The sequence below is a fragment of the Microcoleus sp. A6-C6 genome (assembly GCF_036705955.1).
Classification (GTDB): Bacteria; Cyanobacteriota; Cyanobacteriia; order Cyanobacteriales; family Microcoleaceae; genus Microcoleus.
The window spans coordinates 1-57671 of record NZ_JAUBVR010000027.1; the positions used below are offsets into that span (position 1 = coordinate 1).

A 57671-nucleotide genomic window follows, 5' to 3' on the forward strand; every position below is an offset into this window, starting at 1 on the left:
AATTGCAGGAATTTACAATTATGACCTGTATTTATCATTACAACAGGCGAGCATTTGATATTTTCGCAGGAGGTCTACTGATAGCTGAGTTTAATGAAATATTTTTTATCTAAATCCTTACAGTTAAGCTAGTAAGCTGTTCTAAATTTAAATTGTGTGTGAAAAATCAATCAAACTCTTGTGGTACGTTGCTCCGACGCCGTACCGAATATGTAATTTAAATGGGCGACAGCTTAATAAATGATTCAAATCAACAAATGATGGGCGACACACAAAAAACAAATCGGTATAACATTTGACATCAATGAAACATCAACAAATTCATATTCACTCAGTCGTTTACTATAACATCGTTGATGTTATTCAATTTAATTCCTTAGCTAGATCGGAGGAAAGCAAGAGTTCAGGAAATAGTAAAGTTTCTAAATAGTGAAAATTGATGCCATAAAGTTTTTTGATGTCTTTGATTTGTCCAATAATTTGCTCCTTGTTGATACTCTGATTGCTTTTGATTCCCACAATCATTATATTCTTACTCGTATGTTCAGCAGCTATAAACTCAAAAACCTTGGTCTTGTAGCCAGACAACTCCAGTAGAAGTGCTCTTAATCCATCAGTCACTATTTCCGATTGCCTCTCTAGCAAAATGCCAGACTTCAGCAGATCCTTCAAAACCAGATTCGGATGAATTTGTTTCCTAACTTGCTTGTGGCAGCATGGTGCTAAGATAATCAAAGAAGAATCAGACTGTATCCCTTTATAAATCGCATCATCTGTTGCAGTATCGCACGCATGAAGCGCGATGGTTATGTCTGATTTTTCTGCGCTATAGTTACTGATATTTCCTTGTTTAAAATGTAAATCTTTAAAGTCAACTGATTGGGCAACAGAGTTACAAAAATCTACTAAATGTATTCTGCTTTCTATACCGACAACTGATGCTTCTTTATCTAAAATATTGTTCAAAAAATCATATATTGCGAAGGTCAAGTATCCCTTGCCTGAACCCATGTCAACTACAGAGATATGACTCTTCGCTGCCAATGCTGATGATTCAAGTAAGCCATGTATAATTTCCACAAACTTATTTATCTGTCTAAACTTATCTTCCATCGTTTTTACGACATTACCTTGACTATTGGTAATGCCTAATGCTGTGAGATATACATTATTTTCGGATTCAATATAGCGTTTTTTCTTGTGATCATGTTCCTGCGGAGTCGTATCAACAGGATTGGTAAAAGTAGGCTTAATACATTTAAGTTTAGGATTCTGATCTTTGCCATATTCAAGTTGAACATCTTGCTTGACCGAGAATAATCTAATACTCATAAATTCACTCCCAATCAGGGTTTTTATCAAATTTATCCCCTCTTCGATTGGGTGATTTTTGACTATTTCCTTAGTTTTATAGCTATAGGTAAAAGAAAGTTTTATGCTTGATTTAAATTGTACGATTCTCACAATGATTTTAGTTAAACCGTCTTCTCCTCCTCTATATTTTCCTAAAGTTAATCTGACAAATTCTTGATTCTCTATACTAGAACCTAGAATTAACTCGAATTGCTCTTGCGTGTTGATATTCATTATATTATTCAGTAGCCCTAGGGTTCGCAATCATAAATCCCAAAATTATATCCACAATCTCACAGTGACGCACCACACAATAGTCTGGTGCGTCACACGAATCATCGTCAAGTCGCTGAGGGAATTGTGATGTCAACAGATTGCACTTTCACCGAAGTTCCTAAACTCGATAACGGCGGTTGAATTGCCGCAGTATTTCCCACTACTAATGTCACCAGATTCTCCGGTTTCAAGTAAGTCTTGGCTACGCGCTGCACGTCAGCAATTGTGGCTGCTTCGATGCTGCGGCGGTAACGAAAAATGAAATCTTCGGGATAACCGTAGTATTCGTATCGCATTAGTCGCGACAAAGTTTGACTGGGATTTTCAAATTTGAAGATGAAAGAATTGAGGGTAGAATCTTTAGCAAAAGCTAATTCTTCTGGGGTAATTGCTTCGGTGCGGATACGATCGATCTCAGCGCGAATTGCCTGGATAAACGGTACTGTCGCGTCCGATCGCGTTTGGCCCCCAGCCACAAACGTCCCAGGATAGTCATATCTCGGACTCCAAGCCGCATAAACAGTGTACGCTAAGCCTTGGCGCGATCGCACATTATTGAACAAACGCCCGCCAAAACCATTCAAAACCCCGTTCATCACGTCCAAAGCAGCGTAATCTGGACTGCTGAGCATTCCGCCCAAATGCCCCATCTGCACGTAACTTTGACTCAACTGGGGCTGATCCACCAAAAATATGCCGCCTTGATTTGCGGGAGATACCGTTGGTAGTGCAGGCACTTCTGCACTCTGAGTCGGTTGCCAATTGCCGAATTTTTGCTCCACGAGCGATCGCATTTTAGCAGTATCAAAATCACCAGAAATACCCAAAATCATATTCTTGGGGTGGAAATACTTCTGGTAGAAACCCACCAAATCGTCGCGGGAAATATTGGCGATAGTCTTGTATTCTACCGTGCGCGCGTAGGGACTGCGATCGCCATAAATCAACTTTTGAAACTCGCGGCTCGTAATATCATTAGGATCATCATTGCGGCGGGCGATACCACCTTGCTCTTGATTCCTCGCTAAATCGAACTTTTCTTTAGCAAAAACTGGCTCCTGAATCACTTCTGCAAACAAGTCAAAAACAGGTTCCAAATCTTCAGTTAAAGCACTAAAATTAGTGTTACCAGAAGTAGCATCAATTCCTGTTTCTACCGAAGCAGCACGCTGTTCTAACAACTGATTTAATTCATCAGCCGTATGCCGACTTGTGCCACCAGTTCGCATCACTTCTCCCGTCAAACCTCCCAATCCAATTTTATCAGCAGGTTCAAAACGATCGCCCGTGCGAAATAATGCCGTCCCCCCAACTAACGGCAATTCTCTATCTTCCATCAGATACACGCGGATGCCATTTTTCAGCTCAAAGCGAGTGTATTTAGGCAGTTTAATTTCAGCCAGCGCCGGGAATTTTAATTCGTCATAGTGTTTGGGCCCAGCCGCTAAGGAAGGCAACAAATTAAACGTGCCAAGTGAAACAGTAAAAAAGCAAAGCGAGAGCAAAAATAACTTTACTTTCTTCAGTCTCAATTTAGTCCTTTTCATTCTTTTTCCAATGTTTCCTATGTTGACAATTCGAGGCAGAGCCTCTGGATCTGCGTTCCCAGGCAGAGCCTAGGAACCAGTAAATCTAGCTTTTATCCGAGGCCCGATCCCCCTAAATCCCCCGAAAGCAAGGGGGACTTTGAGAATACTCCTGTCCCCCCCTTCTTAAGGGGGGCTAGGGGGGATCTAGACCTAATCGCTAGACAGAATATCGGCACTAGGTTTCAGCTTAAATTGACACCAATGCCCTCTTCCTTCTTCCTTCTTCCTTCTTCCCTCTTCCTTCTTCTTAGAGCGACAAAAGCTTACCAATCGTGCGGTTTTCCGGGCGGAAAGTAGCCTGAGAGACACGTTGAATGTCAGCAGGAGAAACAGCCGCGATCGCATCCAACTCCTTAAACAAATTTTTCCACGAACCAGTTTTAACTTGATAATCCAGCAACGAAAATGCCATGCCCATATTAGAATTGAGCGATCGCAATAAACCAGCTCTCGCCTGAGTTTTCACCCGCTCCAACTCCAAAGCAGACACCGGCTCAGTTTTTAGGCGATCGATTTCCTTGCTCAAAGCCACCGCCACCTCATCAACAGTCTTACCCGGAGCAGTTTGAGCATAAAACAACATCAAATTCGGGTATTTATCCCCCGGATAACCACTGAAACCTTGAGCAGCTAACGCCAATTGCTGTTGTTCTACCAAAGACTTATAAAGCCGAGAAGTGCGGCCACTGCTGAGCAAAGAACCAATGATTTCATAAACCGCATTGTCGGGATGATTCATCGCTGGTCTGTGGTATCCTTCCAAATACCAAGGTTGAGTTTTTAACTTCAGCGTCACTTCCTTAGTTTGCGTTTGGGGAGGCTCCACAATTTGCAATTCAGGAGGCGCTGGTTTCGCCTTGTAGCGCCCGAAATAAATTTGAGCGAGACGCTTCACCTCCGCAACTTTCACGTCTCCTACCACAGCCACAGTCAGTTTACTGGGGATGTAGTGACTATCGAAAAAATTCTGCACCTGGCTGCGGGTGAGGTTTTTAATGTCTTCAGTGTAGCCAATTACCGGGCGACGATAAGGATGAACAGAAAAAGCTTTGTTAGCAAAAACTTCGACCATTTGCCCGATCGCCGAATTTTCAGTTCGCAGCCTCCGTTCTTCTAGAATTACCTGTTTTTCCTTATAAAATTCCCGAAAAACTGGTTCTAGAAATCGCTCCGATTCCAGCGACATCCACAATTCTAATTTGTTAGCTGGGAGACTATAAAAATACATGGTCGAGTCGATAGAAGTGGCGGCATTTAATCCGACTCCGCCTGCTTGTTCGACTATTTTGCCGAGTTCATTGCGCTTGACAAATTGCCCAGCTTCGGCTTCAACCTTGTCAAATTCTGCTTTGAATTTGGCGATTTCTTCAGTTTTGCCGATCGCCTTCGCTGCTTGCATTTGCTCGAAGAGTTGGTCTTGTTTTTCTAGCAGCGGCTTTTCGGCTTTGTAGTCGGTAGTGCCGATTTTTGGCGTACCTTTAAAGGCTAAATGTTCGAGATAGTGGGCGACTCCGGTTTGGCCGTCGGGTTCGTTTGCCCCTCCCACGTCAGCGTAAATTAGAAACGATGCTACCGGAGATCTGGGCCTTTCGAGCACGACGAATGTCATGCCATTGTCGAGCTTAAATTCCGTGACTTGCTTGATTACGCGATCGAGCGACGGTTGCACAGACACTGTTTGGGAGCCGTTAGCGGGGTTCTCGCGGGCGAGGGCGATTTGGGGGGAAAGTCCCCACCACAGCAGTACAGCAGCCAGCAGGGAGGCGATAAATCGAGTTTTGCGGGGCGATTCCCTAGGGGATAGCTTCGTCGCGCGTGGTTTTTGGAACTGCGGGGTCATTCGATTTTAGATTTTAGATTTTAGATTTTGGATTGTCAAACAAAAAAATGTTTGCGCTCAATGCCAGAGACTCTTTTCTAAGGATAAAGATTTTTGGAGGCATAAGCGATCTGTTGCGCCGCAGATGTTAGGCTGATACAGCAAATCTCAAAAAGGGTCTGGGCCCGGCAAGGAGTTTTGAGTTTGGGATTAAAGTCGCGCACAACTTAAAGCGTAACATTATTTCACCCGCCCGTCCCAAACCCGCAGTTCCAAGTGAATCCACCTAAGTAAACGTAAAATACGGCTCGCTAAAAAGCTGGCTATGTATGTCTTCTTCCTTTTGCCTTCTTCCTTTTGCCTTCTTCCTTCTGCCTTCTTCCTTCTGCCTTCTTCCTTCTGCCTTCTTCCTTCTTCCTTCTACTTAAGTCGCCAATTACCGATTGCAAAGCCATGCGAATTTTTAATCAGTCTCCTCCTTCAGAAACAGAAACCAAAAAGCGGATTTTACAAGCGGCTGTGCGGTTGTTTGCCCGCAGCGGATACGACGGTACGACAACTCGCGATTTAGCAGCGGCAGCAGGGGTGGCGGAGGGTACGCTATTTCGGCATTTTGATAATAAAAAAGCGATTTTGATTCAGGTAGCGACGGAAGGATGGGTGGAAATATTGACAGATTTGCTGACCGAATTGAGCGAGATGGGCAATTACAAAGCCGTGGCTCAGGTAATGCGCCGACGGATGCTAAATATCCGCGAGAATAGCGATATGATGCGGGTGTGTTTTTTGGAGGCGCAGTTTCACCCGGATTTGCGCGATCGCATTCAGTTGGAAGTCATCGGAAAAATGAGCGTTGTGGCTGAGGCTTTTTTTGAGACGGCGATGGAAAAAGGAGTTTATCGCAAGATGAATCCGAAGATTGTCGCTCAGGTATTTTTGGGAATGTTTGCAGTAGCCGGTTTTAGTCAAAATACGATTGGGGAACCGAATGCTTCTCCGCAAGAAATGCAGGAAATAGCCGAAGGATTAGCGGATATTTTTCTGAATGGGGTTTTAGTTAAGGATTAGTCATTAGTCATTGGTCATTAGTCATTAGTCATTGGTCATTAGTCATTAGTCATTAGTAGTTCGCGTCTTTTTTCCTTCTTTATTCTTCCATACATCCGTTACATCCGTTACAGAATCCGTTGCCGAACTTCCTTCTACTTATGGACAAAATCTTGGACTATTCTATTCGGCCGCTAATGCAGGAAGACGAACCTTTTTTGTGGCAAATGCTGTACGTCGCGGCGCACATGGCAGAAGAAGGTGAATCAACGGTGCAAGCTGTTGTGAATCATCCTTTAATTGCGAGATATGTCAAGGATTGGGGACGTGCAGACGATACGGGATTCGTAGGAATTGAATTAAACAGCAGCCAGCCCGTAGGAGCGGCCTGGCTGCGTTTATTTACAGGGGATGACAAGGGATTTGGCTGGGTAGACGATATCCCGGAATTGGCGATCGCGGTTCTTCCAGAATATACAAATCAGGGTATAGGAACGCAGTTGTTGGATCGTCTGTTGTCAGCAGCCAAAGCATCTTATCGATCGGTATCCCTGAGTGTTAGAAGCTCAAATTCGGCCCTGAATCTCTACCAGCGATCGGGATTTAAAGTAATTGAGGGAAGCGAGACAATCAACCGCACAGGAGGGACATCATTAACCCTGCAAATAGATTTTAATTGATTGAATTATTACTCGTCGTTAAACTCGTACACTTGCTGTACCCAATTCTCCCGAATTTCCTGCCATTCATCGGACAATACTTCCCAAGTTGTATTGCTTTCTAGTTCCAGCAATAAACTTGATACTTCTTCCAGAGTCGATGCTACATGACAGTCTTCTACCCAACTTTCCCGGCAAAGTTTCCAGTAATTTTGCACTGCTTCCCGCTGGATGTCTGATTCCAATTCAATTAGATATTCTGCTAGCTGTGAGGGTTCTACTGCTGCTTGCACTTCACTCATCCAACTGTCGCGACGTTCTTTCCATTCTTTCGTCACTGCTTCCCATGTGAGGTTGCTTTCAAACTCTAATAGTAACTGGTTCAGTTCTACCATATTAAATGTTTTTTGTTTGCAGTTTGTGCTAAAAGTATTATACAAACTTTTTTAATTAATGATCTTAAAAAACAATTAAAGATTGCGGCCTCGGTGAAACTACCGAATACATAACTGAATCATGAGCGATAAATTTACTTTAGATATGCTAGATATTCCCAGCGGTTGGAATCGGGGGACAGGGGACTGGATGGGAGTGGCGGCAGCTATGAAGAGAGGGGAAACTGTAGAAGTAATTCAAGAAGTTGGTTCTACTTTGTGGCAAAACAGTTTACCTGAAAAATATTCTTTGTGTTGGGAAAGCGAAAATTTGTCACCTATCAAAGGGCGAATTTGGATTAGTTTTACCCAGAGAAGATTTGCGCCGGAATCTGCTTTGCCAAAGGTTCAATGGCATCCGAGAGTGTTGTGGGTAGGGATAGGTTGCAAGGCTGGAACTTCGCGAGAATTAATCGAAGCTGCGATTCAAAATGTTTGTCGCAGTTATCATTTAGCTGAAGGTGCGATCGCAGGAATTGCTTCAATAGACACTAAAGCAGGTGAACTTGGCTTGCTGGAACTTTGTCGATCGCGAAATTGGCCATTAAAAACCTTTGCTGCTGACATTTTGAGTTCCGTAGAAGTCCCGAATCCTTCAAATCTGGTAGCAAAAGCAGTCGGCACGCCCAGCGTAGCAGAAGCGGCTGCACTTTGCGCGATCGCCCAAATTTCAACCGCCCATCAACACCAAGAAACGCAGATATCCATCAATCATCTGCGTTTATCTGCGTTTATCTGCGGTTCGCATCCCCTCTTAGTTCCGAAAAAAATATTTCGCTCGGACAAAAAACTAGGCTCTGTTACAGTAGCAGTTGCAGTTTGCCCGATCGACTATCTAGGATAATATCTTACTAATCCAAAGTACCCGTATTCACAAAACGACCAATCAGCCCAGAAACGAACGACAACACAATCGAACCGAACAAAGCAGGCCAAAAACCGTTAACCGCAAAGCCGATACTGAACGCACCCGCCAACCACGAAGCCAGGGACAGGGAAATTGCGTTCACAACAAACAAAAACAAACCTAAAGTAATAACAGTCAAAGGCAGGGTCAGCAATGTAATAATTGGTCTGACAACCGCATTCACCAATCCGATAACCACAGCAGCCACCATCGCCGCCGGAAAGCTAACCACCACAATACCTGGTACAATGTTAGCGGTAATCACCAGCGAAATTGCGGCTACTATCCAAGTTAAGAAAAAACTTAGCATATCTTGTTTTTCATCTCCATCACTATTAATTGAGATTGTAACTGTTTAGGCGATCGACCAAAGTTCGGGATACACTACAAAATACCCACCTTACGAGAATATCAGACATATGAAACTCCGGCAACTAGCAGCATTCCTCTTAGCGCTAACTATCTTCATCCTGCCGCGCGCAGCCCAAGCTCAATCTAAATATTACCCACCGCCGCTGTCCTTTAGCAACGCGGAACTGACAAGACGCGATTTTTCCGGTCAAATGCTGCGCGCCGCCGAGTTTTCTAACGCTAATATGGACTTAACTAATTTTTCTAATGCCGATTTGCGGGGAGCAATTATGAGCGCTTCGGTGATGACTGAGGCGAATTTGCACGGAGCAAATTTAACTAATGCCATGATAGATCAAATTAAATTTACTAAGGCTGATTTAAGCGATGCAATTTTAGTCGAAACAATTTTGCTGCGTTCTACTTTTGACGGAGTTAATATCACAGGCGCTGATTTTACTGATGCAATTATGGACGGCGCACAAGTTAAAGAATTGTGCACTAAAGCCAGCGGGATTAATTCTCAAACTGGGATTTCTACTCGCGATTCTCTGGGATGCCGTTGATTTATTTTCTAATCCCATAATTTTAATTTGTGGAACAGGCATCTTGCCTGTTTCGGGCGATGCTCAAAGCCCACGCCACAAGTAATAAATACACAAAATTCATGTGATTGTGGAACAGGCATCTTGCCTGTTCCCGGCGGGTTGTCCGGCCCACCCCACACCATATAGCGGTTCTAAAAAAAGTGAGGAGAGCCTCATGCCCTATGCCCTATGCCATATCCCGGAAGCGTACCTGATCTTTTTGAGAAAGGCTATAACTTCCCCCGCACTTACTTGACTTATTCCCGAATCTTGTTGTATATTATTAAATAATGGGTAGTTAATTTTGTGGACACATATTCAAATTATAAAACGAGTTTATTAGTTAAATTTTTAGCTTTTCAAGCCTTTTATGAAAATAATTCCTCTGCTCACAATTAGTTTTTTAGTAGCAATTTTAGTTAGCGCGATCGCCATAATCTCAGTGCAGAACGCCGCCCCAGTCGCCTTAAGCTTTATCTTGTTTAAATCCATACAAATTCCAGTAGGATTAGTATTGGCAATCAGCATTAGTGCGGGACTGCTCGGCGGTGCACTGCTACAACCGCTGTGGAATTTTTCAGATTCCCAAGACTCGCGTCCGAAATTTCAAGCAAATCCCGAAGACTCGGACACCGTAGAATATTAAGTTAATTTTTCAAACCTTAGATGGAATAAACCTGACCGTCAATCAGCAGCCGAGTAATTCCTTTGGCTAGCAAGTAAGGTGCGGCTTTTTGCAGCAGCCTGCCATCTGGAATTTTGAAAACTCTTTGATTGCGAGTAGCAAATCGGCGGGCCACTCGGTGATTGTCAAAAACTGGTAGGGTTTTCTCGCGAATTTCCGCCGCCGGAATTTGACCGAGTTCCCCAAATGCTTTCAAAGGTCTAGTAATTAATTCTGCCGCCCGATCGACTACTAAATAGCAAATTTTGGGCAGAGACGCTTGGCTTAAAGGCAAAACTTGAATCGGCCCCTCCGCCCGCAGCTCCATCGGCTCCCCCGACATCGAACCCAGCACACTCCCTTCAAACAGAGAATCTTCATCCTCTAAATCTTCGTCGAAGTCGTCATCTAAATCATCCTCATCCTCATCCTCATCCTCATCCTCATCGAAATCGCTAAAATCTTCACCATCAAGCATTGCCTGTAGTTCTCCAGTCACAACAGCACGGTGGCTGCGCGAGGCAATATTTTCTTGGGCATCTGGCACATCAGAAACGTCCAAATCCGACTCTAAAGTTCCTGAAATTTCGATTTCTGGGACAGGTTGGGCGGCTGATATATAACGCTTTCGGATCGTCGGCCTCGAATTGGGGGCTGATTGCGCGATGAGGAGTGACTCAGACAGGGGAGTATCTACAGGGGCGATGGAGCTGGCAGCCGACGATTCAGCAGTCGCCTCTGTTGGTTCAGAAACGCTGCTGGTGCGATCGGACGAACGCTTTTGTTTTTGCTGTACCAAAAATTCGTATTCTGACTCCGACAAAGCCCCCTGAAGGATGCGCCTCACAGTCGAACTACTCACTCCGTAGCGCTTTGCCAGAGTGATAGTATTCTCGTCCGACTGTCGGTACAGCCGCAGGAGTTCGCGTTTGTCTGAATCGGATAGTTTTGTGGGCGTCATGCCAAATTTTCCAGCAAAAAAATGTGAAAAAACGCAGGAAGTGCGATCGGCGAACTGTGATTTTTCATTTTCGATTTAAAGTTGACAGATGCCGGCAAGGGCAAAACAGCTTTCGCGTTTCCATCTCTTGCCGAAGCAACCCCAATCTCCCATTGCTACGCGGAGCGACGAGTCCGCCTGCTCTGACGAGAACGGGTTGAGATGTCATGTTCCAAGACAGCTCCAATTCCGAACAGGATGCCACTGAAAACAAAAAAGACTTCCAGCAAACTGCCGCTTTGATAACTACCCTCAGCCTGAGTATCTCGCCATTTAAAGTACATATCTGCGATGTAAAGCGAAAAAGTTGCAGCCGCAATCATTCTCCAAGATTGGGAAAAACGTCCTCCCCAAAACGCCAGCAGCAGTGCAGTAGCAATAATCAGCAGCAAAACGTCCCCGACGATGTAAAACAAATTGATCGCATAGGCGTAAGGTGACAGTTGTTTGTCAAGTGCCATCACCCATGCGGGAGCTTTAGGTACTTCTGCTGATTCTTCTTCCGATGCAGGTTCATCAGCAGTCGCGGCCGCTCCTTTTGCCTTTGACTGGGCCGAATTGTCCAAAGCAGGCGCTTTTCCTTTGGCAGGAGTTGCTGGTGCAGATCCTGTCACTAATTCCTGAGGAGCAGCCGGAGCCATTCCTAGCTGTGTCCTCCAAGAGTCCGGTGCAGCAACCCAGATAGCTATAGCAATCCCAAAGGCTGCTATTCCGGCTAACAAACCCCACTGCCAAACTTCTAGATTCAGACGCTTGGAAGTCACAGCTACAACCATGCCTCCGATCAGCACCACATAGCTGCCCAGATAAAACGCATCTGCTGGGGACACGTCTGGATCTAACTCGAAATAGAGTTCCCAAATCCCGAACAGCACGCCGGCGATAAAATAGAAGAGCATCCCCAAACCAATGCCCAGCCAGACGTTGCGCCCGCTCGCCATCTGGGGGCATTTCCAGTTTCTGAAACAGACTAAAGACGCTCCGAGGTATGCCCCGCATTCAAAAACATAAGTGCCGATCGAGTACCAAGGCGGTAAACCATCTTCTTTTGAAAGGGGGACGCTGAACAGCAAAAAGAACAGCAGCGCCATGACAGCCCAGACAATGCCCACAATCACTAGGCTCTGAGCTGATAGTAAAGATGTAGATGTAGATGACTTTTCTGAAGTGCTACTCATAGGGATTTCACGATACCTAACTAGCGGTTGAATGCACCCCATCTCAATTTTTGATTGTAGATGAGGATTCTTTCGCCAAAGAACCTTGATCTGACGCTCCCGGAAAAACTGGCGTCTTCAGCGTGTCTTCGGGTTTTTTGCCCTCGTACACTCTCGAAAGACTAAGCAAGAATAATATCTATTTACTAATTCAAATAATTAGTTCTTAGTCGATCTTTTTCCACGTAATAGATGATAGAGATACGGTCTATGTCTTCACCATTAAGGCTTTTACCGTACCAAATTAATCTGTGAAATTATACCCTCAAATGTTGCTTTCTCTGTTTTTTGCTTTCGCACTCCCCCACTCATATCAATGATTGTGGGTGGGGACTGCGATCGAAATTTAGTTAAATTGCCAGAGTCTAGCTGGGTTCCTAACTGATTTAACAATTATGTCGCATCGATACAAGTTGGCCATCCAACCTGTATCTTCCTTGCCCCCAAAGAGTGCAATTATCTCAGATCGATTATCTACACCCAATTGTTAGAGCAATTGTCAGAGATTTTCTATCCTGCGATCCACAACTTGTTGAGGGCTGATTGTTTCAGCCAATCTAAAAACTGAGTGCGATCCTGTGCTGGCATATCTTGCAGCACATCGCTCACTCCCTCAGCAAAGTCGGTATTGCCAAAATATGATTTGCCCAAACGGTGAAGTTCTTGCAATAAGGTCTTGAGATTTTGCTCTTGCCAAGGGGGCACCTTATGATTTTGCAAGGGACTAACGGTTAGCCAATTTTTGATCGCATCAGCGGAGTCTGCCTGGGGGAAGTTTCCTTGCTGAAATACCTTGGCGATATCTTTCTGAAACGATGCGGCTTGCCTTGCGCCTAAGAGGTCTTCTACATCGAAGTAAACAGCTTGGAGGAGCAGCAGACAGCCCTGCGCGAATAGCGGTGCTTTAGCGGATTCTGTACCCGCCGGTTCTTCACCGGCAAGCTGATCTAAACGAACTTTTCCCCAGACGCTGTATCTATCCGGCTCTTCTAGCAGAACACAGGCTTTGCCTCGGTTGTCGGTTAAATCCCGCCACAAGGCTCTGGCGTCTTCTGCTTGCTTGCCGTTGAAGGCGCTGATTAGGCGAAAAGTCTGCCCCTGATAATTGAGAATGGGAATTTGTTGATCCCGTTTTGGGTGTTGAAAATTGGATATTTCAACATCCTGCCGTTTCAGAATAAACATGACACTGCGATTTGACTCCTGTCATGGCCGAGGTGCTTTGCTTTTGAAGCTCTCCAGGCTTTTAGGCTTGGGGATGCTTGATTCGACAAGTCCGCTTAAATTAGCAGGATTGCCCTCCTCAAGCGTTCCGATACTTTTTTGTTAACAAATGCTAACAAATATCTAAGCTGAGATTGTCTCTCAACCCTGGCATATAAACTAATGCAACAAGGAAATTCCCCCGCGCACAACTTACGACTGCTGTACTGGCAACGCTTGATTTTCGAGGTCGTGCCGATCGGGCGATTGACTGTTTTGCTTTGATGCCGTAGAGGAAGCTTATATATAGGCTCCGTACCATCAGGGATTCTCACCTGAGTCTTTCAATCCTAGTTCTACCACATTTTTATCAAATATCAAGTCGAGCAGAATGTTGGCAAACATCACTCAACATCAGCAAGTTAGTCACGCTGGCGTCAACTCATGCCTAAAATCAGGGGATCTCTGGTTTTTCGATAATGCGGCCTGCGTTTTAGGATTGGCAACTATCGAATGTTAACAATTGTGCTGTTTGCAAGTGAGTCCCTCCAGCTTGTGTGAATTGCTATCCTCAACCCACGGGCCATCACCAGGGTGTTCACTCCCGATCGCGCCGCGCTCCACATCATAGTTTTTTTAGATAGAACCGTTTCTGTGTAAGTCAAAAAAAATTTACTTGCTCGATCGCACACTTCACCGATACAATCATATTGTTAACGATTTTTTAAGTTGGGTGCGTAACTCAGTTGGATAGAGTAGCTGCCTTCTAAGCAGCGAGCCGCAGGTTCAAGTCCTGCCGTACCCATTAACAAAACCCAATAGCATCAATGGTTTGAGCCTGATCCGCTGCGGATTTGTTGCCGATGCCCGAATCCGCAACCAAGTCAAATCTGCCCAGAAGCGTCGCCTGCTTTCGCGGCTGCCAATCTTCCCGCTTCCGGGCGATCGACACTCCCGCCCATCTGAGTAGATGTTTGAGACAACCGATGTGGTATCATAAAAAGTCTGTTGTGTCAATAGCCCAGAAGTTAAAACCGCAGCAGCCGGTTGTGGGCCGAGTAGCCCTCAGAGGTTATCCTTAGTGATCGGGCTAGTTTCGGACAAGTTTGGATAATGCTCCCAGCAATTTTATTTCACATACCCCAAAATTTAATGTTATTACTCGACCGCAGCGCGATCGGCCAATTACAGCCGGTATTGGCGCAAGCAACCGGACTGCCGATAATTGCATCGGAAAATACCGCAACAATTGCGCTGTTATTGGTTGCTGTGGGAATTCTGGGTTGGGGATTTTATCGCGCCAAACCTTTTGGCAAACTGGGAATTTTGGCTTGGTTGCAGTCAGTGGTGCTGATGAGTCCCTGGCTACTATTCTTTGGTTTGTTCGCAGCGGGGATTTACCTCAATTTAGTTGCGGTATTGTTGCTGCTGGTGGCATCCACGGGATTGTACATTTATCTCGGCCGGCAATTGCGTAAGGCGGCAGCCGATGCAGTGCTGGACTCGCGCCCCGCTCCTGCTGAGCTAAAGTCCCAAAGCGATGGAACCTCCCAGCCAAACGAACAGCCGGTACCAGCGAAAGAAACAATTAAGATCGTCACATCGCGTGCAACTAATGAATTAGAAATAATTCCCGTTCCAGTTGAAGATCTTAAGGCAATTCAAGGCATCTTTGGCATCGATACTTTCTTTGCTACAGAAACGATTCCCTATCAAGATGGCGTAATCTTGAAAGGCAATCTCCGGGGAGACTCGGAACAAGTACACTCGCGTTTGACGGCAAGTTTGCAAGAAAGATTGAACGATCGCTACCGCCTGTTTTTAGTAGAAAATCAGGACGACAAGCCCGTAGTTATTATCTTACCCAGCACCAACGACCCGCAGCCAACTACCGTATCTCAAAAAATTCTCGCAGTCGTGCTGTTACTCGCAACAATTGCTACTAGCTTGGAAACAGGCGGTTTGCTGCTGGGTTTCGATTTCTTTGACTCGCCTGGTAGATATCTAGAAGTTCTGCCAATTGCGATCGGAATTTGGGCGGTTTTAGGCTCAGGCGAAATTGCTCGCCGAGTGCTAGCAAATCAGTACAAGGTGGGCTTGAGTTGGCCGTTTTTTATACCAACATTCCAGATAGGTTGTTTTGGGGCGATCGATCGTTTTGAGTCGCTGCTTCCCAACCGTAAAGTTTTGTTTGACATTGCTTTTGCCGGGTCAGCCGCTGGGGGAATAATTTCTCTGCTAATGCTGGTAACGGGTTTGCTACTTTCTCACCCCGGTAGCTTGTTTCAAATTCCCGCAGAATATTTTAAGGGCTCGGTTTTGGTGGGAACTTTGGCAAAAGTGGTTTTGGGTTCTGCCTTGCAGCAGCAGATTGTTGATGTTCATCCGCTGGTAGTTATCGGTTGGTTGGGCTTGGTAATCACGGCGATTAATTTGATGCCGGCGGGACAGTTGGACGGGGGTAGAATCGTGCAAGCAATCTACGGCAGGAAAATTGCCAGTCGCGCTACTTTGGCGACATTTGTGGTGCTGGCGATCGCTTCTTTAGTTAATCCTTTAGCTCTGTATTGGGCGATCGTGATTCTGATTTTACAACGGAATCTGGAGAGGCCGAGCCTCAACGAGCTGACTGAACCTGACGACGCTCGCGCAGCTTTGGGTTTGTTGGCTTTGTTCTTGATGATTTCTGTACTCTTGCCCTTGACTCCGGCTTTAGCTGGGCGTTTAGGAATTGGCAACTAATCATCAGACCATTGGTGGGCTGGGTGCGCCCAAGCGCACCCCAGATATTTATCAATTGACCCAATAGAAAAGCTCGGAATTTGTTTAAACTTAATTTAGCAAGTAAAAATCACTTATGTAAGCACTAGGCTAAAGTTATGGCTAATCAACTTCCTCCTGTATTTGTAACTTTTGATGCGGATCTTTTGATGGCTGGCAGAACCCAAGTGTGGCAAGAATATGCCAAGGTGGGAAGTTGCTATCTCCCAGAAGTAGTGTATGACGAAATAGATTATTTGACAGGGAAAGCGGTAGAAAAAGCTCAAGAGCAAGTGGCTAGGGAGTTTATGCGCTTTTTTGCAGACAGTGGCTGGATTGTGACTGATGCTCAAGAAACGCATCGGGCCCTAGAACCCTCGATTAAAAATCAAAGCGCACAAGCAATGCTGGTTGTAGCTACAGCTCAGTGCGTTTACGGTTTGGCTCAGGAACACCCCGATGCACTGGTGATTTTTGTGTCCAACAGTCAGCCTCTGCTGAAGCGGATAGCTTCTGTGGGGGCTGCGAATCTCTGCGGTATTACTGCGGCGATGCTGTTAAATTGGGCGAGGAAAGGGGAACGCCCGCCGGCGGCGACTCAGCAATTGCAAAGTTTGATGCGAACTTTAGCCGATCGGCAATCAAGTCAGCGCTCTAATAGTAGAATTCAAAATGCTGGTGTTGGCAAAACGGGGACTTCTACTAGCAAGTTCACGATGCGTGGCGATTCCGAGTTGAAGTCGGCCAGCAATTCTACTAAAACTAATCACACGGGTTTGAGTGGGAGCCCTCGTGCGAGTTCGCGCGCCAAAAAGCCGATACCCAGTCGCGAGGAGTCCAGAGATTACGAGCCGGCTGTATATCGCATCAAACATATTACGGCTCCGAAAAAAAGGGACAGCGGTTTTCTCTCTAATGCGTTTAATTTTTTGGGAGCGTTATTTTTCTTGACAGTAGCGGTGGGTATTTTGTGGCGAGTGTTCGATGTTAGGGGTTTTAGAAAGACTTTTGTGCCGGCTCTACCGTCGCCTGTGCGAGAGTTTGTTAAGTCGATCGACCCTAAATAAGAGAGAGGGACAGGAGTTGAATTGGAACGAAATAATTAGTGGATTGGCCTTAGCTTTGGCGGGTTTTGCTTATGCTACATTCTTTTATGTAGTTCTTCCCATCAGATATTACGATTCTGGGACATCCGTTTGGGCCATAGGAATTGCGATCGCCCTTACTGTAGCAATGAATTGGCTACTATCTGAATCATTGCTGACTGGGTGGAGTTGGGTAGCTGCATTATTTGGTTTTCAGATACCGCTGATGATTTTTTGTAGCCTATTTTTGGGAGATGGGCTGTACCTGCCAAGTTTATTATTTTTCGGAACTATGGTAGTGGGAGTTGCGAGCGTTTATACCAATTTTTCGCAACAAAAAATACTGTTAATTGTGAGTTTATGTACGGTATTTTTCCTAGCTTCAATGTACTTATCTTTGATTGGTGGCTATGTGCTTAGAGGCAAAAATCCGTTTCAGGGTTCTTCAAAGCAGATGCAGCCGCTGTTGAATCAAAGAGTAGAAATTCGCACCGACGATCCGAAACAATTGCAGTTGAATGGTAAAACGGGCGAACTCACTCAGATCGATCGCTACGAAGTGACAGTCAAGCTCGATGATGATAAAATATTCTGGCCTTACGTCCAAGTTTGGTGGCAGGATGTTAAGGCGGCTAACTAACAAAAATCCTCAGAATTGTTCATTTCGATCCCCGAATTCGGTCAAATAATTTTAATAAACCCGCACTGACTAAGCCTCCTGCAATTCCCAGAAGCAGACTCAACACGAGAACTTGATTCGCAGACATGGGATTTTCTGGGCTAGCGGGGCTTTTGATTTGGCTGGCGTAGATGCTGGCGGCGACTCCGCTGGTGCCAATGCCCACGCCCACTGTACCAATGGTAAAGTTTAAAGTGCGATCGCTCCTAGCCCGCTCAATCTCGATAATCCCCTCTACAGTCTCGATCGCATTTTCCAACAACCGCAATCCCGCACTCAAACTTCTATTATCCGCTTTAACTTGCGTGACATACTTTTCTTCAGCAAAATCGCTGAAATTCGTCATAAAATCTAACTCATTTTCTGGCTTTTCCATTCTCTTGGCTATTGTTTTTAGCCGTTTCTTATAGTTATTTAGATTAGTTTTAATTGTATTTTCTTGTTCTTCCAATCGACTAATATAATTAGCATAAATCGAGAAAATTGTCAAGCAATAAACCAGATTTTCCTGCAATTGTTTCAGGTCAACTTTAGCAGCATTGACTTGTTCTGGCAGTTGGCTGACAATCTCTTGAATCTTCCGCGAAGCATCCTTGAGTTTGGACTTAAGTTGGCGACTTTGTTGATAAGCCCAAATCACTTTATTGCGGTATCCAAATAATCGGATAAACTGCGGATAAAGTTTAGTTATTTTGTCACGGGTAGTGATAATTGATGCCTCGCCACTGTTAGGAAACAAGCAAATTAACACATGATAATTTTGGCTGATATTGCCTCTCTCTCCCCGAGGTAGCCACAATTCATAAAGATTTGCCCCTAAAAATTGCCCTGATGCTTTTAAATCCCGATCCCATTTAGCCTTCGGGACTAACTTAAGTTGGTCGTAGCAATTTTTGGCAGTTTCTAAAGCATCTTGGTCATCAGCAGTCAATTCACCCCAAACTAGCCAACTTTGACCGATAGTAGCCGGTTGACTGAAGCGAGAAATAATTTCTTTTTTCAGCCCTTCTAAACAGTCGATTCCTTCCCGTGCAAATTTCTTGTCGCTGTCGGGTTCTATTTTGCCAGATAAGTCAAACTGCACAGCATAAGTATCGCCGAATTTGACAGGATAAGCATAGCCATCGAGGGGAGATTCAAATGCTGCTACTTTTTTGTTGCCGAGTAAATCGATGTAATCACCGATTTCGGTTTCAGCTTGTGCGATTTGTGCTTGCTGGGGCTGCGAGAGTTTGTCGCCATAGATTTTTTGCCAAAACTGCTGGCGGTTTTGGCTGATTTTCTCTTCACTTTGCCCGAAACCGTCGGCTAAATCGTAGACAAATAAATCAACTGTGGGGTAAATCAGCCAATTTTCGTTAGTCATGGGCGAAACTGTCTGCTATTGACGATAAAATTGTATCGCGACTTGCTTGCACTGAATTCCCAGCTTGCAAGATTTTTCCGATAAATTGTCTTAACCCTCGCGGCTTAACTTTGGTATCGATTTCATTGATGATTTTTGGTAAATTTGTTAAATCGCTGATATCGCTGGCGACGTTACTAATTTCGGGGTTAGTAGTGTTTTCATTTTCAAATTCACTATCCGGTAAAACATCTAATCCTTTGCTACGTTCACTGCTATGATATATCAACCAATTATGAGTCTTTTCATAAGCAGCTAGCAGAGGGGGATGCAATTCGGCAAGTCTTTCGATATCGACAATTGTGAAAGTTTCATCAATTTTATTAAACTCTGATTGAACTGCTGCGGGTAGCGGTTCTGTTTGTTGGAGTACCGCGCCAATAAAAGCTGTAAAAATATCGTCATTATTGTTTTTCATCATAATCCCGTTAGAGTGAAGGCTGCCCAGTAATACGGATGTTGATAAGGTTGGTCTAATCCTATTTTAGCCAAGTTTTGCCGATTGCTTTTAAAGAATCGGCGCAGGCTAACTTCATCTTCAGAAAGTTCGCTGCTGTTTTCGGAAATCTTGTCAATTTCCCGCTGACACCAAGTGGCTAAATCTTCACCTGTGGCTGATTGCAGCCATTTTTGAGAATTTGCTAAAGCGACGGGTAGGGAATCGCCACCTTCTCGCCACCGTCGGTAAAAGTCTATCATTAATAACGTACTCGCCCCGGATTCGACTGGCCACAGGGTACTGACGACACAGCCAACTCCCGCGCACATGAAACCGCTGATTAATCCTACATATTCGGCGAGAATTGTTTGTTTGTCTGTGACGGCGGTTTCGCAGGCGGAAAGGCAGATTAATTTGTAGTTACTGAGGTTGAGTTGGATGATTTCTTTGACTGTTAATCGGTGAGTATCGCTTAAGTATAAAGTTGATTGTTGAGGATTGTCAAAATCATAGCTACCGTGTCCGGTAAAGTGAAATATGTGGTGGGGCTGTGGCAATAATTTGGTGACTTCATCGAGGGTAGCTGCATTTTCTCCCCGTCGAGTAGAGTTGGCAAACATTCGGCAAATGATTTCGGATTCTATCTCGGCGGCTGGTAAAGGAAGCAATTTTTTTCGTTTGCCATTTTCATCAATAATTATACTGTCGGGATTTTCAATACTGAGGATAGAGTTTTTATCGTTTATAGCCGAGGCCAGATCCCCCCTAGCCCCCCTTAAGAAGGGGGGGACAAGAGTGTTCAAAGTCTCCATTGTGCCGGGGGAGACAGGAGTGTTTAAAATCCCCGTTGTGTCGGGAGAAACCGGAGTGTTCAAAGTCCCCCTTCTTAAGGGGGATTTAGGGGGATCTGAACTTGGAGATAAGCGAGAAATTTCGGAATTCAACCGATGTTTTAAATTCAGCCCAAATTGAGCGCTAGGCAAATAGGTAATCACAAATTCACTGCTAAATAAAGCATGAATTGGGAAGCGGTGCAAGTCGCGGTGAGGAATCAGAATTAAGTTGGTAATGCCGTTTGATTGTAATTGCTGTTCGATGTGGGCAATCTGCAAAATATCTTTGAGGTGTGCAAATTTACTGGGCATTCCCGCGCGCCAAGCATGGTTTTGTTTATTGGCGTTTTCCTTGGATTTATCTTGATAATCGGCATATTGTTGATTCCATTTTTTTACCCATTCTTCAAATTCATCTGGGGATTTGGTATAACAGTCTTCGGGTGACAGCAATCCATCGGATTTGATGATGAATGTTGTTAATGCTGCATCGCTGAGATGCCAGTAAATCGCGCAGGTTGTAGGATTGAGAAGTTGCTGAATTTGAGCGTGAGTGACTGTTGCTGCTGTCTCTTCTTGGTAATAGGGAATTGGTAAGGCGTTTAGCAGCCAAGACAGGCAGACATTTTTATCTTGTTCTGCGGTTTCTAAGGCTTCGATTAATTTGCCAGACTGAATCAAAATATTTACGGTTAATTGTTCAAACCTAACCAATTTGTCGGCGAGTTGTGCTTCGCTGAGTTGGGAATAGTTTTTATCTGTCAGTAAGCGTTGCAATAAATCGGTTGCATCTCGCCGTAATTTATTGGCTTCTTCAACTTCCTTTAAGCCGAATAAGGTTTTGATTAACGCCTGTATAACTTCTAGGTGCAGTTTCAGGAAAGCTTCTTTAGTTAAGGTTTTGAGGGCTGCTTTGTAGCTGGCAGCAGCTTTACTCCAATAGGTGTAAGGAGAATTTAGTTTTCCTTGATCGTAGTGAGCATTTCCTAGTGCTTGATGCAGTTCTCCATATCCTTCGGGGTGGGTGTTTTGTTGGCAATATTCTAAGCCTGCTTGTAATGTTAATATTTGTCCTTCATAGCCGCGCTGTTTCAGGTTATGAGTTAAGATTGTTCTAGTTATTGGTGGAGAATCAGGGAATTCTGCCTGTAATATTTCATAAACTACCTGGTTATATTTAGGTGCGTTGCTAACTGCGTTGCTCCTATTAATCCAAGCACCGTGATCTTCGGGTTTTAATTCTAAGGCTTTGTCCCAGGATGCGATCGCTTCTTCAAATCTTACTAACTTAACCAGAGCCACGCCCCTATTTTTCCAGACTTTGCGCTCGTCTGGTTTTAATTTTAGGGCTTTATCATAGGAAAGGAGCGCCTCTTTTAATCTTTCTAAATCACCCAATACAATTCCGCGACCATACCAGGTTTGGTCATCATCTGATTTTAATTCTAAGGCTTTGTCACAGGATACGAGTGCTTCTTCTAATTTATCTAACTTATACAATGCAACGCCCCGATTTCTCCAAGCATTATGAAAATCTAGTTTGAATTCTAAGGCTTTGTCGTAAGAGGCAATCGCTTCTTCCAAGAAGCCTAAATTATCCAGTGCCTTACCCCGATTGTACCAGGCTTCTTCATCATCTGGTTTTAATTCTAAGGCTTTATCGTAGGAGGCGATCGCTTCTTCCCATCTGCCTAAATTATCCAGTGCAACGCCCCGATTTCTCCAAGCATTATGAAAATCTGGTTTGAATTCTACGGCTTTGTCGTAGGAGGTAATCGCTTCTTCCAAGAAGCCTAAATTATCCAGTGCCTTACCCCGATTGTACCAGGCTTCTTCATCATCTGGTTTTAATTCTAAGGCTTTATCGTAGGAAGTAATCGCTTCTTTCGATCTGCCTAAATTACCCAGTGCAAATCCCCGATTGTTCAAGGTGTTGTCATCATCTGGTTTTAATTCTAAGGCTTTATCGTAAGAGGCGATCGCTTCTTCCCATCTGCCTAAATTGTACAACGTACCACCCCGATTGTTCCAGGCATCGTCATAATCTGGTTTAAATTCTAATGCTTTGTCGTAGGAGGCGATCGCCTCTTCTAGTCTTCCTAAATTATTCAGTGCAATGCCCCGATTGTACCAGGCTACGTAATCATCTGGTTTTAATTCTAAAGCTTTATCGTAAGAAGCAATCGCTGCTTCTAATCTTCCTAAATCATCCAGTACACTGCCTCGGTTATTCCAGGCTTCGTGGTTATATGGTTTGATTTCTAAGGCTCGATTGTAGGAGGCTATCGCTTCTTCCAATCTTCCTAAATTGTGCAGTGCAATACCCCGATTGTACCAGGATTCGTAATCATATAGTCTAATTTCTAAAGCTTGGTTAAAAGATGATTTGATATTACTTCGACTCAAAAAAAAATCTTTTGAATGATAAACTGATGCCGAATCAGGATTTGCAGAATAACGATAAAGAGTAGAAGCAGTGTTGTTGGAATCTATAGCACCTTGATAATCACCTAATTTTTGTAGAGCTAAAGCTCGTTTTTCCCAGACTTCAGGAGCGTTATATTTAAATTCAATAGAGCGATCATAGAAAGCAACTGCCTCTTCAAAATTACCTAGTTCAAATTGCTCATTCCCTCGCTTATACCAAACCTCAGCCTCCCCATCAACTTCCCCTTCTCCCTCACCATCCCCAACCGGAGATATCGGAAACTTAACCAATATCTCCCTACCAACATTCCTCGCCACCTCTCCCAATTCCCCGCCACAAATTCCCCTCAACAACTCCAGCTGCCGCGCCAATTCCTGAAGCGATGACACCGAATCCGTAGAGGCGGTTTCCCCGTGCCCGCCCTCCTCAGTTGTTTCTCGATCAATTGCTAACAATCTTTCCCCAAACCGTCGCAACCAGTCAGCAAATTCAGTATCTCTGAGGCGTTTTGCGATTAAAAATTCCGTAACATCGCCACTCGCCCAGCCATCATTTACCCCTTCCAGGAGTTCCATGAACTTCGCCTCAAATTCGGCATCCGTCACAGTTGGAGGCTGCTGAGGCGTTGAAATCGGGCGATTTGTTCCGAAGATTCGCTGAATTAATTGTTTGAGGAATTGCCAGATTTTGTCAAACATTGGTGAGGTTTTGAGGTGACAATGTTTTTATTATAGAGCAATTCTGTGGTTGAAACCGCGTAACATAATATAAACAGGACTTACGCATCAAGGCCAAAGAAACCGGGTTTTTCACCTAGTCTGCTGGCTAATACAAATAATTTTCGTAAAAAAACCCGGTTTCTGAATACTGCTGTCTATCGCCGAGGCCAGATCCCCCCTAGCCCCCCTTGAAAAAGGGGGGGACAAGATTCCGATCAAAGTCCCCCTTTTTCAAGGGGGATTTAGGGGGATCTGGCCTGGGACAAAAGCGATATATTGCTGTTTATAGCCGAGGCCAGATCCCCCCTAGCCCCCCTTGAAAAAGGGGGGGACAAGAATGTTCTCAAAGTCCCCCTTCTTAAGGGGGATTTAGGGGGATATGGCCTCGCGTCTAAACGAGAGATACAAAAGTTTTCAGGCTTAAGTTGACACATATCGGCAATGCTTTTTACACATATCCTCTGTCAATTCAAAGCTGGGGCTGTTCCTTTTATGGGTATCACAATTGCGGGTTTATTAGTAGATTTTGGCTGAAAAAGTGCCTTAAGTGCGGCATCAAGAGTTTCGGCCATCACAATCCGATTTTCGTAGGCAACAATCACTCTGACTAAGGTTGGCAAACTATTGCGTTCTGCCTCTAAATATAGAGGTTCCACATACAGCAAAGATTGTTCGATCGGAATTACCAATAAATTGCCTTGAATCGCCTTTGAACCCTGCCGATTCCACAGAGAAATTTGTTCAGAAATCACCGGATCTTGGTTAATCAAAGCTTCTATCTGTTCCGGTCCATAAACTAATCGCTGTTTGGGGAATTGATACAACAGCAATTTACCATAATCATCGTCGTCCGATCGCCCTGCAATCCAAGCAATTAAATTATTACGACTAACTGGCGTAAATGGCAATAGCAAAATAAACTCTTCTGATGTTTCCGTTGGCAGTTTCGTAATCAAATAATACGGTGCTACAGGCTGCTGTTCGCCACCATAAATCTCATTGGGAACTCGCCACAAATCCTCCCGATTGTAAAATACCTGCGGATCTTCCATGTGATAAGTTAACAACCGTTCCGATTGAACGTTCAACAAATCTACGGGATATCTAATGTGTTTGCGAAGAGCCGGAGGCATTTTGTCAAGGGGTTTGAACATTCCAGGAAAGATAGCCATCCAACTTTTGATAATCGGATCGGAGGGATTGGCAACATAAAACTCAACAGACCCGTTGTAGGCATCAATGACGACTTTTACGGAGTTGCGGATGTAGTTAAATTCATTTTGACCCGGATCTGAATACGGGTAACGATCGCTCGCTGTATAGGCATCGATAATCCAGTAAAGATAGTTAGGAGGCTTGTTATTAGTTTTTGAGGAAGAAAGCTGAAATTTTTTGCCATTTTTATCGTTGTTTTTTTCTATATCATCTTTAGTAAGATTGGCGTTTGCTACTACCAAATACGGGTCGGAATCGTAGCGCAAAAAAGGAGCGATCGCCCGGACTCTTTGGTTAATGTTTCGGCGGTACAATAATTTAGTTTCTGGCGTGAAATTGCGGGTTAGCGCCATTTGCCAATTTTTGAGATAACTAGCAAACAGCAAGCGCCGCCATATAGAACCGATCGCAATTCCGCCCCTACCGCTGTAATTGTTGTAAACATTTTCTTCACCGCTGGGATAGTCGAATTCCTTGACTTGTGTGGGTGTCATCACGTCTGTATCGGTGATAGCGCCGTAGTAAATGCGCGGATAGCCGATCGGGAGACTCATCCGAATTCGATCGCTAGTTATATCTAAAGCAGTCTCTCCTGTCTCGGCTGGAACTCCAATATCTTTAACAAAATAATCGGGTAAACCGCCGACACCGACTGTGTTTACGGGAGAAAGAGTAAAGCCGTAACCGTGCGTGTACACCAGATGTTCGTTCACCCAAGTTTGAGCTTCCGGCGCAACTGCTGTATAATCTAGTTCCCGCGCCGCCAGAATTACTTGCTGGCTTTCAGTTTCTCCCTTTTTTGCGGTTTTCTTTTTGATTGTGTAGCGATCGATATCCGCATCAGGAAATGTATAATACGGTCTGATTTGTTGTAACTGTCGGTTGGTTTGCAGCAGCGGCCGCTTGTCCCACAGCCGGATGTTGCTAACAGTTAGTTGATTTCTTTCTAAGTCTTCATATGTAAGTTTCCCGGCTGGATCGAAAGTTTTTATCTCAATTTTTTTGATATCAAATGCTGCTTGAGTAAAGGCAATGCTGCGCTGGATGTACGGCTGTTCTCGCGCTAATTCGTTGGGTCTTACTATCAGTTGCTGCACAACTTTTGGCAGCAGCAAACCTCCCAAACAACTTAAAGCTAGCCATCCCAAAATAATCTTTTTGATGAGTTGATTGGGAATTGTGAATTGCCAAACCTGCCACAGCATCAAAAGTGCGATCGCCCCAGCCAAGATACTCAAAAATCCATAGACAGGCAGTCGCACGGTCACGTCTGCATAATTCGCCCCATAGGTAACGTCTCCCCGCGAATACAGCAATGCGTAGCGCCCCAGCCAGTACCGGAGTGTGGTGGCTAGCATCAAAGCTGCTCCCAAGCCGTATAAATGCCGCTGTTGCGATCGCGAAAACCCCAAAAATATCCCTTGACTCAGGCTATTTCTCGACAGCAAATATGTTAAAGCACAAGATACTAAACTGTACAAAAATAGAACTGTCAACCAAAAGCTTAGCAACTCTAAGATTGGGAAAGTAAATACATAAAAGCTAATATTTTGGTTAAAAAGAGGGTCGGTTGTGTTAAAATTACTAGGGTGGAAATATTGTAAAACTTTTGTCCAACGACTAGCGGCAATTAGCCCGATCGCCAAACTGAGCAAAAGGGCGATCGCCCGCAGCCAAAAACCCGGCTTAATTACCACAGCTAACATCAGCCCCAGCAGCAAGCTCAACTGCCACCAGTTAGAAAATAGCTGCACCGCCTTAAGCTGGATTGACTCAAATCCGAATTGAATTGGCGGTGTAGACAAACCACCAACTATCCTAAAATCGGCGATACTATCAGCAGCTAAGATTCCACAGTGGATTATTGTTAAAATTGCGATCGCGCTTAATCCCAATACCGCCAACAGCAGCCAGGGAAAGGTAATTTGAGATTTAGCAGCAGGTAGTTGATGATTTTTCCCAGTGTTGAGCGCATTTTTTAATGCGATCGACTGGCCCAAAACAGGTGATTTGATGTTTTCGGTGGGATGTTGCAGGCGGCTGGCTAGGGCTAAATTTCCCAGTAAAAACGCGGAAGATGCAGAAAGTGCGATCGCCCCCAGCAGCCCCTGAGTTTTCAGCTTTAACAGCAAAACCTGAAGATATCCAACTTCCTGAAACCAGAGAATTTCTGCCGCAATCCGGGATAAAAACTCAAAAAATAACCACAGCCCTACAAGCAATAAAATTAGTTGAAAAATTCGCTTAATAGTCATTAGTTGTTAATCATTAAAACTGGTTCCAATGCAGAGCCTTGGAACCGATATCCAGAGGCTCTGCCTCATCCAAAAATGGAGGCAGAGCCTCCATATCTGCGTTACCAGGCACAGCCTGGTAACAAATAAAAAGAAACCTTGTTACTTTCTCAGCAAATAGGTAAGCCCTAATTACATTAAAAGCTGATGCCAAACATCACCAATGACTAATGACTAATGACAACCGCCAACTGTCAACTGTCAACTGTCAACTGTCAACTATCAACTGCCCACTGCCAACTGTCAACTGTCAACTGTCAACTGTCAACTGTACTGCTGATTCACATCCACATCCAAATTAAACAGCACTTGCAAAGTCTGCATCGCTTGTCTGCGGGCCTCAATATCCTGCTGCGCGCGCAACTGCACCATCGGATCGTGCAAAATCTTATTCACAATCCCTCTTGTTAAAGATTCAATCACATCTTGATGTTTCTCCGAAAATTCAGAGCCCAGACGCGATAAAGCTTTTTCTAACTCTTGTTCCCGAATCAATTCGATTTTATCCCGCAAACAGCTAATAGTCGGAACAGTTTCGAGACTACGCAACCAGACATCGTAAGCCTCTACTTCCTGTTCCAGCAGCCCCTCAGCTTCCATTGCCATTTTGCGGCGAGTTTCGTGATTTTGAGCTACCACTGCTTTTAAGTCGTCTACATTAAACGATCGCACATTCGCCAATTCGTTCGCATCAGCATCGACGTTGCGCGGCACAGAAATATCCATCAACATCAAAGAGCGATGCTGGTCTAAAACAGCTTCTAATTTAGCTTTATTTAACAACGGAACTGTAGCAGCCGTACAGGTAAACACCAAATCAGAATCGGCAATTACCTGCATCATGTCCGACAGCAGATGCAGGTGCAATTGGGCATCTTTAAACTGATCGGCTAACTCCTGGCCACCGCGCATCGATCGATTGACGATCGCAATATGACTCGCTCCTTTCGACAGCAAATGCTGCACCAACAAGCGCGACATCTTCCCTGCACCGATAATCGCAATCCGGCTGGTGGCTAAATGCTGACCTTTCATGTGAGCTAATTCTGCCGCCGCCGAAGAAATCGAAACCGCACCAGTACCAATGCTAGTTTCCGTGCGAACACGCTTCCCGGCTGTAAGAGCTTGCTTAAATAAGCGTTCTAAAATTCTGCCAACACCTTTGTACTGCTGGGCGAGTTTGTGAGTTTGTTTCACCTGAGCCAAAATTTGTCCTTCTCCCAGCACCAAACTGTCGAGGCCAGCAGACACTCGCATCAAGTGCATCACCGCATCTTCGTGCAGCAAAATGAACAGGTGAGGGCGCAAAGACTGCAAAGGAACTTTACTGCATTCCGAAAGGAACTGAATCACCTCTCGCACCCCAGGCTCTGACTCGGTGGTAACGATATAAATTTCTAAGCGGTTGCAAGTGCTGAGGATGGCAACTTCTTGAATGTGGGGGTAGCCGCGCAATTGGGCGATCGCCGCTTCAATCTTCTGTTCTGGAATGCTGAGTTTTTCGCGAACTTCAACCGGCGCTGTTTTGTGGCTGAGACCTATGACGGCAATATTCATATCTGTGATTTGTCACTATTTATTTCTTAGTTATCAACAGTCACCTGTGATTAATTCTTAGTTTATCGCTAATTTCTAATCATCGGTGACTGTCAACGGTTAGCGGTGAAAAATTAACATTTCAAAATTAACTGTTAACTCTTAACCTTTAACTAATGACTACTTCAATTGCAGAGATTTCGGCTGGTCAAACATATGGATTGTATCCACAAACCGAGCAGTTTTCGACTGAGAAGAAATTACCAAGCTCTCAGTGCGAGCGCCGCCGCCAAAGAAGCGAACTCCATCCATCAGCGTTCCGGGAGTAATTCCGCAAGCTGCAAACAGAACAGTTTCTCCAGATGCCAACTCTTCAGCATTGTAAATCTTGTCTGGATCTGTGATGCCCATCTCTGTCAGGCGGGCGATATTCTTCTCTTTGCTTTCGCCGATCAAACCAGTTTTGACAATAGCCGGATCGTAAATTAACTGACCTTGGAAGTGACCGCCCAAGCAGCGCATTGCTGCTGCGGAAATCACACCTTCGGGTGCAGCGCCAATACCCATCAGCGCGTGGATGTTGGAACCAGAAAACGCGCAAGAAATCGCAGCAGAAACGTCGCCGTCGCTGATCAGTCGAACTCTTGAACCCGCTTGGCGAATTTCATTAATTAAATCTTTGTGCCGGGGGCGATCCATCACCACCACTACCAAATCTTCAATACTGCGACCGAGGCAATCAGAGATAATTTTGAGGTTTTCGGTTGGCGTTTTGCGAATATCTACATGATTCTTAGCAGCCGCGGGAGCAGCCAATTTGTTCATGTAGAAATCGGGCGCAGCAAACAAACCACCTTTTTCAGAGATTGCCAAAACTGCCATCGAACCGTTTTGACCGTAAGCAACCAGGTTAGTACCTTCGCAGGGGTCAACAGCGATGTCAATTTCGATCAATTCATCGATGTTGCAGACATCTTTAGCATCTTCGCGAGTACAAATACCTACTTGTTCGCCGATGTAAAGCATGGGTGCGTCATCGCGTTCGCCTTCACCGATCACGATGCGGCCGCGCATATGAATTTTGTTCATGCGCTCACGCATGGCTTCTACAGCTACGCGATCGGCTTCATCTTTTTCGCCTTTGCCCATCAAGCGAGCGGAAGCGATGGCTGCCTGCTCGACTACTTCGATAATCTCTAAACCGATTACATTGTCCACAAACTTTATTCTCCCAACTTCTGATGCTTGCCGGTGCTCTTTTGCACTCCCAGCCATCAAGTTTATCAGAGGCGGGGATCTCTGCGAGCGTAAGCACTTGCTTTGTTTGTGTTAACTTTTGCTTCTTTGAGGCTGGGAGGGGAGAGGGGGGAGATGGGGAGATGGGGAAATGGGGAGAGTGGGAGATGGGGAGATGGGGAGATGGGGAGATGGGAGATGCGGAGATGGGGATATGGGAGAATTGGGAGAATTTTCCTTCTTCTCTGAATATTGATCGGTTAAATCCATTAAATCCGTTAAATCCGTTACACAATCCGTTGCCGAACTTTCTTGGCCTCCCTTGACTTATCGTAACAGTCGCCTCAGTCCTGAAGTTTTATGATGATAGCAAATCAAATTGTCGCCCCCAAATCGGGACGAACTAGACTTTATAAACGGGGAGCAATAAAAAATGATGATGAAAGCACAAGATATTATGACAACTGAAGTTGTTACCATTCGCGGTTCGGCAACGGTAGCTGAAGCAGTGGCGATGATGAACGAACTGTGTCTGCGCGCATTAATTGTGGAACGCCGCCACGAACAAGACGCCTACGGCATTGTCACGGAAACGGATATTGTTTACAAAGTAACAGCCTACGGAGTAGACCCGCAAAAAGTCCGCGTCTTCGAGATTATGACCAAACCGTGCATCACGGTGAATCCCGACTTGGGCGTGGAATACGTGGCGAGGTTGTTCGCGAATACCCGAATCCGCCGAGCTCCGGTTATTAAGGACAAACTGCTTGGCATTATTTCGGTAACGGATATTTTGACAAAAAGCGATTTTGTTGATAAGCCGAAGAGTGTTTTATTTGAGGAAGAAATCGAAAATGCGATCGCGGATGCCAGAACTGTCTGTGCCCAGAAAGGCGCTACTTCTAAAGAGTGCGCGGTAGCTTGGGACATTGTAGAGGAAATGCAGGCCGAGGCTGCTCACCAGCGATCGATGAAGCTTGACAAAACGGCTTTTGACGAGTATTGCGAAGAAAATCCCGACGCAGCCGAAGCGCGGATGTACGACAGTTAAGTAAGCCGACATAAAAAAGAATACCCAGAGCCCCGACTTCTTGAAGAAGTCGGGGCTCTAAAATAAGAGGGTTTTACTTAAGTACATCGGACAGCAGAAAGTTTGTATTACTCTGCCATAGATTCGAGCAGACGACCAACTACAGGGTCAATCTGCCAGTAATCCTTACCGTCTTGCTTCTGATTTCCTAAATGCGAGACAAGACTGAGGAGATCCGCCCATCTGAGAGTCTGCTTGACAACTTCAGGCGATACATCATCAACAAGATCAATTAATTCCTCAACCGCTGCTTCTCCCCATTGGGCCAAAGTTCTCATCACCAGTTTTATTTGAGGTTCGCAACCGTCAAAGCCCATTGAATTAATTAATTGATCGGATTTATTAAATTGATTCTTCAGTTCCGGCAAAGAATCTTGCCAGCGAGAATCAGCCTGGGAAAATTTATAGAATTCTTGCAGCAGGTTTGACCAATTCCCTGTCACTTCTGTAATCTTCTTTCTAACTTCTAGTTCCCTGGGCAAATTAATATCTTCCAACCAATGTCGCAGCGCGGCATCGTGCCAAGGTTTGAGACTGAAACTTCTCAGTTCCTTAAAGTAATCAACACCTGTGGAATTATGATTAACTAACTGCCAAGCCTTCTGAGGATCTGCGACAAAAACAAGCTGCATAAACGAGTCTTCTTTCTTCAATCTTTTGACTTTCTTAATTGCCTCATCAACCCAATCCTTAGTCCAAGGGGTGGTGGGTGATACAACAACGATCGTCGTGGTATCTTTCTTGCGACGGTTACTAATTTCTGTCAAACGCTGGCTGAAATCAGAGCGGTCTGAAAGGTTTTCTAAATAGTGAATTTTGCAATCCTTCTTACTAAAGGCTGCTTCCATAAAAACTCTCAAATCGTCAATTCCTGCCGCTTGGCAGCCAAATATAATAGAGACACCGTACTCCCGGCGCAGCAGCTCTGATTCCTGTTTAACAGTTAAAGGACTGCGCCGGGAATCAGCTTTATTTTTGACAAGAGGAGACCGAAAAGTAGCAGGTTCGTATTCAGGTGGAGCTTCACGCGGTCTCAGAAGTTCTGCTTCAATTTCTGGTTGCGTACCCATAAGCAAGGCTAAATTAGAACTTCTCAGAGTGAAGTAACCTGCATTGGTTTCTCGTAAAACTCCTAATCCGACCATTTCTTCTAGTAAAGCAAGGATTTCATCTTCTGATGACCTTCCCGCGAATCCTTCAGACCACCAAGACAAGACTTGCTCGCAAATCCAAGATACAGAAAACCCATCCTCCATGCCTGTTTCATTCTCCTGAGAGCCATCAGCAATCGAGTAGGCAATTACCTCGTAGCGCGGATCGAGTCCCAGAGTCAACTTAAAGCGATCGCGAATATTATTGCGAAGGTCTTGACTTTGATAAGCTTCTTCTACATGGCGAGAAGTAATCACGTAAGGCGGACTAATTTTAGGATCAAAAGTAGGCACATCTGGGTTAGTAATGTGCTTGAGTAACTGCTCGCAATAGAGTTGAATCAAGCTCGGATAATAGTTAGTCTGCCAAAGAATGCGCGGGATTAAATCAAGTGATTCAAAACGATAGCCAAGACTAGCCAGCGGACGTTCTACCAATGCTGTTGCCGATCGCATTTCACCATTATTCAGCAGAGGCCCAATGCAGATGGGTGCGCCAAAGTGAGCCAGCGGATGGTTTGCTTGTCTAGTGGTTCTCAGAACGTTGTGCAATCCGGCAAAGACTACCTTAAAACGTCGGTTAGTTTCCGTCATTAATTTTCTGAACTCATCGCAGCGCGGGAAATCCTCCTTACCATCGGCTTCCAGGAAATTATCTGCCTCATCCAACAACAGCAAAAAGCGCCGCTGCTTGTCGAATTCCAGCCAACTTTTAATCCGCTGCAAGCTGCTTTCGCGGACTGAATTGCGCCGGTTGGTATCGGGAATTTGCAATTTATCCAATTCTTCGTTTAGTAGATGCCAAATCTTATCTAACAGTTGCTTGCGCCCAATTTCTTTGATATCCAAAAATAGGGCGTTCCTTCCCACCTCGGTTGCGTGAAAAGTCCGGTGTACATACTTAAGCAAAACCGTTTTACCTAACTGGCGCCCTCCATAAATTAAACAAGAACCTTCTGGATCGATTATGGATTTCCGTTCTCGTTCTCGCCCGTAAAACATCTCAGGCGGAACCTCTCCTGCTGCGGTTTTATAAGGTTCTAGGTAAGTAAAGGGTAAGGTACAGTCAAACAAGACAGGTAGGCGTGTTTTTTGTTCTCCGCAAAGGTAGAGCATCAGCAGATCATCTATAACAATGAAAGTGCTCCGACGCTGCCGACACAAATCAGCCAAATCTCGGCGTCTCTTTACGGTCATTCGCCGAAAATAAAAGACGAATACTGGAGAACCCAGAGCAGTTTCTCCAACCGCATTCAGGATATCCTGTTCGTTTGGTATATCCCATAGGCAAAGAATCCGGTAATGACCGTTGGCGGCTGAACCATAGGCAGACACAGGACAGCGATTTTGGTCAAATATCGGCTCGGCATTAACGTCAATCCAGGTATATTGTCCTGATTTTTTAAATGTAAGAGATTTTAGGTTAAAACCGAGGTTGCTGAGAATTTGATGAGCATCTTTCTCTGTGGCTTGATTCCTTCCCTTGGCTGCCAACCAAGTGTCGAGCATTTCAGCGGCTTTTTTGGCTTGGGCACCCTGCGGCATCTGGATTTTGGCGATATTTTTGCCTTTGGAAATGTCTGCAATTAGCTCTTGCTTTTTGTAATCCTTAAGCACTTTTTCGATCGCAGTATACTTATCATGCTCGAAGAAGTCTTTAAAAGCATCTCTCTTTTCCTCTGGTTCAGGAAGCGATCGCCCTTTTTGCAGCATAGATATATATTCATTAGCCGTCAGAATATCGCCTTGCTCCAATACACTACAAATTCTGGTACGATCGGCATCTGCTATACCTGTTTGCTGAAGACTCTCTAATTGCTCCGACACTCGATCGATCTGTTCCTGGCGCTTGGCGCTAATTGCTTCACCGATCGCCCGAAGCAGCTCAATCTTTTCGGAAAACCGCCTAGTTGTTTCCAGAGCCTTTTTAATGCTTTCAATCTGTGCTGCATAAGCAGTTCTATCTGTTTCTCTTAGTAAACCGAAAGCTACGGCACTTTCAAGCTGTTTGCTAGTAGTCTCGACCTGCTCGTGCAAAAAAGATTTACACTCTTTAATCCGATAATTTCGTTCGTTTTTTAGCTGAGCGAGGTCTAAATTTAGTTCTGGGTTGTGTTCGAGATATTCGATAATTTTCGCCGTAGCTTCGTGATTTCCGACAGCTTGTGAACTACAGAGATAACTGTGCATATCGAATGCTTGTTGCCAATCCCAAATATCATTTTTAACCAACTCCAAAATTCCATTTATACCCGGTTCAGGATTAGCGATATCCAGTGCCCAGTCATCGTTGATAGGGAGAGACGGCATTCTTAACATATCCGCGTGCAGGATATGTCTTGGGTAAGGTTCTGCGATTGGCAATTCACTATCTGGATCGAAGATATTGCCGATGTCTTTCACAGCTTTTCGGCAACAGGCGATACCAGCTAAAATAAGCACGGGAGGTTTTGTCGCCTCACAGGTATCCAATTCTTTAAGAACAGTATCTTGAAGCTGATCAATATCTTGTTTTAACTGTTTGGTTTCTTTCTGAAGATAATCGTCTCTTTGATCTAAACACGATTCCTGAATCTCAATCCACTTTCGCACTAAATCAACAGGTTCACGAACGCGCTCGCGAAACTGAATCAGAGCTTTCCCCATCATGGCATCACTGCGACTGCGGCGAATTTTACGGTCTGTCTTATCAACTTCAGAGTCTATCTGCGATTCGTCTGACAATCGGTAGACTTCCTGCTTGAGTGCTGAAAGTTTACTCAAATCTTGTTCAAGCACAGGAAATACTAAAGAGTGAATCAGTTTTTCAGGCTTCAACCAATCCTGCCAAACCTTCTTCGCCGGCGGGTAAATCATATCTTTTTTCTGTGCTTGAAACCACCAAGATTTGATGTTTTGATGCAAATCGTCCAAAGATTTTTTTATGTCTGCCTGATCTTTGGCTTTCTTGATGGCTTTGATATCCAGCGCCCGCTGCCCATCGCCGTGTCGGGCGATTATTTGGCAATAATCGTACAGTTTTTCAAGTCCAGCTTTACCGAACTGAAGCTGCTGGAGAAGGTGCTTCGCACCAGTATTTGGCGCTAGCAAAGACGGGCGCAGTGCTGCTGCTGCCAAGAGCAAGCTTGCAGCTTGAGTCCATTCACTTTTATCTGGTAATACATAGCTTTCGCTGTAATCGGTGAAGTCATCTTTAAGCAGATTTGCCAGTTGTCCAGAGCCTATGTCATAGCGCAGGTTTTTTCCCAGCAATACTGCTCGAATTAACTGCGGTGGCAAGTGCGGATAAAAGTGGGGATATTGTTTTTCTAAGCAGCGAGCTAAATGAAAGGCAAGGCTGAGTTTGTCTTCAAAAATTAGCCGCCAAACTAAGTCGCGCAAAACTGCTGGACGTTCTCGATCAGTGCCGTCCAAGATGGATTGAGCGATTTTTTGAGCGGTATCGTCGGGCGAGAAGCAGTAAAGAGGCTGTTTTTCTTCTCTTTTTTTATCCCCCTGCTTTTCAACTTCTTTCCCTTGTTTATTTTCAGAATTTGGCTGATTTATCTGAATTGCGGTTGGCGATTCTATTGGTGGAATATCGGGGAAATTTTCAGGGGTGGGCGGCGCGTTCGTATCCTCTGTGAATACCGCGTTCAACTCTGCTACAGCAGGTTGTTCGACAATAAGCACCGTTTTAGATTCCGACTCCTCAGCTAAGAAAGTTTCCTTTAAGTTATTATTAATAGAAACAGCAGGTAAATCTGGTATTGCTTCCGCCTGGATCATCAGTTTTCCTCTTACTGCTGCCATCGCCAGAGTTCTTCCAAATGATTCTGCTACGACATCCTGTAAGGAAGCCAAACCCTCGTCATCTGCTGCTTCCCATTCTGCAATTAGTGTTAGCAGTTGGGAGAATGGATGATTACCGTCAGCCAAGAGTTGGGTGTCGGGATGCAAGTCAGACTCCTGCGATTCGGAGATGGCGCGTTGAAGTTCGCGGGCTGTTTCCTGACATTCCAGCAATGATTGAAAATTGCTCTCTACTCGATGGGCGATCGCCAAAATGCGCTCCAAAACCCTCAAAGCAGAGTCGCGGACAAGAGCGATCGCACTTTTTTGCTTTTCCGCCAAATCCACACGGTCAAGTACAGATTTGATATCCGCTAAAGAACCAATTTCCTCAGCTTGCAGCATTGGCGATACTGCCAAAGATTCAGCCAGTTCTAGCACATTGTCGCGAAGCTGAATAAAGTTTTTACGGGACTCGTCAAGTTCTTGAATAAGTTTTTGAGATATAGGTATACCAGGGTCAAGCAACTTTCGACTCGCCTCTGATACTCGTTTCTCCAGTTGGCAAAAAACCTGCTCCAGTTCCGCGAGTTGTTTCAGTAAGTCTGCTGAATTTTGTACCATCGGTTTAATCACTCCTTTCAAGTTATTTTCTGTCAGTTCGGCAATGTGGAAATTATGCTCATTATTTGCATAATTGAAATTATTTTCACTTTCATCGGCCCTCGACAGGTAAGTCTGAGCCAACGTTGCTTGTTCTATATTTGATTTGTCTATGAAATTGTTAAAATAAATTAATGGTTCGGTCATATTAGCTGTATCAACTATTTTATCACCAACTGGCTCCTGTAAGAAAGTGTCGCCGCTGCGAGACAAGTTTTCTGGAATGTTGAAGTGTCTGGGCTGCATCGGTTGGGCGATCGGTCTTTTTGTCTGAGTTTCGTAAATTGCTGTCGGGCGAATACATTCTTTTAAAATGCTGTTACGGTTGGGATGGCGCAATCTTAGTAAAGCCTTAGCCTCAATTTGTCGAATCCGCTCGCGGGTAAGATTAAATATATTGCCGATTTCCTGTAGACTTTTCTCGCGGCCATCATCCAATCCGAATCGCATCCGAATAATGTCACGTTGTCGAGGGGCCAGAGTATCTAAAACGCTTTCTAAATCTTCGGCGAACAAATTTTTAGATGCTTTTTCTTCTGGTGTTTCTCCATCGAATTCAATCAAGTCTCCCAATGTACAGTCTTCATAATCCCCCATTTTAGTATCTAAGGAAATGATAGATTTAGCAGATTTAATAACCAATCGCAATTTGGCAATTGTTATCTCCATTTTAGTAGCGATTTCTTCTTCGGTAGGCTGGCGACTGATTTCTTCAGAAAGCTGTTTGGTAGTTTTCTTAATCTGCGAAATAGTTTTATAAACGTCAACTGGTAGGCGGATAATCCGCGATCGATCGGCAATAGCCCGCGTAATTGCCTGACGAATCCACCAATATGCGTGGGTGGAAAACCTGGTTCCCATCGTGCAATCAAACTTTTCTACAGCCTTGATTAAACCGAGATTTCCCTCCTGAATCAAGTCTAATAAATCCAGCCCTCGATTTTGATATTTTTTAGCAATTGAGACTACCAGCCGCAAGTTAGACTCTACCATTTTGTCTTTAGCTTTTCGGCTGCCCTCTAATTCTAACTCAGCAATTTTTCGAGCTAATTCAATCTCTTCCTCAGCTTTGAGCATGGGAATTCGACCGATTTCTTGCAGGTAAGCGCGAAGTGAATCTTGCCGCGGAGGATCTTTTTTAAATTTTATGCTGTCAGGAATGGTTTTATGCCAAGCTTCATGAAACTTGTCAAAGTTGCTAAAGCTGTGATTTTTATGCAACTCTGCCAAGGAAATATCGAAGAGAGTTTTTAAATGGGAGTTTGTAGGACTGTCGAATGGGATATCTTTAATATGTTTAACTTTTTCTAATACATCTTTAGATTCATTGCCTTTGTTTGGGCGGCGGTTTATCATGGAGAAAGTCAGAGTTTCTCCCTGCTGAAAAATAACGATCGCCGGCATCGGTAAAATTTTATTAATCTCGCGGACAATCCCGTCAAGTTGTTCGATAGTGTACGCGCCCCTCCGCAGTGCGATCGCGAAAAACAAGTAGGAGTAAATCAAAAACGTATTTTCTCCCTTAGCTCTTGTCTCCAAGGATAATTTTAGCTGGTCATTACCCGCAATTTCATCCCAAGTGAGCTGAAATAAAAAATCAACAGTCAGCCATTCATTTAAGAGAGCTTTTTGGTGATTTAGCTTTTTATCATTATCAAAATGGGCAATAAAATTATCCGAACTATTAGGAACGAGGTCAGAAAGTTTATCACTACGGTAGCCAAGAACCGAGAACAAATTACGGGCGTTATCGGCAATGTTTCCCTTGGCAAAACTACTTAAAGCTTGGTTAATAGATACTTTGGCTTGTTGTTCGCTGCCGTTCATTTAATCACCAGCCAGGTAATCAGTTCAAAATCAGTTGTTGCTTTAACCTGATGCGCTTGCTCAACCAACACAGCACTGCGGCTAGACAGCAAATTTCCGATGAGCCGCTTGTTGTAAATACCTGCAATTGAATCAACCGCCCGCTTAAGCAAATCGTTATATAAACTCATATCAAATCCGTTATTAGTTTGTCTATCAAACAAGTTGCACAACTCTTCGTAGGGAACAGTACACCCCGCGCACAGCAACTGATATATTTCAAGTATTTGTTTGGGTTGAGCAAAAGTTAATCGCACTTCCTTATTTTCTCGAACGTAAACTAAAAAGTATGGTTGCAGCGGGTTGACGGTTTTATTATCAAGACAATCGCCTTTTTGTTTGAGGCAAAAAATTATGCCCGGAGCAATTATCGGGTACTCCGAGTTAGTTGGAACTACTGCATAGAGTCCTAAAGGGGCATCTTGCAGTAGTTTGCGGTTGCTCTCAATGTATTTGGCTAGTTCCATTCGGAAATCATCGAGAGTGAATTCCGTGAGAGTTACACTCTCGGTGAAATCTTCGAGATCCAGCACCTCATCTTTCAATCGCAGCAACTGCTTGTCGCGGTATTTCAAATCACTCTCAATCAGTTCTTTAATTTCCTTGGCCTCCAGCAGGTTATCTTCAAATGTACCAGCCATGTCCGCTAAAGCCATCCGTGCTTCTACTCGATTTTTCAGATTGATGTACTGATCCAAGTCCTCTGTCGGCCAAAAATTAATTAATTGTACGGTGTGGTTGGGGCTGCCGATGCGATCGCACCTGCCGAACCGCTGGATAATTCGGACTGGGTTCCAGTGTATGTCGTAGTTAATTAGATAATCGCAATCTTGTAAATTTTGCCCTTCGGAAATACAATCTGTGGCAATTAATAGGTCAATCTCACCGTCTTGCTGCATAGATGGCATTTGAGCGCGTTTCTTGGCGAAAGGGGAAAAATTTGTCAGGACGTGATCGAACTGATTTTTGCCAAAAGTAGTCTTATTTGCCGCCGAACCACCAGTCACCAAAGCCAGGTTAATTTTTAATTCTAATGTTGCCCACTCCCGCAATGCTTCGTAGAGATAAACTGCCGTATCAGCAAACGCAGTAAAGACTAAAACCTTGCGATTTGGTTTGCCATTTTTGTTAGTTGTAGGATGTTTGACTTTCTCGGCGATCAGTTCTTTTAAGTTAGCAAGCTTGGCATCTCGTTCAACAGAAATGCTTTTGGCAGAATTATAAATTTTTGCAAGCTGTTCCTTGTCGCGTTTCAGGTCTTTTAACCACGTTTCGACATCGAGGTGCGCCATTTGGCGTTGCTGATTTACGGTATGAACGGCTAAATATGCAAATCATAAAAACCATTGTCCACAAAGCTTCTGGATTTTTGCCTAATTCTTTTTCATACCCTGATTAAGCAACGCCGTGCGCCATTTTAACTTTTAGCTTGCCAACCTCCCAGGCTGAGCTTAAATCCTCGTCTTCTTCTTCTTTGATCTCTAAATCATTGAAATCAATTTCTGCGTTCTCGTCTTGGCACTTCTTGAACCATTCAAGTCGCTCTTGCAACTCCGATATCTTGTCAATAGTCCGCTGCATTGTGATAGCGAAGGAATTCACCGAACTTTCCAGCCGTTTCAAGAAATTGACCTTCATCATGCCGATTAGAGAGCGTTCGCGATCGCTCTGTCTGAAATTTTGCACTCCTTTATTTTCATACACCGATCGGTATGGGGACAGGACATATTTTGAAGGGTTGAACAGGGAGAGTTGATACTTAGAAATTTCGCTGTTGAGCTGTTCGTAGGACATGAACTTACCCTCTCGGTCAATCTCAGAAAATACGGAGATGGGTTTGAGCCGTTCTGGAAAGCCGCCTAATTGGGCGATCGCATCTTTATAGTATTTTTGGATGTGCTTGCGCGATCGGGCGATCGTCAGTTCGTCAAGCAATTTGAAGAAAGCAGAACTTAGTTCTTCCAGCAGTTCGCTAGTTTTGCGTTCCCGACTTTTCTTAGCCCACTTGGTAAATCTCCCCTGAGCATCAGCTAGTGTATCGCGCAAACTGGCAATTCCCAGCGATTCGCGAAACGCAGCGTCGCCACCTTCTGTGATAAAATAAAGTTGATTCCGCAAATCCTTTAAATCATTGTTAACCGGAGTTGCTGATAAGAGTAGCACCTGAGTTTTGACACCGCTCTTGATAATATCATCCATCAGCCTTTCGTAACGACTCTTTCTAATTAGATTGCCAGATTCGTCCCGTTTACTCTTGATGTTGTTGCGGAAATTGTGGGATTCGTCAATAACTACCAAGTCATAGTTTCCCCAATTAATTGTTTCTAACTTAATGTCCCCAGACAAACCGGAATCCCGGCTCAAGTCGGTGTGAGATAGGACTGTATAGTTAAAGCGGTCTTTAACCAAAGGATTGAGATCGCTATTGTTCTGTGCTAGATATACAGTCCAATTCTCGCGGAGTTTTTTGGGACACAGAACCAAAACTTTTTCATTGCGAAGTTCAAAATATTTAATAACCGCTAGAGCTTCAAATGTTTTACCTAAACCAACACTGTCAGCAATAATACACCCGTTATATCGTCGGATTTTATTGATGGCTGCTTTAACTCCGTCTTTTTGAAATTCAAATAAAGCTTTCCAGATTTCTGTATCAAATAGGTGTAGCTGTTCGCTGAGAAGATCGCTTTTTTCTAGGTCATCTAGGAAGGTCTCGAAGATATGAAACAGAGTTTTGTAGTAGATAAACTCAGGAGAATTATTCTGGTAAAGTTGCTCTAGGTACAGCAGCACATCTTGTTTGACATCTTCGATTAGTTCGGCATCATTCCAGAGTTCATCAAACCAGGCTTTAAGGTCACGGGTATCGCGTTTACTATCTACTTCTAAATTGAGTTCAATATTGTTATATTTCGTACCTAATCCCAGTCCCCGCACGGTAAAATTAGAACTTCCCATAATAGCATTTTCAGTTCCGTTATGAGCACTGTGATACATTTTGCCGTGCAGTAAATTAGATTGCTTGACCGACCGTATCTGTACTTTTTTCTCAATCCATTCTGCACATTCTTTTGCAACCCGCTTTTGCTCCAACCGATTCTGTAACTGCAAGCCCTGATCCTCAATTTGGAAAGCCTTTTTATCAGTTTTACTGGGGTCAAGGGACTTGATGAAGCGCGGTTCGCCAAAGAGAAATTTCAAGCTTTTAATACCTAGAAGTTGTTCCTTCAAAGCATCAAAGGCATAAATTGTAAAGTAAGCAGAAACAATTGACAAGGTTGAGTTTGCCTCGACCTTGGCTTTCAAAAAATCGCCCACAGTGCCGCGGTGGCGGTTGTCTCTAATTGCCGACTTTGGGATAGAAGAATCATGCTGTGACATACCCTACCTTTATGCGCTTGTTGCACCTGGCTATATTCTATAGCAGTTTTTAAGGCAGTGAGGTAGGTGCCCTTCAATTCAGATTGGGACTTGATCGCGATCAAGTCCCTATAACGCTTGAAATCTAGTAGTTTGTAGGTGCGTATGGGGCAGAATGTGATGATGAGACACTAATAAACTTCCCGCTGACGCACCCTACAATAACAGTGATTTGTAGGAGGACTACAGTCCTCACTACAAACAGCGGACATGATACAATGACTGCGTTTATTCAATTGCTTGAATGCACTCAGGACTGTCTTTGCTGGAACTGTTGACGATCGCACTTACGGCCTTTGCTGTCATGGCTGTGGCAGCATACGGCTTTAACAGCGGCAAAACTTCCTGAGCACTGTTAACAGCAGGATCGAGCCACTTTTCCCAGGCGCACTCAGGGAGAATCACCGGCATTCGATCGTGCACTGGCTGCACTGTTTCGTTAGCAGCGGTAGTAATTATAGTGCAAGATACAATGTTTTCTGCTTCGGGAGATTGCCAATTTTCCCACAAACCCGCAAAAGCAAAAAGTTCGCCCTCCGCCATTTGAAAATAGTAAGGCTGTTTGTGCTTTCCCTGGGGTAGCCATTCGTAGAAACCGTCAGCAACTATCAAACATCGCCTGTGCTTGATGGCGCTGCGAAAAGCAGGTTTTTCGGCTACAGTTTCCGATCGCGCATTAATCATCTTACTGCCTATTTTCAGATCCTTTGCCCAACTCGGAATCAAGCCCCAGCGCATAAATTGGAACTGTCGCTGCATTTGCTGGGGAGAAACTGTAACTGTCGCCACTGATTGAGTTGGGGCGATATTGTATCGCAGTTTGATATCGGGAACTTCCGACAGTTTGAAGAATTCGGCGATGATTTGCGCTGAAGTATTTAAAGTGAATCGTCCGCACATAATTTATAGTTGGTACATCTCCAGATTTCCCCCATTTCCCCTTGAGAATCAACTCCGCAAACGGCCCGATCGCAAAATGCTAAGAATTAACCAAAAACCCAAAAAACTAGCCGCCCCAAACAAACCATTGCTCAAAAAAGATAGCTGAGCAGTTTGTGCATTAGAAGAAATAATTGCCGCCCCCACAATCAGCGAACCTACAACAATACTAAAAGAAAGCCGATTCGCAGAATCCCCCAAAGTGCGGCGCAACGGATCGAGTTCTTTTATGCTCAAGTTCCACTTCAAAGTCTCCGAAGTAACCCTGTCTAAAAGCACTTCCACCTGTCGCGGAGATTGCAAAGATAAGCTTTTCAGATCCAGAGCTGTTCTCAACAGAGCTTGTATCGGGTCATCTCCCAATAACTGACGCCGAAACATATCAGTCATCAGCGGTTTCACCTGCTCTATAATATTGAATCTGGGATTAAAAGAACGCGCCAATCCTTCCAAATTAGCTAGAGTTTTTGCATACAAACCGAGATTGCTGGGTAGCCTAATTTTATTGTTTCTGGTAATTTCCAGTACCTCATAAAATATTTCCGATAAGTTCATTTGCGACAAGCTAATATTGTAATACTTTCGCAGCATTCTAGCCAAATCATTCTCTAGATTAGCCAAACTTGTAGGCTGAGCAAATTCTGCCATTTGCAATGTTAATTGAGCGCAGCGCTGAGCGTCTAAATCGACAATTGACAGTAACATTTCTGTCAAATTCTGCTGTGTGCGCGGGTCTAATCTGCCGACCATGCCGCAGTCTAGCAGGGCAATCCGACCGTCTCTGAGATAAAATAAATTGCCTGGATGCGGGTCTGCGTGAAAGAATCCGTCGATATACAACTGCTGGAAGAAAACGCGGCAAAGCAGGGTTGTAATTGCTTCGCGTTCGGCATTTATATCTCCTTTGTGGCCAATTCCTTGCAAATCGCCTAACAAAATCGGCACTCCATTCAGCCATTCCATTACTAAGAGTTTTTTTGTAGTCAACTCCCAGTTAATTTCTGGTAGAACAACTTGTTTTGGGTCGAACCATTTACTTTTAGATAAATTGCGGCGCAGTTCGTCGGTGTAGCTGGCTTCTTGAATGAAGTCTAGTTCTGCGCGCAGGGCGATCGCAAATTCTTCGGCTAAGGCGACAATATCGTATTGTTGACCGAAGTCTGTGAGCATGACAAGTTCTGCTAAACCTCGGAGCACGGCGATGTCTTGTTCGATGACAATATCAATACCGGGGCGCTGAACTTTGAGGGCGACTTCGCGGCCGTCTTTTAAGGTAGCTTTGTGGGTTTGGGCGATCGACCCTGCGGCGATCGCCTGAGTGTTAAATTTAGCGAAGGTATCTTCGAGAGATTGTTTGAGTTCCTTGCGGACAATAAATTCTACTTCCGACCAGGGTACGGGCGGAACTTCCGCTTGTAGCGTCGAGAGGGTTTCGATGTAGGCGGCGGGTAAAAGGTCGGGACGGGTACTCAGCAATTGTCCCAATTTCACAAAAACTGGGCCTAATTCGACGAGGATGTTGCGCAGAACAGCGGGAGTTGGGAGGCTGGGCGCGTCGGTTTTGCGGCCGGTTAGGAGGCTTTTCATGTAGTCCCAACCGTTGCGGAAGACGACCTCTAGGATTTCTCCTTTGCGAGAAGTGTTTTGAACTAGGCTGAACAAGGGGCCTCCGGGTCGATCGGGTTTAAGGGCAATATAACTCTAGGATAGCGCTGTTAACCGGGCTGACGAGTGTCTTGGGGAATAAATTGGGGGAAAGGGTGCGATCGAATTTTGGGATGTGGGGGCGAGCGGTTGTAGATAGTTTTCCCCATTAAATGCGCTCTTTTTATGAAAGTCCAGACTAAAATTGCACAGGCGATGTGATTTGTTTGAATTCTGGCTTTCCGACATTGACAAGGTTCAGTAGCTGTTAATTGTTTGAGTTTGCGATAAATTGTTAAAATTTTTTAACGTTGACTACAAACTTTTCTTACATCAGTTGTTTCACTTTGATTTAAGTCATCAGTTGCCATATATTCCGGGAAATTTGGTATAAACAGTAACGCGGAAAAGTTTCACTTTTAGCTTGTAGCTGCGCTGTCTTCGCTCTCTTTCGCCAAGACAGTGCAACCACAAACCTTAGTTAAATCGGTCAGCCCTTGTAAATCCTGACCACATAGGATCTGTGTTTGCCTTTAGCGATCGCTAATGCTGCCAACTAATCCTCTACCCAATTGAGTAACCCAAGAGAAGTAACAGCTCCAAAAAAGTGCGCTCCAATCAGATTCACGTTTGCCATTGTCACAAAAATATCTAAGGAACGAATCACATTTTCTGGCGCATAAGCGGCCATCGCTTGCGGTTGACTAAGAGTTTTCGCTAGGACTACAGCAACTGTTTCTTCAGAAGCGACAAACGCGATCAATACCCCCACCAAACTAGAAATTAATCCAATTTGTAAGGTTTTAGTAATATGTTCTTTGCTGGGATATACTTGGGAATTTTCGGCGTGCAAAAGTCTGCCTAAAAGCCTATAGCGAAAATCCCAAAAAATTCTAAAGCACAGCAATAAAAGGCCGACTATCGCTAAAACTATCCCGAAACCAATACCTGCATTATTATTGGTTTGTTCACTCATGTTGCGACCCAACATAGCAAATACTAAAACAATGCCGGAAACAGCACCCAAGAATAACTGTATCCAGAAGCTAACTCGACTGAACAAGCGAAAAGTTGTGACGAATTCGGTGTTCGTCAGCGGTTGTGACAAGGATTCTGGTTGATTCATTATATACACCTTATTGCTGAATTGATCGTCAAAATAAACGAGGCAAGAAAGAGATTCTGCTTGTCTTGCTGGCGCAAGCGACCACCTTGTGGCTAGCTATTAGACTTCTCCTGAAAACTCAGTTCAGCACAGGCAGGATGCCTGATATTTTAGAACTGATTTGGGCAATTTCCGGTAAATAAAAGGTTGAACTCAACACAGCCACTGCCGTTGTGGTTGATTCCATTTTCCTAATATCCTCCTCTGAACCATCAACTTCTTGCGACAATGGCAATTTAGAATCTTAAAAATAGACTTAAGTAAAAGGTCTATTGTCCCTGTTCAACATTTCAAAATGTTGCTTCTCTCTCTATTTAATCTAACTAGCCAAACTTTGCCATCTGTCTAATGCCATAAAAAAATATCCATCTGATGGAAGATGATTGAGGAAAAACTTATGATATTGCTTTCAGTTAAGTGCGATCGCTCGGACGATTGGCAATAGATGCTTAATTCCCAACTGCCGCAAGGGGGCGCATCCATTCTTACAACGTCTTGAAGGCAATTTTCTCACAGCTATCATTATGAAAAAGCAGGTATCTTTTCTTCCCGCTTACACCTTAGATCTCTTGACAGCATTCGGATTTTTATTAGGTTTTTTGGGAGGATTTTTAGCGCTGCCAATTCTAATTGTTATTCAAACTTGGGTTAAAAAAAATTAATTAAAGATATACTAGACGGCTGACAGACTACTCCATGATGCCAGCCATTATATAGCCCATAAACCTATATTTGTCAAGCCCCAAAAAGGTGAAAATTATCAATTAATCTGCCGTTGACACTCCCGCTCCAGACAGATAAAAAACATTTCTAAACAAGCTAATCTTTAAATCAATAAATAATAACATAAATTATTGGTTTAATAACTCCGTTAACTGGAAAGGAATGCACTATTGCCTATGGCAGCAGTCGTTAACAACTACATTGTCAAAAAATATGAAACCGCAGAACTCACCCACCGACAGCATTCAACAGTCAATTCGACGGACAGCTTCTCATCCCTGGTTTGAGCGGCTGGCAAGATTGGGATATGCTTCCAAAGGCTTAGTTTACTTTATTGTCGGTTTTCTAGCAGCACAAGCAGCCTTTAGTATGGGCGGCAGGACAACCGATACTAGCGGTGCATTATCAGAAATTGTTAACCAACCCTTCGGTAAATTTCTGCTATTTCTTGTAACGATTGGCATTATTGGTTATTTCCTTTGGCGTATGGTTCAGACAATTATCGACCCAGAACACCAAGGACAAAAAATGGATGCCAAGCGAATTGCCCAACGCATTGGCTACGCCTTCAGTGCTTTAGCTTACGCAGGTTTGGCTTTAACGGCTGTAAAACTGATAATGGGTTCGGGCGGTGGTAAAAAGGATACAACCGAAGATTTGACAGCCCAACTTTTAGCGCAACCATTTGGACAATGGCTGGTAGGATTGGCGGGATCAATTGTTATTGGTGTAGGTTTTTCTTATTTCTACGAAGCATATAAAGCCAAATTCCGCCACCATTTCAAGCTAGATGAAATGAGCCAAAACGAGCTAACTTGGGCGACACGGTTGGGTCGATTTGGAATTGCTGCCCGTGGGATTGTTTTCGTTATAATCGGTCTTTTCTTTATTCAAGCAGCAAGGCTATCGGATGCCAGTCAAACGAAGGGATTGGGCGAGGTGTTGGCAATTCTGGGAAAACAGCCTTTTAGTCCAGTGATTTTGGGTATAGTACCTTTGGGTTTAATTGCCTATGGCATCTACTCGGTAATTGAAGCTCGCTATCGGAAAATTTTGCGCTCATAAGCTGGCCCGTTATACAGAGAGTTATGAATTTTGAGTACAACAATTTTTGTGCATTACAGGACTTAGGGAGGCACACTACATATAGTTTGCCGAAAAAGGGTGATGGGGTTGGGTTCTCGCCCGCGTTTTTTTTGCAATAAGCATGGGTTTTATGTAGTCCTAACCGTTACGGAAGAAGACTTCTAGGATTTCTCCTTTGCGAGAATTGTTTTGAACTAGGCTGAACAAGGGGCCTCCTGGTCGATCGACTTTGCTAGCAATATAACTACTAGCATAGGGCTGTTAACCAAGCTGACCAGTGTCTTGAGGAATAACTTGGGGGGAATAGCGGGAATGGGCGCGAGAGCTTTGGGGTGTGGGGGCGATTCCCTACCGAATAGCTGCGCCGCGCGTGCTTTTGCTATTACTCCTGATGGTATTATAGACTTTATGGTCTAGATTTTTTATGCATAGTATGTTATCGAAAAGCATGAATCGGGGCTTAATCGGGTTGGCTCTTAATTAATTTATTCTCCTACAAATTACGTTTACTTATGAGTATTGAACTTGTATCGGCTAACATTAAAAACTTTAGGAGCTTAGGCGATCTTACGTTAAATTTTAAAGATTTAACGATTTTAGTGGGCTGTAACTCTAGCGGAAAGTCTAACTCTCTACAGGCATTATCGATTCTCAGTCAGATGGTAACAGTTGGTTCTCCCCCCCCTGTGGAGTTTATGCAAAGATTCTTGAGATTTGGGGGAAATCAAGATATTACTTTTTCTATTACTGTCAAACAAGCTAAGAAAACAGCCGAGTATACTGTATCTATGTCTCTACAAGAAGGAAAATTTTTTTATTCGCGCGAGCAACTTTTGATAGGTAAGCATAAAGTAATAGAATCAAAAAATGGCGAGGGTACAGTGCGAGATGAAAAAGGAAGAAATTCTCAGAGATATCAATCTAAAGCTGGCAACTTAGCCTTAAAGTCTGCCGGTGATTTTGGAGACAGACCATTTACGGCTAAACTTGCAGAATTTATCATAAATTGGGACTTCTACGATTTAGATCCTAAGTCGATGAGAGGTAGTCCTATGTTTGTAATTGGCGACAATATTGTAATGAACAGAGAAAATATTCCCAGTCTGGGTAGCACAGGTATGGAAATTCAAGATGTTTTACAATACTGGGCTGAGAACGATCGAGAAAAGTTTGAATTAGTTAGTCAAGAACTTAATGATTGTCTGGGTATAAGCTTAAAGTTAGTGGACGAAGAAGGAGAGAAAATAATTAAAGTATTGGAAAAAGGTAGTTTAGAGATTCCTTTGTCCAATATGTCAGATGGCACTCTCCGAATTATGGCTTATTATGTGTTACTTCATCAAGATCAGCTACCTACACTGATTGGGATTGAAGAACCTGAACGCAATCTTCATCCAGGACTGCTAAGAGAGGTTGCATCTGTAGTAAAAAGACTGTCTCAAAAAACACAGGTAATTATTACCACTCATAGTTCCCAGTTACTTGATTGTTTCAATTTGGATGAAATAAACTCAGATGTTTCTGTACTACTTCTAAGCAAAACAGATGACGTTGGAACACAAGCTTTTCCCGTAGATGAGTTAGGGAAGTGTCGGGATGATTTATCTGAATGGATGAGAGACTTTGGAGTAGGTAGTGCAATTTATCACAGTCATCTACTACAAGGAATTTTAGAACAATAGTATGAGTAATATTCTTATCTGGGCTCCAGAGTCAGATTTTGATAGTAAAACTGTTTGCTGTATAGCTAAGAAGATTGTTAAATACTATGACTCCAATATAACTGTTTTGGATAGTTCTAAAATAGCTTTTAATCAAGCTATCAAAAAAACAGGAGGTGATGGGCTAAAAAAGGCAGTTGATATTTATCTTATAAACAACGAAATAGTGATATTTTTACTTGATGCAGATGGTGTACAATCTCAAGCTCAACGATTGCAAGAACCTAATTCTCTAATTAATAGAATCAATAGAGTTGTAGCACAATCTCAAGGGAAATGTTTGTTAATACTTATACGTCAAGAATTAGAAGCTTGGCTATTAGTTGACTGTCTTGGCATTTGTTGCTACTTTACAAAAAATCTCGGAACTAGAACCGATCCGAAATGGGAAAAGTTTGCTAATAAATATCAAAAAGGTCAAACAAATTTGATAGTTGAAGCTGAATCTGGAGGGAAAAATGCTAAGGAGTATTTAGTCAATTTTTCTAAAGATATTGTCAAAAAGATAAATTCTCAACTGAAAGATAAAGATTTAAAAAAACAGCAATATTCTGAGAATGAGTCAGATAAAGTTGCCGAGAAACTAGAGATTACCGATCAAACGATCGCCCGAAATAACTCATTAAGTGAATTTGCTCAACATTTTAAGAAGAAAGTAGATTCTAATGAATAAGTGGGCTTTTAATTTGGTTCCGTCCAGAGGTTGGTAGTAAGAACTTTATTCCTAGGGTTCTTGTTGGATAAGAAAGGACTTCAGTCCTTACTACGCACCTGTTTTTTTAGTAATACGCCCTTTACAACAAATCTTTCAATTTGTCATCTTCTCCCAACACTTTAATCACCTGTTTAATCTCCTGCGTCCTGTCTTTTTTCACAATTAACGTCACATTCCCATCTCTGACAACTACAACATCTTCTAAACCAATCGTGACAATCACTTCATTGTCATCCGCTGCATAAAAAATGCTTTCCTTAGTATCAATTCCGACGTGTTTTGCTAACTCGACATTTGGCTTGTCTCCTTGCAGCAAACGCCCGATCGCATTCCAATCTCCCAAATCGTCCCAACTAAAGCCTACGGGCAGAACACAAGCCTTTTGCGTCTTCTCCATCAGCGCGTAATCGATGCTAATTTTGGGTAATTCGGAGTAAGCAGCGGCACCTTTGGCTTCCAAAGCTGCCATCATTTCCGGTACATAACTTCGCAATTCTGTCAAGACTGTTCCGACTCGAAATACAAAAATTCCGCCGTTCCAACTAAACTTGCCGCTGGCTACAAATTCTTCAGCAGTTGTGCGATCGGGCTTTTCCGTAAATCTAGCCACGCGGTACGCCGGAAAACCGCCAAAAGTGCCAATTTCTTCGCCTTGTTCGATGTAGCCGTAACCAGTGGAAGCATAACTCGGTTTGACTCCCAAAGTGGCGATCGCATCCTGATTCTTCGCCAACTCCGCCGCCGCCTCCAAAGTCTTGATAAACTCCTGCGGTTCCCCAATCCAGTGATCCGCCGGGAAAAAACCAACAACCGCATCCTCACCGTAACGCTTCGCAGTTTCGATAGCAGTCCAAGCCACCGCCGGCGCAGTATCTCGGCCCTCCGGTTCCGCCAGCAAATTCTCAGGAGGTAACAGCGGCAACTGTTCCCGCACTCCATCGGCCAACATTTCCGATGTTACCACCCACAAATCCTCCCAACCATTACCTAATTCCAAAAGTCTTTCCGCAGTAGCTTGTAGCAAACTCTTGCCGCTACCATCAAGACTCAAAAACTGCTTGGGGCGCTGCTTGCGACTCAGAGGCCAGAAACGTTCGCCTTTACCGCCGGCCAGAATCACAGGAATTAAGGTTCTACTCATGGTTTAAAGTTTAAATACTTGATACTATTTTGCCTTGATACCCAGAGGATATTTGTAAAGAATTACTGAGCAAGAATCAGATAAAACGGCGGTTGAAACCCCGTCAGAGTCAAACGTAGGCGTTAGCCTTCCCGAACGGTATTCCGCTTCCGCTCCATTAGGAAGACAAAGTAATTTTAACCACCCACTCTTCAACCCCTCTGAACTCGGGTTTTGTGTGTATAGACGCGGTTTCAACCGCCCGGTCTTTTATTACTTCGACAATTCGACATTGAGTTCGTTCACAACACGGCGTTTAAGCGCTACCGAATTTTCTCTAGGTAGCAAGTCAAACACTTTTCTCAAGGCATCGTCTACCTGTTCAAACGGTATTTGTCCTTTTTCGTTAAAAACTACTTTTCCTGATTGGTCTAGAATGACTGTTTGAGGTACGAATCCTTCGTAATAATGTCCCGGTTCAGTGAGTTTCGGTGAGGGTTTTGGAGGCAAAGAGTCAACGCTTATCGGCATGAGATCTGCCGCGCGACCGTAAAATTCCTGGAGTTGAGAGACGACGATCGCGTATTGCTTGGAGTCCCTGCTGTCGTCAGTGTAAAAAACCAACACTACAGGTTTCTTCCGCTTGAAAGAATCTGTCATCTTGACTTTAGGAGGAACTAGGGAACCGTTGCCGGCGTAGAGGGCATAGATAGTGCCGTCGAAGCGATCGTCTGTGAGAGTTGCGAAGGCTGGTGGCGTGCTGGTGAAAAGTATCAAGCTAAGTGCCAGCGTCACCGTTAACAGACTGGCTGACAAGATTCGCCGCAGCAACCGGATGCCAGAAGCAGCAGTAACAATTAAATTTTTGGACTCGGAAAATATCATAGGTTGTTGGCAGTTGCTGTAGGCTGGCTTCATCAGATGCAAAAACTTTTTTAAGTTTATCAGCAAATGTATGCAAATGTTGTTGAGTAGGTTAAAGTAGTTTCGGATCGGCGATCGCAATTTGCTGATAGAAGACGCTCGCGGTTGAAACCGCGTCTATACAAGCAAAACCTACTCCAAGCAGGTTGAAGAGCGGGTGATTTAAATTACGTTATTCTCTTTAGTCCCTCGCTCTCTCGGACATCGTTTGACGAGAAGCGGTTTCAACCGCCGTCTTATCCCAAGCGTATTGAAATCTAACTGATATCTAAAAACTGACAACAGAGAACTGACAACTTATGATAGCTTTGGTTGACGCACTCCTCGCCCAAACGCCCGCTGCTGATGTTTCCGGGCCCGCTCCACTCAATTTGGTGCAGACGATTGTTTTAGGAATTGTACAGGGATTAACGGAGTTTTTACCTATCAGCAGCAGCGCTCATTTGAAGGTAGTGCCGATCGCCCTGGGATGGGGCGATCCGGGGGTTGCCTATACTGCTATTATTCAGTTGGGCAGCATTGTGGCTGTGCTTTGGTACTTTTGGAAAGACTTGACAACGATAACTTTGGGTGCAGTCAACGCTGTAATGCGGCGTGACTACGAATCCCAAGAGTTTAAAATGGCTTTGGGGATTGCTTTAGGAACAATACCGATAGTCTTTTTTGGGCTGCTAATCAAGATATTGGTTCCCGATTTTGACAAGTCACCGTTGAGGAGTTTGGCCAGCATCGCCATTGCTTCGATCGTCATGTCGCTGCTGTTAGCCATAGCAGAAAAAATTGGCACGCGCGATCGCACTTATGAAAAATTAACCGTCCAAGATGGTATTTTGATGGGATTAGGTCAAGCAATGGCGTTGATTCCGGGGTGTTCGCGATCGGGTTCCACCCTAACAGCAGGATTGTTCATGGGATTAGAGAGAGCCGCCGCCGCACGGTTTTCTTTTTTATTAGGAATTCCGGCAATTACTCTGGCGGGATTAGTGGAATTGAAGGGTGCTGTGGGAGAAGAAATGGGTAATGCTGGAGTTGTGACTTTGGCAGTAGGAACTATTTCGGCGTTTGTATTTTCTTATTTGTCGATCGCATGGCTGATGAAGTTTCTACAAACTCAGAATACTTGGGTGTTTGTATGGTATCGGCTTGCCTTTGGCGTGGCTATTTTGACCGCCCTCGCAGGTGGGCATTGAGAAATAATTAATAGGTGAAATAAGCTTAGCAGGAGCGATTTTAGCCGCTCCTGCCTACAAAATAGCAGCAAACAAGGATAGAATTAAACTATGACCGCACATCAAAAATCCATCATCGACCAATTCACCCGTCAGGCTGTGCCATTCTCTAACTTGTATGGCCACACAAATCAAGAATCTCTAGATTTACTGATGAAAATGGCCAATGTATCTGACAAGGATACAGTTCTAGATGTTGCTTGCGGCCCTGGTATTGTTGCTTGTGCTTTTGCGGCAGTTTCCGATCGCGTTACTGGCATCGATTTAACACCAGCAATGCTAGAACAAGCCCAGATTTTGGCACAGCAAAAAAACTTGACTAATATCTCGTGGTTGCAAGGCGATATCGAGACGCTACCGTTTCCCGATGATAGTTTTTCCGTTGTGCTGAGTCGTTACGCTTTCCATCATCTTTTGCGGCCGGAGGTTGTGCTGTCAGAGATGGTTCGGGTGTGTCGCGCGGGCGATCGCATTTTGATTGCTGACGTAGCAATGCCGCCGGAAAAAGTTGATGCTTACAACTATATTGAGAAGCTGCGCGATCCATCTCACACTCGTGCTTTGACTCTGGAAGAGTTGCCAAAATTAGTCGCGGATGCGAATCTGCAAAATGTCAAGTTGGCATTTTATAAAGTAGAATTGGGACTGGAACAACAATTAGCTGCTTCTTTTCCAAACCCAGGCGATGACGATAAGCTGCGACAAATTTTTAAAGATGATATTGGTGTTGACCGTCTGGGGATTGACGTGCATTTCCAAGGCGATGAAATTCATTATGCGGTTCCCATCGCTGTCATTGTGGGCGAAAAAGCAAAGTGATAATTAACTGGCAAAAGCAATTAAATAATTGATCTAGCAGCAATTTAAATATTGCTGTTAATTCCAACAATCGACTCAACTTAAATCAGAAGCGATCTCATCTCCTGTCAATAGCTCGCAATCAGTAAGGTTCGTAGTGCGGACGACCGTCCACACTACGAACCGAAATGGATGCTTCACTAAGAATTCAAAACTTTAACAAGCTATCCGCTATTATTATCATACACCAAGCAGCACAATTCTATTTTCGCCGAGGCTAAGCGATGTCTACCGAAAAATTAGTTAACTGGCTCGAATCGAACACCGAATTAGGCATATTATCCCGCGAGATTTTACAGGCGATCGCCCTGGAAATGGAAATGGCAACTTTTCCCACGGGATTTCGAGTGGTAATCGAAGATACGCCCGTCACCAATCTCTACATCCTAGAAAGTGGACAAGCCGATCGCTACCGGCGCAAACAACCGGGCTTAATGTGGGGGAGTAGTTTGTTACCGGGGGCGATCGTCAATTTATCAGCCCTCCAACGATCGCAACCGGCAGATAGTCGAATTATTGCCCGTACAGAATGTCAATTTTGGGTAATTAGTGCCTCACGCTGGCGCAGTCTGCTAGAAAGGTATCCACGCATCACCGAAGCCTACGCTCAACGCTTGGCTGCGAAATTAGAGCAGCTAGAAGCACAAATCGCCTACGAAAGAGAGCGTCAAAATGCCCTCCGCACCTATTTAGTACCGAGGGCGAAACGCGGAGTAATTGGGAATAGCCGTTATGCAGTGAAATTGCGCCAACAAATTCGCACAGCATCGAATGACAATCGATCGGTATTAATCTCTGGCGAACCTGGTTTAGAAAAAGATAATTTAGCTGCTTTAATTCATTTCGGTTCCCACCGCCGCAACGAGCCAGTTATTCAGATTAAAAGTGCCTTACTTCAAGCTAATGGAGCGGAATTATTCGGGCGGTTGGGCGGCAAACCGGGGCTGTTGGAATGGTTGGGCGAAGGGACGTTAATTTTCAATGACGTGCAAGAATTACCAGCTCAATTATGCCCCCAAATTCAGCAACTATTAACCGAAGGAACCTATACCCTAGTAGTCAGAGAAGGACAAATACCACCTGCACCGCGTTCTACTAATGCCCGCATCATTTTAATCTCAGAAATTGTGCAACCCAAGCTAGATAAGCTGACACAACACAAGATTAAAGTACCATCTTTGCGGGTGCGAAAAGCAGATTTAGAGGCACAAGTCAACTATTATCTCAATATTCTTGGTCGGCAAAAGAAATTAATCAAGCCCCAAGTAACACCAGAAGCAATTCGCCGCTTGCAAACCTACGATTTTCCCGGTAATTTGCAGGAATTGCAGGGAATGGTCGATCGCGCTTTAGTTCAAGCACAGGGGAGTCAGGTATTAACGGAAGAAGTGTTTTGGGCCCAGGCAGCCAAAAAACAAAAATTTCGCCTGAATTTATTAAATATCTATCCTAAATTTCGGCAATTTTTACGGAGTGATTGGTATCCCGATCGCGTGAATTATTGGTTTACAAGTTGGGTATTTGCATTAGTAGTAATTATCCTATTTGTTGCTCCCCAAGATAGACAGCATAATTTTGCTCTCAACATTTTTTGGGCCTGGTGGTGGCCGTTGATGTTATTATTATTCCCCCTCATCGGGCGATTGTGGTGTGCCTTTTGCCCTTTCATGATTTATGGAGAAATCGTCCAAAAACTCTCGCTAAAAGTTTTTCCGCGAACTCTCAATAAATGGCCGCGCCAATTAGCTGAAAAATGGGGTGGTTGGTTTCTGTTCGGACTATTTACCCTGATATTTCTCTGGGAAGAGTTGTGGAATTTAGAAAATACCGCCTATTTATCCAGTTGTTTGTTATTGCTGATTACGGCGGGCGCGGTAATTTTTTCGCTAATCTTCGAGCGGCGGTTTTGGTGTCGTTATTTATGCCCGATCGGAGGCATGAATGGATTGTTTGCTAAACTATCAATCATCGAACTGCGCGCCCAACAAGGAACCTGCGCGGCGGAATGCACCACCTACCAATGTTATAAAGGCGGCCCAGGCTTGGGGGAAGGATTAACCACTAATGGATGTCCGATTTATTCCCATCCCGCCCAATTAACTGATAATAAAGATTGCGTCTTGTGCATGACTTGCTTAAAAGCTTGTCCCCATCGATCGGTAGAATTAAATGTGCGCCCTCCGGGAATCGAATTATGGACAACCCACGTTCCTCACAGTTATGAAGTTGCCCTGTTATTTCTCTTATTAGGCGGTATCTATCTCCATCGCTTACCGGAAATCGATAGTTTGTTGGGGTTGGGTATCAATTTAGAGCAATTTTTCCCTCATTTAGGAATGTCGCTCGCGGTGTTAATTATTCCGCCGCTGATTCCGTTAGTAGCTTACGCCGTCATGCAGGCAATTTACCGATTGGGACAAGCAAAAAGTATCCCATTTACAACCTATAAACCCCTCTCATTTGTCTCTCTCGCCTACGGATATCTACCCCTAGTTTGGGGCGGTAGTTTGGCTCACTATTGGCGATTGGGTTTGCAGGAAGGCGGGCGAGTGATTCCGGTAACTTTTGCCACTTTCGGACAAATTAGAGATGATTTGCCTAGTTTTGTCGGAGATCCAGCGGTGATTAGCTTTTTGCAAGGTTTTACTTTGATTGTCTCATTGTTGGTGACGATATTTGTGACTCAACAAATTGCTAAGCGATCGATTAAATCTTTGATTCCTCAGCATTTGGCGAGTTTGTGCCTGATGGTGAGTTTGTGGTATGCGATCGTGGGTAGCTAATGTAAAATAAAACAAGGAGGATTTACTATGACTTCACAACTTCAACAAGCGATCGATCTTGCTCAGTCAATGTCATTGACAGAACAACTTGAACTACTTAAAACACTATCCACTATTATCCAACACACCCATTCCCTGGAAACTCAAGCTACGACAACAGAAGAAGATACAGATTTTTCAGCAGCAAGCTTTCGCCAATCTTGGCAGCAAGCCATAACTGGACAAACATTACCCCTTTCTCAACTTTAGGAGGGTTTCGCACAACTTCTGAAGAACCAGATGCTTGAGTTTTTTCGTTATAATCCCATGAGTAAACTGGCTGGAAGCAAACTATGTCAATACCGAAAAAAGGAACAAGAAAAATTATTGTAGATGGGGAACCTTTCGTCTGGCTAATCCGAAGACAAGCTACTAATATACAAGCAGAATCCGGCTGCGGAAATCTTCATGTTGCTGTCGAACACGCTGAAGAATCAGGTGGCGTGTTAGTTATCCGCACCGATCGACCTCATCCTCAAGGTTGGAGTCGCACTAACTGTGAATTTATACCGATAAAACCTGCTGAGGGAGCGCCGCCAGAGGTAAAAGTATGGCAGATTATTTCCACGCAAGAAGTGAAACCAGTAAAACCCTCTGATGTAGCACAATGGATACGGCAAGCAATGCAACTCGGATGGCAGCCAACGCGATCGGGAATACCTTTTCAGTTGCAGATTGCAGGAGGACGTGCAGAAAAAATATATTAGAGCCGGGAGTGTCGATCGACTATGCTGAAGATAGAAAATTCACACCACCCTCAATCTCAAAATGCTACTCGTGCCCACGGCTGAACCAATTCCGCTTGTGGCTGATGCAAACGGTGTCATCCGCATTAGCACAACCAGAGTCACCTTAGATACAGTCCTTACAGCTTTTCTAGAAGGAGCCACAGCAGAAGAAATCCGGGAACAGTACCCGTCTCTTGAACTTTCGGATATTTATTTTGCGATCGGCTACTACTTGCGACACCAATCCGAAGTTGACGCTTATCTGATGGAACGTCAACGTCTTGCCGCAGAAGTTCAGCAG

The 57671-nt window shown here is 44.2% G+C and carries 41 protein-coding genes, 1 tRNA gene and 1 pseudogene (1 of these 43 running past the window's edge); 19 read left to right on the forward strand and 24 right to left on the reverse strand.

Going from position 1 to position 57671, the window contains the following annotated elements:
- Nucleotides 1-363 precede the first annotated feature (363 nt).
- From QUB52_RS13080 to QUB52_RS13095, 4 genes are all read right to left on the reverse strand, one after another.
- Nucleotides 364-1587 carry a class I SAM-dependent methyltransferase gene (locus QUB52_RS13080; RefSeq protein WP_265237898.1) on the reverse strand — a complete coding sequence of 408 codons (1224 nt, stop codon included), beginning with the start codon at nucleotides 1585-1587 and terminating at the stop codon, nucleotides 364-366.
- Nucleotides 1588-1694: 107 nt separating this feature from the next.
- A complete protein-coding gene (locus tag QUB52_RS13085) occupies nucleotides 1695-3176 on the reverse strand; it encodes a M16 family metallopeptidase (RefSeq protein WP_332973784.1) in 1482 nt (493 codons plus the stop codon).
- Nucleotides 3177-3465: 289 nt separating this feature from the next.
- The gene (locus tag QUB52_RS13090) at nucleotides 3466-5058 is read right to left on the reverse strand and encodes a M16 family metallopeptidase (RefSeq protein WP_332973785.1); all 1593 of its coding nucleotides are present in this window, start codon (nucleotides 5056-5058) and stop codon (nucleotides 3466-3468) included.
- Nucleotides 5059-5360: 302 nt separating this feature from the next.
- Entirely contained in the window at nucleotides 5361-5492 is a 132-nt protein-coding gene (locus tag QUB52_RS13095; protein WP_332973786.1) for a hypothetical protein, read from the reverse strand.
- Here QUB52_RS13095 and QUB52_RS13100 point away from each other — a divergent pair.
- Nucleotides 5491-6105, forward strand: a complete 615-nt coding sequence (locus tag QUB52_RS13100) for a TetR/AcrR family transcriptional regulator (protein ID WP_265237905.1) — start codon at nucleotides 5491-5493, stop codon at nucleotides 6103-6105. The two genes, QUB52_RS13095 and QUB52_RS13100, sit on opposite strands and share 2 nt — an antisense overlap.
- A gap of 140 nt (nucleotides 6106-6245) precedes the next feature.
- Complete coding sequence (locus QUB52_RS13105; RefSeq protein WP_265237907.1) at nucleotides 6246-6764, forward strand: GNAT family N-acetyltransferase; 519 nt, start codon at nucleotides 6246-6248, stop codon at nucleotides 6762-6764.
- 8 nt (nucleotides 6765-6772) lie between these two features.
- Here the strand turns inward: QUB52_RS13105 and QUB52_RS13110 are convergent, their stop codons facing one another.
- Nucleotides 6773-7138: a hypothetical protein gene (locus QUB52_RS13110; protein WP_265237908.1), complete on the reverse strand. Its 366-nt coding sequence runs from the start codon at nucleotides 7136-7138 to the stop codon at nucleotides 6773-6775.
- Between the two features lie 121 nt (nucleotides 7139-7259).
- On the opposite strand from QUB52_RS13110, the gene QUB52_RS13115 reads away from it, so the two are divergent.
- A complete protein-coding gene (locus QUB52_RS13115) occupies nucleotides 7260-8021 on the forward strand; it encodes a cobalamin biosynthesis protein (protein WP_265237909.1) in 762 nt (253 codons plus the stop codon).
- Nucleotides 8022-8028: 7 nt separating this feature from the next.
- Here the strand turns inward: QUB52_RS13115 and QUB52_RS13120 are convergent, their stop codons facing one another.
- Nucleotides 8029-8394 (reverse strand): phage holin family protein, encoded by a 366-nt coding sequence (locus QUB52_RS13120; protein ID WP_265237910.1) that lies wholly within the window; start codon nucleotides 8392-8394, stop codon nucleotides 8029-8031.
- Between the two features lie 109 nt (nucleotides 8395-8503).
- On the opposite strand from QUB52_RS13120, the gene QUB52_RS13125 reads away from it, so the two are divergent.
- Both QUB52_RS13125 and QUB52_RS13130 read left to right on the forward strand, forming a co-directional pair.
- Nucleotides 8504-9001, forward strand: coding sequence for a pentapeptide repeat-containing protein (locus QUB52_RS13125; RefSeq protein ID WP_265237911.1), 498 nt, complete (start codon nucleotides 8504-8506; stop codon nucleotides 8999-9001).
- A gap of 391 nt (nucleotides 9002-9392) precedes the next feature.
- Complete coding sequence (locus tag QUB52_RS13130; RefSeq protein WP_265237913.1) at nucleotides 9393-9668, forward strand: LapA family protein; 276 nt, start codon at nucleotides 9393-9395, stop codon at nucleotides 9666-9668.
- A gap of 16 nt (nucleotides 9669-9684) precedes the next feature.
- On the opposite strand, the gene QUB52_RS13135 is transcribed toward QUB52_RS13130, so the two are convergent.
- From QUB52_RS13135 to QUB52_RS13145, 3 genes are all read right to left on the reverse strand, one after another.
- Nucleotides 9685-10647, reverse strand: a complete 963-nt coding sequence (locus QUB52_RS13135; protein WP_332973787.1) for a hypothetical protein — start codon at nucleotides 10645-10647, stop codon at nucleotides 9685-9687.
- Nucleotides 10648-10802: 155 nt separating this feature from the next.
- Nucleotides 10803-11864: a hypothetical protein gene (locus QUB52_RS13140; protein WP_265237917.1), complete on the reverse strand. Its 1062-nt coding sequence runs from the start codon at nucleotides 11862-11864 to the stop codon at nucleotides 10803-10805.
- A gap of 549 nt (nucleotides 11865-12413) precedes the next feature.
- Entirely contained in the window at nucleotides 12414-13088 is a 675-nt protein-coding gene (locus QUB52_RS13145; protein ID WP_265237918.1) for an Npun_F0813 family protein, read from the reverse strand.
- 749 nt (nucleotides 13089-13837) lie between these two features.
- On the opposite strand from QUB52_RS13145, the gene QUB52_RS13150 reads away from it, so the two are divergent.
- The 4 genes from QUB52_RS13150 to QUB52_RS13165 all read left to right on the forward strand — a co-directional run bounded on the left by QUB52_RS13150 (nucleotide 13838) and on the right by QUB52_RS13165 (nucleotide 17591).
- Nucleotides 13838-13911: transfer RNA gene (locus QUB52_RS13150), tRNA-Arg, on the forward strand.
- A 308-nt stretch (nucleotides 13912-14219) separates the two neighbouring features.
- Nucleotides 14220-15848, forward strand: coding sequence for a site-2 protease family protein (locus tag QUB52_RS13155; protein ID WP_332973788.1), 1629 nt, complete (start codon nucleotides 14220-14222; stop codon nucleotides 15846-15848).
- 137 nt (nucleotides 15849-15985) lie between these two features.
- On the forward strand, nucleotides 15986-16933 hold the full coding sequence (locus QUB52_RS13160; RefSeq protein WP_332966092.1) for a PIN domain-containing protein: 948 nt from the start codon (nucleotides 15986-15988) through the stop codon (nucleotides 16931-16933).
- A gap of 16 nt (nucleotides 16934-16949) precedes the next feature.
- Nucleotides 16950-17591: a hypothetical protein gene (locus QUB52_RS13165; RefSeq protein WP_265237922.1), complete on the forward strand. Its 642-nt coding sequence runs from the start codon at nucleotides 16950-16952 to the stop codon at nucleotides 17589-17591.
- Nucleotides 17592-17610: 19 nt separating this feature from the next.
- Here the strand turns inward: QUB52_RS13165 and QUB52_RS13170 are convergent, their stop codons facing one another.
- The 6 genes from QUB52_RS13170 to glpX form a co-directional block, all read right to left on the reverse strand.
- Nucleotides 17611-18996: a hypothetical protein gene (locus QUB52_RS13170; RefSeq protein ID WP_332973790.1), complete on the reverse strand. Its 1386-nt coding sequence runs from the start codon at nucleotides 18994-18996 to the stop codon at nucleotides 17611-17613.
- The gene (locus tag QUB52_RS13175; RefSeq protein WP_332973791.1) at nucleotides 18989-19456 is read right to left on the reverse strand and encodes a hypothetical protein; all 468 of its coding nucleotides are present in this window, start codon (nucleotides 19454-19456) and stop codon (nucleotides 18989-18991) included. Before QUB52_RS13175 ends, QUB52_RS13170 begins: the two co-directional genes overlap by 8 nt.
- Entirely contained in the window at nucleotides 19453-23433 is a 3981-nt protein-coding gene (locus tag QUB52_RS13180) for a CHAT domain-containing protein (protein WP_332976196.1), read from the reverse strand. Before QUB52_RS13180 ends, QUB52_RS13175 begins: the two co-directional genes overlap by 4 nt.
- A gap of 485 nt (nucleotides 23434-23918) precedes the next feature.
- Nucleotides 23919-26924 (reverse strand): UPF0182 family protein, encoded by a 3006-nt coding sequence (locus QUB52_RS13185; protein ID WP_332973793.1) that lies wholly within the window; start codon nucleotides 26922-26924, stop codon nucleotides 23919-23921.
- 303 nt (nucleotides 26925-27227) lie between these two features.
- Nucleotides 27228-28520: a glutamyl-tRNA reductase gene (locus QUB52_RS13190; protein WP_265237929.1), complete on the reverse strand. Its 1293-nt coding sequence runs from the start codon at nucleotides 28518-28520 to the stop codon at nucleotides 27228-27230.
- A gap of 159 nt (nucleotides 28521-28679) precedes the next feature.
- Nucleotides 28680-29717 carry a class II fructose-bisphosphatase gene (glpX, locus tag QUB52_RS13195; RefSeq protein ID WP_106333211.1) on the reverse strand — a complete coding sequence of 346 codons (1038 nt, stop codon included), beginning with the start codon at nucleotides 29715-29717 and terminating at the stop codon, nucleotides 28680-28682.
- A 451-nt stretch (nucleotides 29718-30168) separates the two neighbouring features.
- Between glpX and QUB52_RS13200 the strand changes: the two genes are divergently transcribed.
- Nucleotides 30169-30786, forward strand: coding sequence for a CP12 domain-containing protein (locus tag QUB52_RS13200; protein WP_332973794.1), 618 nt, complete (start codon nucleotides 30169-30171; stop codon nucleotides 30784-30786).
- Between the two features lie 107 nt (nucleotides 30787-30893).
- Here the strand turns inward: QUB52_RS13200 and QUB52_RS13205 are convergent, their stop codons facing one another.
- The 7 genes and pseudogenes from QUB52_RS13205 to QUB52_RS13240 all read right to left on the reverse strand — a co-directional run bounded on the left by QUB52_RS13205 (nucleotide 30894) and on the right by QUB52_RS13240 (nucleotide 45405).
- Nucleotides 30894-36656, reverse strand: coding sequence for an AAA family ATPase (locus tag QUB52_RS13205; RefSeq protein ID WP_332973810.1), 5763 nt, complete (start codon nucleotides 36654-36656; stop codon nucleotides 30894-30896).
- 48 nt (nucleotides 36657-36704) lie between these two features.
- A pseudogene (locus tag QUB52_RS13210) lies at nucleotides 36705-37571 on the reverse strand (sigma-70 family RNA polymerase sigma factor); the annotation flags it as partial.
- A gap of 662 nt (nucleotides 37572-38233) precedes the next feature.
- On the reverse strand, nucleotides 38234-39568 hold the full coding sequence (locus tag QUB52_RS13215) for a C-terminal helicase domain-containing protein (RefSeq protein ID WP_332973797.1): 1335 nt from the start codon (nucleotides 39566-39568) through the stop codon (nucleotides 38234-38236).
- 103 nt (nucleotides 39569-39671) lie between these two features.
- Nucleotides 39672-41657 carry an SNF2-related protein gene (locus QUB52_RS13220; RefSeq protein ID WP_332973799.1) on the reverse strand — a complete coding sequence of 662 codons (1986 nt, stop codon included), beginning with the start codon at nucleotides 41655-41657 and terminating at the stop codon, nucleotides 39672-39674.
- A 267-nt stretch (nucleotides 41658-41924) separates the two neighbouring features.
- Nucleotides 41925-42596, reverse strand: coding sequence for an SOS response-associated peptidase (locus tag QUB52_RS13225; RefSeq protein WP_265239249.1), 672 nt, complete (start codon nucleotides 42594-42596; stop codon nucleotides 41925-41927).
- 48 nt (nucleotides 42597-42644) lie between these two features.
- Nucleotides 42645-44297: an ABC1 kinase family protein gene (locus QUB52_RS13230; protein WP_265239248.1), complete on the reverse strand. Its 1653-nt coding sequence runs from the start codon at nucleotides 44295-44297 to the stop codon at nucleotides 42645-42647.
- Between the two features lie 538 nt (nucleotides 44298-44835).
- Nucleotides 44836-45405 (reverse strand): DUF3611 family protein, encoded by a 570-nt coding sequence (locus tag QUB52_RS13240; protein WP_265239247.1) that lies wholly within the window; start codon nucleotides 45403-45405, stop codon nucleotides 44836-44838.
- A 975-nt stretch (nucleotides 45406-46380) separates the two neighbouring features.
- Here QUB52_RS13240 and QUB52_RS13245 point away from each other — a divergent pair.
- From QUB52_RS13245 to QUB52_RS13255, 3 genes are all read left to right on the forward strand, one after another.
- A complete protein-coding gene (locus tag QUB52_RS13245) occupies nucleotides 46381-47232 on the forward strand; it encodes a DUF1206 domain-containing protein (RefSeq protein ID WP_265239246.1) in 852 nt (283 codons plus the stop codon).
- Nucleotides 47233-47765: 533 nt separating this feature from the next.
- Nucleotides 47766-48935, forward strand: coding sequence for an AAA family ATPase (locus tag QUB52_RS13250; protein ID WP_332966071.1), 1170 nt, complete (start codon nucleotides 47766-47768; stop codon nucleotides 48933-48935).
- Between the two features lies 1 nt (nucleotide 48936).
- On the forward strand, nucleotides 48937-49647 hold the full coding sequence (locus tag QUB52_RS13255) for a hypothetical protein (protein ID WP_332966070.1): 711 nt from the start codon (nucleotides 48937-48939) through the stop codon (nucleotides 49645-49647).
- A 121-nt stretch (nucleotides 49648-49768) separates the two neighbouring features.
- Here the strand turns inward: QUB52_RS13255 and QUB52_RS13260 are convergent, their stop codons facing one another.
- The gene (locus tag QUB52_RS13260) at nucleotides 49769-50830 is read right to left on the reverse strand and encodes a mannose-1-phosphate guanylyltransferase (RefSeq protein WP_332973802.1); all 1062 of its coding nucleotides are present in this window, start codon (nucleotides 50828-50830) and stop codon (nucleotides 49769-49771) included.
- Nucleotides 50831-51082: 252 nt separating this feature from the next.
- On the reverse strand, nucleotides 51083-51694 hold the full coding sequence (locus QUB52_RS13265; protein ID WP_265239251.1) for a thylakoid membrane photosystem I accumulation factor: 612 nt from the start codon (nucleotides 51692-51694) through the stop codon (nucleotides 51083-51085).
- 338 nt (nucleotides 51695-52032) lie between these two features.
- Here QUB52_RS13265 and QUB52_RS13270 point away from each other — a divergent pair, with 338 nt between their 5' ends.
- The 6 genes from QUB52_RS13270 to QUB52_RS13295 all read left to right on the forward strand — a co-directional run.
- Nucleotides 52033-52923 (forward strand): undecaprenyl-diphosphate phosphatase, encoded by an 891-nt coding sequence (locus QUB52_RS13270; protein WP_265239241.1) that lies wholly within the window; start codon nucleotides 52033-52035, stop codon nucleotides 52921-52923.
- 90 nt (nucleotides 52924-53013) lie between these two features.
- Entirely contained in the window at nucleotides 53014-53781 is a 768-nt protein-coding gene (locus tag QUB52_RS13275; protein ID WP_332966066.1) for a class I SAM-dependent methyltransferase, read from the forward strand.
- A 263-nt stretch (nucleotides 53782-54044) separates the two neighbouring features.
- Nucleotides 54045-56603, forward strand: coding sequence for a sigma 54-interacting transcriptional regulator (locus QUB52_RS13280; RefSeq protein ID WP_332973804.1), 2559 nt, complete (start codon nucleotides 54045-54047; stop codon nucleotides 56601-56603).
- Nucleotides 56604-56630: 27 nt separating this feature from the next.
- On the forward strand, nucleotides 56631-56852 hold the full coding sequence (locus QUB52_RS13285; RefSeq protein ID WP_265239238.1) for a hypothetical protein: 222 nt from the start codon (nucleotides 56631-56633) through the stop codon (nucleotides 56850-56852).
- Nucleotides 56853-56935: 83 nt separating this feature from the next.
- Nucleotides 56936-57349 (forward strand): hypothetical protein, encoded by a 414-nt coding sequence (locus QUB52_RS13290; protein ID WP_332973805.1) that lies wholly within the window; start codon nucleotides 56936-56938, stop codon nucleotides 57347-57349.
- Nucleotides 57350-57410: 61 nt separating this feature from the next.
- Nucleotides 57411-57671, forward strand: the 5' portion of a protein-coding gene (locus QUB52_RS13295; RefSeq protein WP_265237217.1) for a DUF433 domain-containing protein. It continues 72 nt past the right edge of the window; 261 of the gene's 333 nt are visible here — the first part of the coding sequence; it begins with the start codon at nucleotides 57411-57413; its stop codon lies beyond the right edge, outside the window.

What these genes read in the sequence shown, in the direction of transcription:
- QUB52_RS13205 (WP_332973810.1), bottom strand. Translation starts at nt 36,656, where the DNA reads ATGCAGCCCAGACACTTCAACATTCCAGAAAACTTGTCTCGCAGCGGC.
- QUB52_RS13265 (WP_265239251.1), bottom strand. Translation starts at nt 51,694, where the DNA reads ATGATATTTTCCGAGTCCAAAAATTTAATTGTTACTGCTGCTTCTGGC.
- QUB52_RS13085 (WP_332973784.1), bottom strand. Translation starts at nt 3,176, where the DNA reads ATGAAAAGGACTAAATTGAGACTGAAGAAAGTAAAGTTATTTTTGCTC.
- QUB52_RS13140 (WP_265237917.1), bottom strand. Translation starts at nt 11,864, where the DNA reads ATGAGTAGCACTTCAGAAAAGTCATCTACATCTACATCTTTACTATCA.
- QUB52_RS13105 (WP_265237907.1), top strand. Translation starts at nt 6,246, where the DNA reads ATGGACAAAATCTTGGACTATTCTATTCGGCCGCTAATGCAGGAAGAC.
- QUB52_RS13285 (WP_265239238.1), top strand. Translation starts at nt 56,631, where the DNA reads ATGACTTCACAACTTCAACAAGCGATCGATCTTGCTCAGTCAATGTCA.
- QUB52_RS13125 (WP_265237911.1), top strand. Translation starts at nt 8,504, where the DNA reads ATGAAACTCCGGCAACTAGCAGCATTCCTCTTAGCGCTAACTATCTTC.
- QUB52_RS13110 (WP_265237908.1), bottom strand. Translation starts at nt 7,138, where the DNA reads ATGGTAGAACTGAACCAGTTACTATTAGAGTTTGAAAGCAACCTCACA.
- QUB52_RS13190 (WP_265237929.1), bottom strand. Translation starts at nt 28,520, where the DNA reads ATGAATATTGCCGTCATAGGTCTCAGCCACAAAACAGCGCCGGTTGAA.
- QUB52_RS13250 (WP_332966071.1), top strand. Translation starts at nt 47,766, where the DNA reads ATGAGTATTGAACTTGTATCGGCTAACATTAAAAACTTTAGGAGCTTA.
- QUB52_RS13100 (WP_265237905.1), top strand. Translation starts at nt 5,491, where the DNA reads ATGCGAATTTTTAATCAGTCTCCTCCTTCAGAAACAGAAACCAAAAAG.
- QUB52_RS13240 (WP_265239247.1), bottom strand. Translation starts at nt 45,405, where the DNA reads ATGAATCAACCAGAATCCTTGTCACAACCGCTGACGAACACCGAATTC.
- QUB52_RS13245 (WP_265239246.1), top strand. Translation starts at nt 46,381, where the DNA reads ATGAAACCGCAGAACTCACCCACCGACAGCATTCAACAGTCAATTCGA.
- QUB52_RS13255 (WP_332966070.1), top strand. Translation starts at nt 48,937, where the DNA reads ATGAGTAATATTCTTATCTGGGCTCCAGAGTCAGATTTTGATAGTAAA.
- QUB52_RS13120 (WP_265237910.1), bottom strand. Translation starts at nt 8,394, where the DNA reads ATGCTAAGTTTTTTCTTAACTTGGATAGTAGCCGCAATTTCGCTGGTG.
- QUB52_RS13175 (WP_332973791.1), bottom strand. Translation starts at nt 19,456, where the DNA reads ATGATGAAAAACAATAATGACGATATTTTTACAGCTTTTATTGGCGCG.
- QUB52_RS13260 (WP_332973802.1), bottom strand. Translation starts at nt 50,830, where the DNA reads ATGAGTAGAACCTTAATTCCTGTGATTCTGGCCGGCGGTAAAGGCGAA.
- QUB52_RS13225 (WP_265239249.1), bottom strand. Translation starts at nt 42,596, where the DNA reads ATGTGCGGACGATTCACTTTAAATACTTCAGCGCAAATCATCGCCGAA.
- QUB52_RS13185 (WP_332973793.1), bottom strand. Translation starts at nt 26,924, where the DNA reads ATGACTATTAAGCGAATTTTTCAACTAATTTTATTGCTTGTAGGGCTG.
- QUB52_RS13155 (WP_332973788.1), top strand. Translation starts at nt 14,220, where the DNA reads ATGCTCCCAGCAATTTTATTTCACATACCCCAAAATTTAATGTTATTA.
- QUB52_RS13180 (WP_332976196.1), bottom strand. Translation starts at nt 23,433, where the DNA reads ATGTTTGACAAAATCTGGCAATTCCTCAAACAATTAATTCAGCGAATC.
- QUB52_RS13200 (WP_332973794.1), top strand. Translation starts at nt 30,169, where the DNA reads ATGATGATGAAAGCACAAGATATTATGACAACTGAAGTTGTTACCATT.
- QUB52_RS13135 (WP_332973787.1), bottom strand. Translation starts at nt 10,647, where the DNA reads ATGACGCCCACAAAACTATCCGATTCAGACAAACGCGAACTCCTGCGG.
- QUB52_RS13170 (WP_332973790.1), bottom strand. Translation starts at nt 18,996, where the DNA reads ATGACTAACGAAAATTGGCTGATTTACCCCACAGTTGATTTATTTGTC.
- QUB52_RS13090 (WP_332973785.1), bottom strand. Translation starts at nt 5,058, where the DNA reads ATGACCCCGCAGTTCCAAAAACCACGCGCGACGAAGCTATCCCCTAGG.
- QUB52_RS13290 (WP_332973805.1), top strand. Translation starts at nt 56,936, where the DNA reads ATGTCAATACCGAAAAAAGGAACAAGAAAAATTATTGTAGATGGGGAA.
- QUB52_RS13280 (WP_332973804.1), top strand. Translation starts at nt 54,045, where the DNA reads ATGTCTACCGAAAAATTAGTTAACTGGCTCGAATCGAACACCGAATTA.
- QUB52_RS13145 (WP_265237918.1), bottom strand. Translation starts at nt 13,088, where the DNA reads ATGTTTATTCTGAAACGGCAGGATGTTGAAATATCCAATTTTCAACAC.
- QUB52_RS13160 (WP_332966092.1), top strand. Translation starts at nt 15,986, where the DNA reads ATGGCTAATCAACTTCCTCCTGTATTTGTAACTTTTGATGCGGATCTT.
- QUB52_RS13270 (WP_265239241.1), top strand. Translation starts at nt 52,033, where the DNA reads ATGATAGCTTTGGTTGACGCACTCCTCGCCCAAACGCCCGCTGCTGAT.
- QUB52_RS13080 (WP_265237898.1), bottom strand. Translation starts at nt 1,587, where the DNA reads ATGAATATCAACACGCAAGAGCAATTCGAGTTAATTCTAGGTTCTAGT.
- QUB52_RS13095 (WP_332973786.1), bottom strand. Translation starts at nt 5,492, where the DNA reads ATGGCTTTGCAATCGGTAATTGGCGACTTAAGTAGAAGGAAGAAGGAA.
- QUB52_RS13275 (WP_332966066.1), top strand. Translation starts at nt 53,014, where the DNA reads ATGACCGCACATCAAAAATCCATCATCGACCAATTCACCCGTCAGGCT.
- QUB52_RS13220 (WP_332973799.1), bottom strand. Translation starts at nt 41,657, where the DNA reads ATGTCACAGCATGATTCTTCTATCCCAAAGTCGGCAATTAGAGACAAC.
- QUB52_RS13130 (WP_265237913.1), top strand. Translation starts at nt 9,393, where the DNA reads ATGAAAATAATTCCTCTGCTCACAATTAGTTTTTTAGTAGCAATTTTA.
- QUB52_RS13115 (WP_265237909.1), top strand. Translation starts at nt 7,260, where the DNA reads ATGAGCGATAAATTTACTTTAGATATGCTAGATATTCCCAGCGGTTGG.
- QUB52_RS13215 (WP_332973797.1), bottom strand. Translation starts at nt 39,568, where the DNA reads ATGGCGCACCTCGATGTCGAAACGTGGTTAAAAGACCTGAAACGCGAC.